Annotated in this window: 49 protein-coding genes and 1 tRNA gene; 21 read left to right on the plus strand and 29 right to left on the minus strand. The window is 71.1% G+C overall.

Annotated features, from left to right (window positions below):
* Positions 1-321: phosphatase PAP2 family protein (locus ACZ7HQ_RS00005; protein ID WP_470982580.1), on the minus strand; the 321-nt coding region annotated here is incomplete at its 3' end.
* A gap of 240 nt (positions 322-561) precedes the next feature.
* Between ACZ7HQ_RS00005 and ACZ7HQ_RS00010 the strand changes: the two genes are divergently transcribed.
* Positions 562-1,158, plus strand: a complete 597-nt coding sequence (locus ACZ7HQ_RS00010) for a histidine phosphatase family protein (RefSeq protein WP_470982582.1) — start codon at positions 562-564, stop codon at positions 1,156-1,158.
* A 41-nt stretch (positions 1,159-1,199) separates the two neighbouring features.
* Here the strand turns inward: ACZ7HQ_RS00010 and ACZ7HQ_RS00015 are convergent, their stop codons facing one another.
* Complete coding sequence (locus ACZ7HQ_RS00015) at positions 1,200-2,669, minus strand: hypothetical protein (RefSeq protein ID WP_470982583.1); 1,470 nt, start codon at positions 2,667-2,669, stop codon at positions 1,200-1,202.
* Between the two features lie 267 nt (positions 2,670-2,936).
* On the opposite strand from ACZ7HQ_RS00015, the gene ACZ7HQ_RS00020 reads away from it, so the two are divergent.
* Positions 2,937-3,350: a hypothetical protein gene (locus tag ACZ7HQ_RS00020; RefSeq protein ID WP_470982586.1), complete on the plus strand. Its 414-nt coding sequence runs from the start codon at positions 2,937-2,939 to the stop codon at positions 3,348-3,350.
* Between the two features lie 34 nt (positions 3,351-3,384).
* Complete coding sequence (locus ACZ7HQ_RS00025) at positions 3,385-4,272, plus strand: spermidine synthase (protein WP_470982587.1); 888 nt, start codon at positions 3,385-3,387, stop codon at positions 4,270-4,272.
* Between the two features lie 4 nt (positions 4,273-4,276).
* On the opposite strand, the gene ACZ7HQ_RS00030 is transcribed toward ACZ7HQ_RS00025, so the two are convergent.
* Positions 4,277-4,786, minus strand: a complete 510-nt coding sequence (locus tag ACZ7HQ_RS00030; RefSeq protein WP_470982589.1) for a hypothetical protein — start codon at positions 4,784-4,786, stop codon at positions 4,277-4,279.
* A gap of 99 nt (positions 4,787-4,885) precedes the next feature.
* On the opposite strand from ACZ7HQ_RS00030, the gene ACZ7HQ_RS00035 reads away from it, so the two are divergent.
* From ACZ7HQ_RS00035 to ACZ7HQ_RS00050, 4 genes are all read left to right on the plus strand, one after another.
* Positions 4,886-5,602, plus strand: a complete 717-nt coding sequence (locus tag ACZ7HQ_RS00035) for a response regulator transcription factor (protein ID WP_470982590.1) — start codon at positions 4,886-4,888, stop codon at positions 5,600-5,602.
* Entirely contained in the window at positions 5,599-6,981 is a 1,383-nt protein-coding gene (locus ACZ7HQ_RS00040; RefSeq protein ID WP_470982592.1) for a sensor histidine kinase, read from the plus strand. Before ACZ7HQ_RS00035 ends, ACZ7HQ_RS00040 begins: the two co-directional genes overlap by 4 nt.
* Positions 6,982-7,113: 132 nt before the next feature.
* On the plus strand, positions 7,114-8,598 hold the full coding sequence (locus tag ACZ7HQ_RS00045; protein WP_470982593.1) for a glycoside hydrolase family 18 protein: 1,485 nt from the start codon (positions 7,114-7,116) through the stop codon (positions 8,596-8,598).
* A gap of 86 nt (positions 8,599-8,684) precedes the next feature.
* On the plus strand, positions 8,685-8,996 hold the full coding sequence (locus tag ACZ7HQ_RS00050) for a trypco2 family protein (RefSeq protein WP_470982595.1): 312 nt from the start codon (positions 8,685-8,687) through the stop codon (positions 8,994-8,996).
* Positions 8,997-9,074: 78 nt separating this feature from the next.
* On the opposite strand, the gene ACZ7HQ_RS00055 is transcribed toward ACZ7HQ_RS00050, so the two are convergent.
* From ACZ7HQ_RS00055 to ACZ7HQ_RS00070, 4 genes are all read right to left on the minus strand, one after another.
* Positions 9,075-10,508, minus strand: a complete 1,434-nt coding sequence (locus tag ACZ7HQ_RS00055; RefSeq protein WP_470982596.1) for a GH1 family beta-glucosidase — start codon at positions 10,506-10,508, stop codon at positions 9,075-9,077.
* A gap of 95 nt (positions 10,509-10,603) precedes the next feature.
* Positions 10,604-11,488, minus strand: a complete 885-nt coding sequence (locus ACZ7HQ_RS00060) for a carbohydrate ABC transporter permease (RefSeq protein ID WP_470982598.1) — start codon at positions 11,486-11,488, stop codon at positions 10,604-10,606.
* Entirely contained in the window at positions 11,485-12,510 is a 1,026-nt protein-coding gene (locus tag ACZ7HQ_RS00065) for a carbohydrate ABC transporter permease (protein ID WP_470982599.1), read from the minus strand. The genes ACZ7HQ_RS00060 and ACZ7HQ_RS00065 overlap by 4 nt, the downstream gene beginning before the upstream one ends.
* Complete coding sequence (locus ACZ7HQ_RS00070) at positions 12,507-13,838, minus strand: ABC transporter substrate-binding protein (RefSeq protein WP_470982600.1); 1,332 nt, start codon at positions 13,836-13,838, stop codon at positions 12,507-12,509. Before ACZ7HQ_RS00070 ends, ACZ7HQ_RS00065 begins: the two co-directional genes overlap by 4 nt.
* A gap of 386 nt (positions 13,839-14,224) precedes the next feature.
* Here ACZ7HQ_RS00070 and ACZ7HQ_RS00075 point away from each other — a divergent pair, with 386 nt between their 5' ends.
* Entirely contained in the window at positions 14,225-15,280 is a 1,056-nt protein-coding gene (locus tag ACZ7HQ_RS00075) for a LacI family DNA-binding transcriptional regulator (protein WP_470982603.1), read from the plus strand.
* A gap of 69 nt (positions 15,281-15,349) precedes the next feature.
* Here ACZ7HQ_RS00075 and ACZ7HQ_RS00080 read toward each other — a convergent pair whose 3' ends face one another.
* Together ACZ7HQ_RS00080 and ACZ7HQ_RS00085 are read right to left on the minus strand one after the other, a co-directional pair.
* On the minus strand, positions 15,350-16,315 hold the full coding sequence (locus ACZ7HQ_RS00080; RefSeq protein ID WP_470982605.1) for an NAD(P)H-dependent flavin oxidoreductase: 966 nt from the start codon (positions 16,313-16,315) through the stop codon (positions 15,350-15,352).
* 119 nt (positions 16,316-16,434) lie between these two features.
* Complete coding sequence (locus ACZ7HQ_RS00085; RefSeq protein WP_470982608.1) at positions 16,435-17,037, minus strand: TetR/AcrR family transcriptional regulator; 603 nt, start codon at positions 17,035-17,037, stop codon at positions 16,435-16,437.
* Between the two features lie 83 nt (positions 17,038-17,120).
* On the opposite strand from ACZ7HQ_RS00085, the gene ACZ7HQ_RS00090 reads away from it, so the two are divergent.
* Positions 17,121-18,596 (plus strand): MDR family MFS transporter, encoded by a 1,476-nt coding sequence (locus ACZ7HQ_RS00090; RefSeq protein WP_470982610.1) that lies wholly within the window; start codon positions 17,121-17,123, stop codon positions 18,594-18,596.
* A gap of 1 nt (position 18,597) precedes the next feature.
* Here the strand turns inward: ACZ7HQ_RS00090 and ACZ7HQ_RS00095 are convergent.
* The 4 genes from ACZ7HQ_RS00095 to ACZ7HQ_RS00110 all read right to left on the minus strand — a co-directional run bounded on the left by ACZ7HQ_RS00095 (position 18,598) and on the right by ACZ7HQ_RS00110 (position 21,349).
* Positions 18,598-18,670 (minus strand) — tRNA-His (locus ACZ7HQ_RS00095).
* 106 nt (positions 18,671-18,776) lie between these two features.
* Positions 18,777-19,379: an oligoribonuclease gene (orn, locus tag ACZ7HQ_RS00100; RefSeq protein WP_470982611.1), complete on the minus strand. Its 603-nt coding sequence runs from the start codon at positions 19,377-19,379 to the stop codon at positions 18,777-18,779.
* Between the two features lie 80 nt (positions 19,380-19,459).
* On the minus strand, positions 19,460-20,680 hold the full coding sequence (locus ACZ7HQ_RS00105; protein ID WP_470982614.1) for a helix-turn-helix domain-containing protein: 1,221 nt from the start codon (positions 20,678-20,680) through the stop codon (positions 19,460-19,462).
* A gap of 378 nt (positions 20,681-21,058) precedes the next feature.
* Positions 21,059-21,349, minus strand: coding sequence for a hypothetical protein (locus tag ACZ7HQ_RS00110; protein WP_470982617.1), 291 nt, complete (start codon positions 21,347-21,349; stop codon positions 21,059-21,061).
* 314 nt (positions 21,350-21,663) lie between these two features.
* Here ACZ7HQ_RS00110 and ACZ7HQ_RS00115 point away from each other — a divergent pair, with 314 nt between their 5' ends.
* On the plus strand, positions 21,664-22,191 hold the full coding sequence (locus tag ACZ7HQ_RS00115; RefSeq protein ID WP_470982619.1) for a universal stress protein: 528 nt from the start codon (positions 21,664-21,666) through the stop codon (positions 22,189-22,191).
* Positions 22,192-22,305: 114 nt separating this feature from the next.
* Complete coding sequence (locus ACZ7HQ_RS00120; protein WP_470982621.1) at positions 22,306-22,848, plus strand: GPR1/FUN34/YaaH family transporter; 543 nt, start codon at positions 22,306-22,308, stop codon at positions 22,846-22,848.
* Positions 22,849-22,918: 70 nt separating this feature from the next.
* Here the strand turns inward: ACZ7HQ_RS00120 and glmS are convergent, their stop codons facing one another.
* Together glmS and ACZ7HQ_RS00130 are read right to left on the minus strand one after the other, a co-directional pair.
* The gene (gene glmS, locus ACZ7HQ_RS00125; protein WP_470982624.1) at positions 22,919-24,736 is read right to left on the minus strand and encodes a glutamine--fructose-6-phosphate transaminase (isomerizing); all 1,818 of its coding nucleotides are present in this window, start codon (positions 24,734-24,736) and stop codon (positions 22,919-22,921) included.
* A 12-nt stretch (positions 24,737-24,748) separates the two neighbouring features.
* Positions 24,749-25,006, minus strand: coding sequence for a hypothetical protein (locus ACZ7HQ_RS00130; protein ID WP_470982626.1), 258 nt, complete (start codon positions 25,004-25,006; stop codon positions 24,749-24,751).
* A gap of 166 nt (positions 25,007-25,172) precedes the next feature.
* Here ACZ7HQ_RS00130 and ACZ7HQ_RS00135 point away from each other — a divergent pair, with 166 nt between their 5' ends.
* On the plus strand, positions 25,173-26,771 hold the full coding sequence (locus tag ACZ7HQ_RS00135) for a purple acid phosphatase family protein (protein WP_470982628.1): 1,599 nt from the start codon (positions 25,173-25,175) through the stop codon (positions 26,769-26,771).
* Between the two features lie 18 nt (positions 26,772-26,789).
* On the opposite strand, the gene ACZ7HQ_RS00140 is transcribed toward ACZ7HQ_RS00135, so the two are convergent.
* Positions 26,790-27,662 (minus strand): DUF4429 domain-containing protein, encoded by an 873-nt coding sequence (locus tag ACZ7HQ_RS00140; RefSeq protein WP_470982631.1) that lies wholly within the window; start codon positions 27,660-27,662, stop codon positions 26,790-26,792.
* A 118-nt stretch (positions 27,663-27,780) separates the two neighbouring features.
* On the opposite strand from ACZ7HQ_RS00140, the gene ACZ7HQ_RS00145 reads away from it, so the two are divergent.
* A complete protein-coding gene (locus tag ACZ7HQ_RS00145; protein ID WP_470982634.1) occupies positions 27,781-29,412 on the plus strand; it encodes a beta-N-acetylhexosaminidase in 1,632 nt (543 codons plus the stop codon).
* A gap of 68 nt (positions 29,413-29,480) precedes the next feature.
* On the opposite strand, the gene ACZ7HQ_RS00150 is transcribed toward ACZ7HQ_RS00145, so the two are convergent.
* From ACZ7HQ_RS00150 to ACZ7HQ_RS00175, 6 genes are all read right to left on the minus strand, one after another.
* The gene (locus ACZ7HQ_RS00150) at positions 29,481-31,250 is read right to left on the minus strand and encodes an IucA/IucC family protein (RefSeq protein WP_470982640.1); all 1,770 of its coding nucleotides are present in this window, start codon (positions 31,248-31,250) and stop codon (positions 29,481-29,483) included.
* A complete protein-coding gene (locus tag ACZ7HQ_RS00155; protein WP_470985117.1) occupies positions 31,247-31,777 on the minus strand; it encodes a GNAT family N-acetyltransferase in 531 nt (176 codons plus the stop codon). The genes ACZ7HQ_RS00150 and ACZ7HQ_RS00155 overlap by 4 nt, the downstream gene beginning before the upstream one ends.
* Before the next feature lie 11 nt (positions 31,778-31,788).
* A complete protein-coding gene (locus tag ACZ7HQ_RS00160) occupies positions 31,789-33,072 on the minus strand; it encodes a lysine N(6)-hydroxylase/L-ornithine N(5)-oxygenase family protein (RefSeq protein WP_470982642.1) in 1,284 nt (427 codons plus the stop codon).
* Entirely contained in the window at positions 33,056-34,498 is a 1,443-nt protein-coding gene (gene desA, locus ACZ7HQ_RS00165) for a lysine decarboxylase DesA (protein WP_470982644.1), read from the minus strand. The genes ACZ7HQ_RS00160 and desA overlap by 17 nt, the downstream gene beginning before the upstream one ends.
* Before the next feature lie 113 nt (positions 34,499-34,611).
* On the minus strand, positions 34,612-35,454 hold the full coding sequence (locus tag ACZ7HQ_RS00170; protein ID WP_470982647.1) for a siderophore-interacting protein: 843 nt from the start codon (positions 35,452-35,454) through the stop codon (positions 34,612-34,614).
* A gap of 34 nt (positions 35,455-35,488) precedes the next feature.
* Entirely contained in the window at positions 35,489-36,535 is a 1,047-nt protein-coding gene (locus ACZ7HQ_RS00175; protein ID WP_470982650.1) for an ABC transporter substrate-binding protein, read from the minus strand.
* A 267-nt stretch (positions 36,536-36,802) separates the two neighbouring features.
* Between ACZ7HQ_RS00175 and ACZ7HQ_RS00180 the strand changes: the two genes are divergently transcribed.
* On the plus strand, positions 36,803-37,945 hold the full coding sequence (locus tag ACZ7HQ_RS00180; RefSeq protein WP_470982652.1) for a polyprenyl synthetase family protein: 1,143 nt from the start codon (positions 36,803-36,805) through the stop codon (positions 37,943-37,945).
* On the plus strand, positions 37,942-38,607 hold the full coding sequence (locus ACZ7HQ_RS00185) for a biliverdin-producing heme oxygenase (protein WP_470982655.1): 666 nt from the start codon (positions 37,942-37,944) through the stop codon (positions 38,605-38,607). Before ACZ7HQ_RS00180 ends, ACZ7HQ_RS00185 begins: the two co-directional genes overlap by 4 nt.
* On the opposite strand, the gene ACZ7HQ_RS00190 is transcribed toward ACZ7HQ_RS00185, so the two are convergent.
* Genes ACZ7HQ_RS00190 through ACZ7HQ_RS00205 form a run of 4 tightly spaced genes read right to left on the minus strand, consistent with a single transcriptional unit; the run spans position 38,576 to position 44,236 of the window.
* On the minus strand, positions 38,576-39,736 hold the full coding sequence (locus ACZ7HQ_RS00190; RefSeq protein ID WP_470982657.1) for an acyl-CoA dehydrogenase family protein: 1,161 nt from the start codon (positions 39,734-39,736) through the stop codon (positions 38,576-38,578). The genes ACZ7HQ_RS00185 and ACZ7HQ_RS00190 overlap by 32 nt on opposite strands.
* A gap of 5 nt (positions 39,737-39,741) precedes the next feature.
* Positions 39,742-40,665: a hydroxymethylglutaryl-CoA lyase gene (locus tag ACZ7HQ_RS00195; RefSeq protein ID WP_470982660.1), complete on the minus strand. Its 924-nt coding sequence runs from the start codon at positions 40,663-40,665 to the stop codon at positions 39,742-39,744.
* Positions 40,666-40,682: 17 nt separating this feature from the next.
* A complete protein-coding gene (locus ACZ7HQ_RS00200) occupies positions 40,683-42,608 on the minus strand; it encodes an acetyl/propionyl/methylcrotonyl-CoA carboxylase subunit alpha (protein ID WP_470982662.1) in 1,926 nt (641 codons plus the stop codon).
* Between the two features lie 11 nt (positions 42,609-42,619).
* Entirely contained in the window at positions 42,620-44,236 is a 1,617-nt protein-coding gene (locus ACZ7HQ_RS00205; RefSeq protein WP_470982664.1) for a carboxyl transferase domain-containing protein, read from the minus strand.
* Positions 44,237-44,343: 107 nt separating this feature from the next.
* On the opposite strand from ACZ7HQ_RS00205, the gene ACZ7HQ_RS00210 reads away from it, so the two are divergent.
* From ACZ7HQ_RS00210 to ACZ7HQ_RS00230, 5 genes are all read left to right on the plus strand, one after another.
* The gene (locus tag ACZ7HQ_RS00210; protein WP_470982667.1) at positions 44,344-44,943 is read left to right on the plus strand and encodes an SACE_7040 family transcriptional regulator; all 600 of its coding nucleotides are present in this window, start codon (positions 44,344-44,346) and stop codon (positions 44,941-44,943) included.
* 22 nt (positions 44,944-44,965) lie between these two features.
* Positions 44,966-45,541: a Uma2 family endonuclease gene (locus ACZ7HQ_RS00215; RefSeq protein WP_470982669.1), complete on the plus strand. Its 576-nt coding sequence runs from the start codon at positions 44,966-44,968 to the stop codon at positions 45,539-45,541.
* Between the two features lie 100 nt (positions 45,542-45,641).
* Complete coding sequence (locus tag ACZ7HQ_RS00220) at positions 45,642-46,799, plus strand: acyl-CoA dehydrogenase family protein (protein WP_470985119.1); 1,158 nt, start codon at positions 45,642-45,644, stop codon at positions 46,797-46,799.
* Positions 46,800-46,834: 35 nt separating this feature from the next.
* Positions 46,835-47,701 carry an acyl-CoA thioesterase II gene (tesB, locus tag ACZ7HQ_RS00225; RefSeq protein WP_470982672.1) on the plus strand — a complete coding sequence of 289 codons (867 nt, stop codon included), beginning with the start codon at positions 46,835-46,837 and terminating at the stop codon, positions 47,699-47,701.
* Between the two features lie 309 nt (positions 47,702-48,010).
* Complete coding sequence (locus tag ACZ7HQ_RS00230) at positions 48,011-48,334, plus strand: hypothetical protein (protein WP_470982674.1); 324 nt, start codon at positions 48,011-48,013, stop codon at positions 48,332-48,334.
* A gap of 64 nt (positions 48,335-48,398) precedes the next feature.
* Here the strand turns inward: ACZ7HQ_RS00230 and ACZ7HQ_RS00235 are convergent, their stop codons facing one another.
* Together ACZ7HQ_RS00235 and ACZ7HQ_RS00240 are read right to left on the minus strand one after the other, a co-directional pair.
* The gene (locus tag ACZ7HQ_RS00235; protein ID WP_470982676.1) at positions 48,399-49,187 is read right to left on the minus strand and encodes a phosphatase; all 789 of its coding nucleotides are present in this window, start codon (positions 49,185-49,187) and stop codon (positions 48,399-48,401) included.
* Between the two features lie 82 nt (positions 49,188-49,269).
* On the minus strand, positions 49,270-49,809 hold the full coding sequence (locus ACZ7HQ_RS00240; protein WP_470982679.1) for a response regulator transcription factor: 540 nt from the start codon (positions 49,807-49,809) through the stop codon (positions 49,270-49,272).
* 8 nt (positions 49,810-49,817) lie between these two features.
* Here ACZ7HQ_RS00240 and ACZ7HQ_RS00245 point away from each other — a divergent pair, with 8 nt between their 5' ends.
* A complete protein-coding gene (locus ACZ7HQ_RS00245; protein WP_470982681.1) occupies positions 49,818-50,405 on the plus strand; it encodes a LuxR C-terminal-related transcriptional regulator in 588 nt (195 codons plus the stop codon).
* Positions 50,406-50,435: 30 nt separating this feature from the next.
* Here ACZ7HQ_RS00245 and ACZ7HQ_RS00250 read toward each other — a convergent pair.
* On the minus strand, positions 50,436-50,825 hold a 390-nt coding region (locus ACZ7HQ_RS00250), incomplete at its 5' end, for a helix-turn-helix domain-containing protein (protein WP_470982683.1).

The raw sequence follows: 50,825 nt of genomic DNA on the forward strand, positions 1-50,825 counted from the left end.
GTAGCGCACGGTGCGCGAGCGGAAGATCCAGATCAGGAGCACCGGGGTGACCAGGTAGTGCAGCGACGCGTACCAGAAGTCGGCCGGTACGCCGATCCAGGGCTCACGGGTGAAGAGGCGGTTGAGCGGGTGCTCCGCGTTGAGGAACAGCGCCTGTTCCAGCCGCAGGATCGCCAGGCCGTGGTCGACCGCGGTCGACACGTCGCCGCGCACCAGCAGGCGGCCCACGGAATACAGCGCGTACACCACCGCGATCAGTGGCAGCTCCGTCCACCAGCGGGGTCGATGACCGGTCGCGGGCGGCGCGGTGGCGTGCGGCATCCGGTAGCTCTCCCCATGTTCATGCGGCCGACGACGAACGTTCAACCGTACGGCGGCGCCGTGCCACCGCATCCCCCGGGGGTCCCCTTCCGGACGTCCCGTACGCAGCGGTCCCGCCGTGGTCCGATTCCGGGGCCGGGACTGCGCAGGGTGGGACGCCCCTCGGGGCCGGGAGGTTGCCTGGAGGGCCGGTACGGGATGATGGAAGAACCCAGCACCAGCGTTCCAGGGAGAGCCTTCATGGCACCGCGCATCCTGCTCGCCCGGCACGGCCAGACCCAGTGGTCGGTCCGGGGCAACCACACGGGCAGGACGGACATCCCGCTCCTGGACAGCGGGCGCGAGGGCGCGAAGCTGCTCGGTGAACGGCTGCACCGGGCGCCGTGGGCGGGGCTGCCCGGCGTCGAGGTCCGCACCAGCCCGCTCGTCCGGGCCGCCGAGACCTGCGAGCTCGCCGGGTTCGGGGAGCGGGCGGAGCGGTGGGACGCGCTGATGGAATGGGACTACGGGGCGTACGAGGGGCTGACCCCGGCCGAGATCAAGGCGGACCGGCCCGACTGGCTGATCTGGCGCGACGGGGTGCCGGGCGGGGAGTCCGTCGCCGATGTCACCGCCCGTGCGGACGAGATCGTCGCCTGGGCGCGGTCGGCCGACCGCGACGTGCTGGTCTTCGCCCACGGCCACATGCTCCGCTCCATAGGCGCCCGCTGGCTGGGCCTGCCGCTGGACTTCGCCGCCCGGATACGCCTGAACCCGACCTCACTGTCGATACTGGGCTGGGCCTACGGGGAACCGGCGATCGAGAGCTGGAACGACGTGGGTCACCTGGCGGGATAGCCGGGGCGCCACACCCGCCCGGGCAACCCCGCCCGCACCGCCTACACCCTCCCCGTTCTAGGCACAGAGGCGTGCCGGTCCAGGAACTCGCAGACGCCGGACGCCCGCCGGTGCGGCAGCAGCACCCGCGCCGTCCCCGCCAGCATGCTCTGGATGCGCGAGGACTGGACCTGGTCCAGCAACGACAGCACCTTCAGGCCCGCGGCAGCCGCCTCGTCGGGACGACCCTCCCGGGCCAGGTCGTCGGCGAGTTCCGCGGTGTAGAGCGCGATGTTCCGCGTGAAATGAGGGTCCTGCAGCTGAGCGGCGCGATACGCGTGCCGTGACGCGCGCCGCCAGTCGCCCAGCGTGGACCAGCACTGCGCCTCGAGCCCCTCCAGCTCGGCCTCGCCGTAGAAGCTCATCCACTCGGGGTCGGCGTCCGAGCGGCCCCGCGCGAAGAGGGCCTGCGCCCGGACAAGTGCCTGTTCACAGCCGGTGCGGTCGGCAAGCCCCGCCCAGCCGCCGGCTTCCCGCAGCGCCAGCAGGGACATCAGGCGCGCCGATCCCAGCGGAGCGGCTGCCCGCTGGGCGGCCTGCGCGGCGCGGACCGCCTCGCGTGGCCGGCCGGCGTCCCGCGCCAGGAACGCGGTGTTGCAGAAGGCGTGCGCCTCCAGCGCCGGGTCCCCGGTCATCCGGGACGTGGCCAGCGCCTCCGCGTAGTGCGAGCGGGCGTCGTCGAAGCGGCCGGAGTCGTGCGCCAGCCAGCCCACGGAGATGGCGAGTTCACCGGCGCCCGAGTGCAGCCGGTCGGCGGTGGTCTGCCGGGTCGCGCCGGCGTCCAGCAGTGCGTAGGCCGCGCGCAGCGGAGCCGCCGCGCGCCGGTAGAGACCGTCCGCGCCGTGCCGGTCGTCGAGCAGCCGGATACGGCGGACCGCCTCCTCCAGGGCGGCCGCCTCGGGGGTTCCGGGGCGGCGTGCGGGCCGGCCCGCGGCCGCGGCGTCCGTGGTGAGCCCCAGCGGGCCCAGCGTGGCGGCGGCCATCGTGGCGCCTCCGCCGGTCATGAATGCGCGACGCAGCACGTCGCTCTCCTCGTGGTTCAGATGGTCTTTCGCGTACGGCTCGTGCGGGCCGTACGGGTCCTGCGTGTCATACGGTTCGACCGCGGCCGACATCTCACCGGGCCCCTGACCCGCACCCGTGATGAGCGTCTCGGGCCCGTCCGCCGTCGGCCGGGCCGCGCGCCCGCGGACGGACGAGCGGGGCGCGAAGCCGAGGTCGGTGAGCGTGCGGCCGGGGAACATGTGCAGGAACACCCGTTCGTACGCGTAGTTGGGGCAGCGGATCTCGCCCGCCTCGACCCTGCCGACGTACCGCGCGTCACAGCTCACTCGCTCACCGATCTCGCGCGCGGCACGGCGTACCAGTGCCGCGAACTCGGCGGGTGAACGACTGCCGCGCAGATGCCGGAAGGCGAGGTTCGGCCGGGGTGGCCGTTCGGGCTGTGACGCGGTCTCGGTTGACGACGCCATGGCCGGGTCCTCTCGTGCGAACCGTCGAACCATGCCGGATCCGGGACGGATTCGGGACGAGTTGTCCGAGTGACGCCCTGGTTCCGGCGGGCATGAACGTACCTGCTGTGAACGACCCGCCACGCAGTGTTTGGCTACAAACCGGATATCTCATCCACGATCTGCCATGAAGTGCCATCCTTTGCGGCGCACTTGTGCCGTAGCCGTTGACGCGCCCCGCGCGTTGGACCCCATGGACCGCAACAGGGCTGTGTGGTGGAGGCCGGCATGGAGACCAGCCAGAGCAACGAACCTTGTACGTCGCCGTCGTCGACCGTGGAGACCGCGGCGGGCGCGGCGGCCTGCGACCTCGTGACGGTACCGGCCCGGCAGGGCTTCGAGGCGGTCGACATCCTGCGGCGAGGCTCCGGTGACGCGATGGGACCCGTGCTGCACGACGGCGGCTGCGCCACCCTCGGCTTCCTGGTTCCGGCCGGCACGGCGGCCTGCTGGGACGTGCCGGGCAGCACCTGCACTCAGACGGACGGGCGCGGGCTCAGACTCGACCCGGAGCCGCCGGTGGAGGGCTCCGACTGGCTGCTGCCGCCCGGCGAGGCCGACCTCGCCACCGACCCGGTGGTGCTGCGCCGGGCCCTCGGCGAGGCGGCCCGGATGATCGAGGCGGCGGACAGCTGCCGGTGAGGCGCCCGCCCGGGCCGGCTGCGAAAATGGTCCGATGGGCAGGTCCAGGAACACACGGCAGGCACGGGACGCACGGCGCAGGCCGGCGGCCGTCGAAGCCGTCGTCGAGCCGGTCGACGGCGGGCTCGCACAGCTCGTCCCCGACCCCGACCGCAGCCGGGCCTGGACGCTGCTGATCGACGGAGCGCCCCAGTCGCACGTCGACCTGGACGACCCCGCATACCTCGTCTTCGAGTACCAGCGCCGCCTGGGCCACGTCATCGACCTTCTCGCCCCGCCCGGCAGGCCCGTGCACGCCGTGCACCTCGGCGGTGGCGCGTTCACCCTGGCCCGGTACACGGCGGCCACCCGCCCCCGCTCCACCCAGCAGGTCGTCGAGCGCGACGCGGCCCTGGTCCAACTGGTCCGCCGGCAGCTTCCCCTGGACCCGAACGCCCGGATCCGGGTCCGGGCGGTGGATGCCCGCGCGGGTCTCGCCAAGGTGCCGGACGGCTGGGCGGACCTGGTCATCGCGGACGTGTTCAGCGGCGCCCGTACGCCCGCCCACCTCACCTCCGCCGAGTTCCTCGACGAGGTCCGCCGGGCCCTGACGCCGTCCGGGGTCTACGCCGCCAACCTCGCCGACGGGCCGCCGCTCGCCCATCTGCGCGGCCAGGTCGCCACCGCCGCCGCCCGGTTCACCGACCTCGCACTGATCGCCGACGCGGCCGTACTGCGCGGCAAGCGCTTCGGCAACGCCGTCCTGGTGGCCTCCGACGCCCCGCTCCCGCTCGCCGAGCTCACCCGCCGCGCCGCCTCCGACCCGCACCCGGCCCGGGTCGAACACGGCAGGTCCTTGACGGACTTCACGGGCGGCGCGACTCCCGTGACGGACGAGGCAGCCGTGGCGTCCCCGGCTCCGCCGCCCTCGGTGTTCCGGTGAGGGGTCAGTAGGTCCCGACCTCGACATGGGGCGGACCGTCGTGCCACGTGCAGAACACCGACACCCGGCCCGTGCCCCTGCTGAACTCCACACGGATCCACGTCTCGGTCTTCCACACCTGCATCGACCAGCCGGATCCCGGTGTCGCCGAGACGAGGGTGGCGCTGGACGTGCCCAGCTCGAACACGGCCCGGCCGCCGTCGGTGTCGTACGACTTGACCTGGCCGGACGCCGAGGCGGACGCCGTGGGGGAGGGGCTGCCCGGGGACCGTGTGGGGGTCCGGGCCGGGGGCGCCGGGCTGGGCGACCGCCGTTTCGGCGAGGCCGGCCGCCGGCTCGGTGCGGGCAGGGTCGCGGAGCCCTGGGCCGTCGCGCCGGCGTCCGTGACCGGCAGGGCGCGCGGCGGGTCGTACGCCGTCTGGACCATCACCGTGTGCACACCCCACCACGACAGCGTGACCGCCGCTCCCGTCGCGAGCAGCCACGCCAGTACGTGTACGAGTCCTCTGCGCATCGCGGGCCATACTGCCCCAGGGGCAGCGCGGTGCGCACATCATCCGAGTTATCCACAGGCGCCCGCCCGGTGTGGTCCGCATGGCGTACGGTGCGGCGCATGGCAAGTGTGCTCGTGGTCGAGGACGACCAGTTCGTACGCTCGGCGCTCATCCGGCATCTGACCGACGCCGCGCACACCGTGCGCAGCGTCGGTACGGCTCTGGAGGCGCTGCGCGAGGTCGCCCACTTCCGCTTCGACGTGGTCATCCTGGACCTCGGACTGCCGGACCTGGACGGCTCCGAGGCGCTGAAGATGCTCCGCGGCATCACCGACGTGCCCGTCATCATCGCCACCGCCCGGGACGACGAGACGGAGATCGTCAGGCTGCTGAACGCCGGCGCGGACGACTATCTGACCAAGCCGTTCTCCGTCGAGCACCTCTCCGCGCGGATCGCGGCCGTACTGCGCCGGACCCGCTCCGGCGGCGGGGAGGCCGCGCCCTCCTCCGTGCTGCGGGTCGGCGGCCTGACCGTCGACCCGCTGCGCCGCCAGGCCGAACTGGACGGAGTCCGGCTCGACCTCACCCGACGCGAGTTCGACCTGCTCGCCTTCCTCGCCGGCCGGCCCGGGGTCGTCGTGCCGCGCAAGGAACTCCTCGCCGAGGTCTGGCAGCAGTCCTACGGCGACGACCAGACCATCGATGTCCATCTGTCCTGGCTGCGCCGGAAATTGGGGGAGACGGCCGCCCAACCCCGCTATCTGCACACGCTCAGGGGTGTCGGCGTGAAGCTCGAACCGCCCGCCGACCGGGGCGACAGGGAGCCGGTGCGATGAGATGGGCCCTGGTCAAGGTCTGCCTGGCGGTCACCACGATGGTCGTGGTCGCCTTCGCGGTCCCCCTCGGCCTGGTCGTCAAGGAGATGGCCCGCGACCGTGCCTTCTCCAACGCCGAGCGGGAAGCCGCGGCGGTGGCGCCCGCGCTGTCCATCACCACCGACCGGGACAAACTGGAGCGCGTCGTGGCCTCCGCCGGTGCCGACTCGGGGATGGCCGTGCATCTGGCCGCCGCCGACGGCCGCCCGGCGATCGACATCGGCAGACAGCGCGCCGCCGACCGTGACATCCAGGCGGTGCGGAAACAGGGCCGGGCCTCCACGGCCTCCGTCTCCGGCGGCTCCACCCTGCTCCAGCCGGTCGCGCTCGGCTCCGGAGCCATCGCGGTCGTCGAGGTCTACGTCCCCGAGTCCGAGGTGACCAACGGCGTCGGCACGGCCTGGGCGGTGCTCGCCGCCGTCGGCCTCGCGCTGATCGTCGGCTCGGTCGCGGTCGCCGACCGGCTCGGGGTGCGCATGGTGCGGCCCGCCCAGCGACTGGTGCGCGGCGCGCACGAACTGGGTGAGGGCAGACTGGGCGCCCGGGTGCCGGAGGACGGCCCGACAGAACTGCGCCTCGCGGCCGTGGCGTTCAACTCCATGGCCGACCAGGTCGTCCAGCTCCTGGCGAACGAACGGGAGCTGGCGGCGGACCTCTCCCACCGCCTGCGCACACCGCTCACCGTGCTGCGGCTCAACGCGGCCTCACTGGGCGCCGGACCGGCCGCCGAGCAGACCCGGGCCGCCGTCGCCCAGCTGGAGCGCGAGGTCGACACCATCATCCGCACGGCCCGGGAGGCCAAGCCGCAGACGGTCGCGGCCGGGCCCGGAGCCGGCTGCGACGCGGCCGAAGTGGTGCGCGAGCGCATGGAGTTCTGGTCCGCGCTCGCCGAGGACGAGGGCCGCAAGTGGCGGGTGGCGGGCGTCGAGCGGCCGGTGCGCATACCCGTGGCCCGCGCCGACCTGGCCGCGGCCCTCGACGCCCTGCTCGGCAATGTCTTCCGGCACACCGCCGAGGGCACCGCCTTCGCGGTCGACGTGCACAACGGCGAGGACGCGGTGATCGTGCTGGTCTCCGACGCGGGCCCCGGCATATCCGACCCGGACGCCGCGATGGCCCGTGGCCGCGGCTCCGGGAACACCGGCTCGACCGGCCTCGGCCTCGACATCGTGCGCCGGCTCGCCGAGTCCACCGGCGGGGACGTCCGTATCGGTTCCTCGGTCCTCGGCGGCACCGAGGTGCGGCTCTGGTTCCAGTCGGCCGGGCGCAAACCGGTGGCGCGGGGGCGGGCGCGAAGGCGCCGATCGGGCAAACCGGTCCCCACTGGTCTCGACCATTAATCGTCCCCGATCCCTTCCTTAAGCGAACCCTAAGGTCTTCAACGGCCGTCCCGATCAAGCCATTTGTCCGATTCCGGATCGCTAGCGTGCTGCCGCACCTCACCCCCGTGAACAGCGAAGGCAGGCACGCGCATGAGCACGCACCGGCGCAGGATCAGTGGCAGGAACAAGGCGATAGGCGGTCTCGTGGCCGCGGCCGTCGTCGGGGGCGGCGCGGTCCTGCTCACCGGCACCGCCAACGCGGCCGGCGTGAACGCCGCGTACACCAGGACGAGTGACTGGTCCACCGGCTACACCGCGCAGTACGTCGTCACCAACAACAGCGCACAGCAGGAGAAGACCTGGACGCTCGAGTTCGACCTCCCGGCGGGCGCCCGGCTCGGCTCCCTGTGGAACGGCGAGTCGAGCGTCAGCGGTTCGCACGTGACCGTGAAGCCGGCGAAATGGGACACCGAGGGCCTCGCCCCCGGCAAGTCGGTGACCGTCGGCTTCGTCGTCGACGGCAGCGGCGCCCCGACGGGCTGTCGTATCGACCAAGCCCAGTGCTCCGCCGACGGCGGCGCCACCCCTGAGCCGAGCGGCCGCCCCACCGCGACCCGGTCCCCGGCTCCGACCGGCGAGCCCAGCAGGAGCGCCACCCCCACCCCGACCAGGAGCGCCACTCCGACCCCGACCGCCACCCGGACGACCGGCAGTGGCAGCGGCACCGGCAACGGCACGACCGCCTCCGCCGGCTTCGCCCCGTACGTCGACACCTCCCTCTACCCGGCCTTCGACCTGCTCGGCGCGGCGGACGCGACCGGCGTGAAGAACTACAACCTGGCCTTCATCACCGACGGCGGCGGCTGCACCCCCAAGTGGGGCGGCGTGACCGACCTGACCGGTGACGGCGTCGCCGCGCAGATCGGCTCGCTGCGCGCCAAGGGCGGTGACGTCCGGGTCTCCTTCGGCGGCGCCTCCGGTTCCGAACTGGCCACGACCTGCTCCTCGGCCGACGCGCTGGCGGCGGCGTACGGCAAGGCGGTCGACGCGTTCAAGCTCACCAAGGTCGACTTCGACGTCGAGGGCGGCGCGCTGCCCAACACGGCGGCGAACACCCTGCGGGCCAAGGCGATAGCCAAGCTCCAGGCCCAGCACCCGGACCTGGACGTCTCCTTCACCCTCCCGGTGCTGCCGCAGGGCCTCACCCAGGACGGCGTGAACCTCCTGTCCGACGCCAAGTCCAACGGCGTGAGGATCGGCGCCGTGAACATCATGGCGATGGACTACGGCCCCTCGTTCAGCGGGGACATGGGTGACCTGGCCGAACAGGCCGCCACGGCCACCCAGGCGCAGGTCAAGAGCGTCCTGGGGCTCTCCGACTCCGCCGCCTGGAAGGCGGTCGCGGTCACCCCGATGATCGGCGTCAACGACGTCTCCTCCGAGGTCTTCAAGGTGGACGACGCCACCCAGCTGGTGAACTTCGCCAAGTCCAAGGGCCTCGGCGGTCTGTCCATGTGGTCAGCCACCCGGGACAAGCAGTGCGCCGGCGGCCCCAAGCCCACCGCCGACGCCACCTGCAGCTCGATCGCCCAGGACGCGTACGCGTTCTCGAAGGCGTTCGCCGCCTTCCACTGACCCGCTCCCTCCCCGAGGGGCGCGGCACGACGGTGGGGTGCCGCGCCCCCGGTAGCATCGGTGCATCCGGTGCACGAGGGGGCGCAGTGATCGAACTGTCCGACATGATCCGCGAGTTGAGGCAACAGCTCACGTCGGCCCTGACCGACGGGGACGGGCAGCTCGTACGGTTCGAGCTGGGGCCGGTCGAGATCGAGGCCACCGTCGCCGTCACGCGTGAGGCGGGCGCGGACGCCAAGGTGCGGCTCTGGGTCGTCGACGCGGGCGCGAACGGCAAGTATTCCCACGCCCAGACACAGCGGATCAAGGTCACTCTGACCCCGAAGGCCGTCCCGGATGACGGCAGCCCGGTCCGTCCGATCCTGATCGCGGGCGGCGAGGCTGAGGGCGAACGCTGACCCGGGGACTGCGGCCGGCGCAGGCCGCGCGGGGTGCGGCCCTCGCCCCCCGGCGCGGCCGCACCTCTCTCCGGCGGCTCAGACCTCTGCCTCCACCCCAGGCAACACCCCCGTCCGCGCCGCCTCCCCGTACCACCGCGCGCTCGACTTCGGTGTCCGTTCCAGCGTGGCGTAGTCCACGTACACCGCGCCGAAGCGCTTGCCGTACCCGTACGCCCACTCGAAGTTGTCCATCAGGGACCACAGGTAGTAGCCGCGGACGTCCGCGCCGTCGCCGATGGCGCGGCGGACCTCCGAGAGATGGCCGTGCAGGTAGGCGATGCGCTCCGGGTCGTGCACACGGCCGTCCGGCTCGGGCTTGTCGTCGTAGGCGGCCCCGTTCTCCGTGACGTACAGGGGCAGGCCGGGGGCCTCCCTGGCGTACCGCGTGATCAGCTCGTACAGGCCCGTCGGATCGATCGTCCAGCCCATCTCCGTGCGCTCGCCCGGCGTCTGGTGGAACCGCACGTCGTCGGCGCCCGGCCAGGGGGAGTGGTCGCTCGCGCCGTGGCCGTCCGCCCGCGCGCCCGGGCGGGCCCCGCCGGGCGCGGCCGACACCAGGGCCGGGGTGTAGTAGTTCAGGCCCAGCGCGTCCAGCGGGACGTTGATCGTGCGGGTGTCGCCGTCGAGGACGTACGACCAGTCCGTGACCGGGGCCGTGTCCGCCAGCAGCGACTCGGGGTACGCGCCGTGCAGCATCGGACCGTGGAAGACGCCGTTGGCGAGGTCGTCGATCCGGCGGGCCGCCCGGAGGTCGGCGGGGTCCTGGGAGAGCGGCCGTACCACGGACGAGTTGAGGCTGATCGCGATCTCGTTCCGGGCCGGCATCACCGAGCGCAGGGCCGAGGCCCCCAGGCCGTGCGCCAGGTTGAGGTGGTGGGCGGCGCGCAGGGAGGCCGCCGGGTCGGTGCGGCCGGGGGCGTGGACGCCTGAGCCGTAGCCCAGGAAGGCGCTGCACCAGGGCTCGTTGAGGGTGATCCACTGCTCCACCCGGTCGCCCAGCGCCTCGCCGACCAGTCCGGCGTACTCGGCGAAGCGGAAGGCGGTGTCCCGCTGCGGCCAGCCGCCCGCGTCCTCCAGCTCCTGCGGCAGGTCCCAGTGGTAGAGGGTGAGCGCCGGTTTGATGCCGTGGGCGAGGAGCTCGTCCACCAGACGGCGGTAGAAGTCCAGTCCGCGCTGGACCGCGGGACCCCGGCCCGTGGGCTGCACCCGGGACCAGGAGACCGAGAAGCGGTAGGCGTTCAGGCCCAGCTCCGCCATCAGCGCCACGTCGTCGCGGTAGCGGTGGTAGTGGTCGACGGCGATGTCACCGGTCTCACCGCCGGCCGTCCTTCCCGGCGTATGGCTGAAGGTGTCCCAGATCGAGGGGGTGCGGCCGTCCTCCCGCACCGCGCCCTCGATCTGGTACGCCGAGGTCGCGGCGCCCCAGAGGAAGGCGCGGGGAAAGGTCACGGGGGTAACGGGTTCAGGCATGGAAGCGCTCCCATCGAGGGTCGTGGCAGACCCGGCGTAGTGGGGGAGGGGGAAGGGGCCGGGGCGGCGGTGGCCCGGCCCCTGGGAGGAGAAAATCAGCCCTTGATCGCGCCCTGCATGATCCCGCCCACGATCTGCTTGCCGAACAGGACGAACGCGATCAGCAGCGGCAGGGTGCCCAGCAGGGCGCCCGCCATGATCACCGCCTGGTCCGGGACATAGCCGGTGCCGAGCGAGTTCAGGGCCACCTGCACGGTCGGGTTCTGCTGGTTCAGGGCGATGATCGGCCACAGGAAGTCGTTCCAGGCGAACACGAACGTCAGCAGGCCGAGCACCGCCATGGCCGGACGGGCGGCGGGGAAGACCACGTGCCAGACGATCCGCAGACTGCTCGCGCCGTCCACCCGGGCCGCCTCGATCAGCTCCGTCGGCAGTGCCTGCACCAGGTACTGCCGCATGAAGAACGTACCGAAGGCGGTGACGAGACTCGGCAGGATCACCGTCTGCAACTGGTTCGACCAGCCGAGGTCCGACATCCACAGGTACAGCGGTACGACCGCCAGCTGCGGCGGGATCATCATCGTGCCGATGGTCAGCAGCAACAGCAGACCGGAGAAGCGGAACCGCAGCTTGGCGAAGGCGAAGCCGGCCAGCGTGGAGAACAGCACCGTGCTCACGGTGATCGTGCCCGCCACGATCACCGAGTTGAACATCGCGGTGCCGAGGCCCGCCTGGTCCCAGGCCGTCTGGAGGTTCCTGAACAGGTTGCCGCCGAACCACAGCGGCGGCGGGGTCTCGTCGAGGCGGTGGGAGGTGCGCGAGGCGGCGATCGCCGTCCACACCAGCGGGGCGAGGGAGACCAGCGCGAAGACCGTGAGTACGACGTACGTCACCGGGCCCGCGTGCAGCTGCTTGCCCGCGCCCGTCCGGCCCCGGCGCCGGACCGCCTTCCGGGGCGGTGCCAGTTCACTCGTCGTCATTGGGACTTCCTCAGCCGTCGGGTGAGCAGCAGGTTGATCGCGGCGATGACCAGCAGGATCAGGAACATCGACCAGGCGATCGCGGACGCCTTGCCGAGGTTGCCGATGATCCAGCCCTGGTCGTACATGTACAGGCCGAGCGTCTGGTACTGGTGCTCGGAACCGCCCTTGGACCCGCTCACCCCGCCGAACAGCAGCGGTTCGCCGAACAGCTGGGTCGCGCCGATGGTCGAGACGACGACCGTGAAGAGGATCGTCGGGCGCAGCTGCGGGACCGTCACGTGCCGGAACTGCTGCCAGCGGTTCGCGCCGTCGATCGCCGCCGACTCGTACAGATCGGTCGGGATCGCCTGCATGGCGGCCAGATAGATCAGCGCGTTGTAACCCGTCCACCGCCAGATCACGATCGAGGAGACCGCGAACTGCGAACCCCAGTCGGACTCACGCCAGTTGACGGGATCCACCCCGAAGAAGTGCAGGATCCAGTTGACCATGCCGCCGTCCCACGAGTACAGCAGCGTGAACACCAGGGTCGCCGCGGCCACCGAGGTGGCGTACGGGGTCAGCATCACCACGCGCCACACGGTCGAGCCGCGCAGCCGGTAGTTCAGCAGGTGGGCGAGGCCGATCGCCGCGAGCAGCTGCGGCACGGTCGAGATCAGACCGATGGTCAGGGTGTTCGTCAGGGCGTTCCAGAAGAACTCCGACGACCACAGGTTCCGGTAGTTGTCCAGGCCCGCCCAGCTCTGGTGGTCCAGCGCGGACAGCTGCACGTGGTGCAGCGAGTACCAGGCCGTGTAGAGCAGCGGGACCAGCGTGAACGCCGCGAACAGCACGAAGAACGGGGACACGAACGCGTACGGCGACGCCTTCATGTCCCAGCGGTACAGCCGGCTGCGCCAGGAGTCGGTGCCCGCCGGCGCACCGCGACCGTGAGCGCCCCGGGCCGCGCCCGGCGGGGTGCCGGGCGCGGCCTCGGCGCTCGACGCGGGGTGCGCGAGAGCCTGCTTCGGGTCGGTCACTGGCCGAGCACGTCCTTGATCTCGTTCGTCGCGGCGTCCCAGCCCTGCGCGGGCGTCTTGCCCTTCTGCTCGACCTGGAGGATGCCGACGTCGCTGATCGCGTTGTCGATCGGCTTGTCCTTGGGGCCGAGGGGCTGCGAGGGGATGGTCTTCGCCGAGTCGGAGAAGATCTGGGTGAGCGGGGCGCCCGAGAAGTACGCCGTGGTGTCGGACTGCGGCTTCAGGCCCGCGTACACCGACGGGGTCGACGGGAAGCTGGCCTGCTTGGCGAAGACCTTCGCCTGCTGCTCGGGAGCGGTCAGCCACTTCGCCAGCGCGACGGCCTCCTTCTGGTGCTTGGTCGCGGTCGGCACGCCGAGGAAGGAGCCGCCCCAGTTGGACGCGGCCGGCGCCGCCGCCACGTCCCACCTGCCCTTGCCGGAGTCACCGGACTTCTGCTCGATGTAGCCGATCATCCAGGCCGGGCAGGCGACGGAGGCGAAGGTGCCGTTGGCGAAGCCCTGGTCCCACGTGGGGTCGAACTGCTTCAGCTTCGCCGACATGTCGCTGGTGGCCACGCTCATGGCGACGTCCCAGGCCTTCTTCACACCCTCGGACCTGTCCCAGACGGGATTGCCGTCCTTGTCGTAGTACCGCTCGCTCGCGCCGCCGACCGCCGCGTTGTAGACGGAGGAGGCCGAGTCCACGAACTTGGTGCCCTTGGGCGCCTTCTTCATGTACTGCTTGCCGACGTCGACGTACTTGCCCCAGTCGCCCTTCCACATCTCGGCGAGCCTGGTCCGGTCGGTCGGCAGCCCGGCCTTCTGGAACAGGTCCTTGCGGTAGCAGATGGCCATCGGCCCGATGTCGGTCCCGAGCCCGATGAGCTTGCCGTCCTTGGTGGTGGCCTGGGCGTTCTTCCAGTCCAGCCACTGCGACTTGTCGACCTCCTTGCCGAGGTCCACGAACTTGTCGGCCTGGGTCTGCACGGCTTCCGTGATGTTGCCGATCTCGATGGCCTCGATGTCGTCCGTGCCGGATCCGGCCTGCAGACGGGTGAGCACCTTCGGCCAGTACACGTCGGTACGAGTGGTGACGTTCTCCTTGATGCTGATGTCCGGATGCAGCTTCATGTACTCGTCGTAGAGGCCGGCCTGCTTGTAGCCGAAGACGCCGAAGGTGCCGATGGTCAGCGTGGTCTTGCCCTTGCCACTGCCGTTTCCGCCGCCGGAGCCGTCCGACGAGCTGTCGTCAGAGTCCTTGGCGCAGCCGGCCAGCAGACCCGTGGTCAGCGCGGCCACGGCCGCGAGGGCCATCAGCCGCTGGGACCGGCGGATGCTCGTGCGCATTGCGTCCTCCTGTTGCCTGACGTGCCGACCCCCCGGCCAACTGCATGGAATCGGGCCCGTTCGTAGTCGCTGCGGCTCGGGCGGGGAACGTGCGGGTTGTGTAGGTGTCAGGTACCGTGGGAGCGCTCCCACCAGTGATGTGTTGAAGAGTCGTCGGTCGGGGGCGGGGTGTCAAGGGAGCGGACAGCGCAACTGCGTTCAGTTATCCGAGCGTTAGCTGCCTGAGCCGGGGGGCGCCCGGTCCAGCCCGTCCGGCGTGTGCGGACGGGGCCTGAGTCCGGCGCGCGGAGGGTCCGTGGGCGCCGCCCGCGGGGACGGCGACCACGGCAAACGGTGCTGTTAGATTCCAGGCCAGCACCAGGAGTCGGTCGAGAGAGGCGGAGCCCATGGCAAGCCACGGAGCGCGGGGCCGAAGCGGGGGCCGGCCCACGCTCGAGGAGGTCGCCGCCCGGGCCGGGGTCGGCCGGGGCACGGTCTCGCGGGTGATCAACGGCTCGCCCCGGGTCAGCGACGCCACCCGCGCCGCGGTCGAGGCGGCCGTGGCCGAACTGGGTTACGTGCCGAACACGGCGGCCCGCGCCCTGGCCGCCAACCGCACCGACGCCATCGCGCTGGTCGTCCCCGAGCCGGAGACCCGCTTCTTCGCCGAGCCGTACTTCTCGGACATGCTGCGCGGCGTCGGCTCGGAACTCTCCGACACCGAGATGCAGTTGCTGCTGATCTTCGCGGGCAGCGACCGGGAACGGCAGCGCCTGGCCCAGTACCTGGCGGCCCACCGGGTCGACGGCGTGCTCCTCGTCTCCGTCCACGCCGACGACCCCCTGCCCGACCTGCTGGCCCAGCTGGAGATCCCGGCCGTGATCAGCGGTCCCCGCTCGGCCGGCGAGACGCTCACCTCCGTGGACTCCGACAACTACGGCGGTGCCCGCTCGGCCGTGGAGCACCTGCTCTCCCGCGGCCGCACCCGCATCGCCCACATCACCGGCCGCCTGGACGTCTACGGTGCCCAGCGCCGCGTCGACGGCTACCGCGACGCCCTGCGCGACGCGGGCCGGAAGCCGGACGAACTCCTCGTCGAACCGGGCGACTTCACGGAGGAGGGCGGCCGCCACGCCATGACCGTGCTGCTGGAGCGGGACCCGGACCTGGACGCGGTCTTCGCCGGCTCGGACGTGATGGCGGCCGGCGCCCGGCAGGCGCTGCGCGGGGCGGGCCGCCGTATCCCGGACGACGTGGCCCTCGTCGGCTACGACGACTCCGCCATCGCCCGCCACATGGACCCGCCCCTCACCAGCGTCCGCCAGCCCATCGAGGAGATGGGCCGCGCGATGATCGACCTGCTCCTCACGGAGATCGCCGACCGCCGCCCGCCGGTGTCCCGGGGGCTGGAGCGCCGGCATGCGGTGCTGCCGACCGAGCTGGTGGTGCGGGCGTCGTCGTGACACCGGTCGCCTCCGCGTGGTGTGGATCGCGTTCCGTGCAAGGCCGGTCATCCGTGCGCCGGGCCGGGGTCAGCGTCCGCGGGTCCGGTCCAGCGCCTGCTCGGCCTGTGCGGCCAGGGTGGTGACCAGGCCGGCGGCGGAGGGCAGGTCGTCGATGAGGTCGACGCCTTCGCCGGCCCACCGCGGGAGCGCGGGGACGGCACCGCCCGCGACGGCTTCCCGGTACGACCGTCCGGCCTCGGGGTCGTCCGCGAGTTCCGCCTCCCGGCCCCGCCAGCGGTCGAGGAAGGGGTGCGGGAGGGTACGGGCGGTGTACCTGGCCGGCCAGCGCGAGCCGCGGGCGATGTCCAGCACCCGGTTGCGCTCGGTGTCCTCGCTTCGCCCCGCGATGATGGCCCGGCTGGTCGCGGGGTCGACCAGGGCCTCGGCCGTGGCCTGGAAGCGGGTGCCGAGCAGCGCCCCCGCGGCACCCAGGACCAGGGCGGCCGCCACACCGCGGCCGTCGGCGATCCCCCCGGCCGCGAGCACCGGCACGGGCGCCGCCAGGTCCACCACGACGGGCACGAACGGCAGCGTCGACCGCCCGTGCCGTGCGCCGTGCCCGCCGGCCTCCGTGCCCTGCGCCACGATCACGTCGGCGCCCAGGTCCACCGCCCTGCGGGCCTCCTCCAGACCGGTCACCTGAAGGATCAGCGCCGTACCGGCGTCGCGGATGCGCTCCACGAACGGACCGGGGTCACCGAAGGACAGCATCACGGCCGCCGGACCGTGCTCCAGCGTCCACTCCACCGCACCGACGTCGGTGGCCCACGCCTGGAAGCCGACACCCCAGGGCCTTCCGGCGCCCTCGGCGGCCACTCGGGGCAGTTCGCGGGCCAGCCAGTCCCGGTCGCCGTTCCCGCTGCCCAGCAGCCCGAGCCCGCCACCGCGCGAGACCGCCGCGGTCAGTGCCCCGCCGGCCGAACCGCCCATCGGGGCCAGGGCGATCGGGTGCTCGACCCCGAACAGCCGCGTGAACGCCGTCGACAACGCCATGAGGCAGTCCCCTTCCGGAGCTGAGAGGTCCGTCAGGGTCTACCCGGAGGCGGCGGAGCGCCACACCGGGGAGACCATGTGCCGTTCAACTCCCGCCCCGGAAAAGGTGAGAGGCACCGTCAGCGCCCCTCCGCACCGCGCACCGCCTCCCACCCCCGCTCCAGCAGGTCGAAGGCCGCGTTGACGGCGCTCAGGCGGTCGGCGGACGGGGTGGTGAGGGTCCGGGCCTCCAGGGTGAGGTGGGCCAGGGCGGCGCAGGCGGGGTCGTCGGCGGGGGCGCCCGTGTCGGCGGCGATCGCGTCGGCCAGGGCGCGTTCGTGCCGCATCCACATGCGCCGGTGGTACTCCACGAGCGCGGGGGTGCTGCTGACCAGCCGCTGGAACACGGCGATCTGCTCGTCGTACTCGGACTTGAATGCCCGGGCCCGCAGCATGTGCTCGCGCAGGGCCTGGATGAGCGGTGTGCCGGGCGCCCGGTCGCGCACGGCGGCGACCAGCGCCTGTTCCACGTCCGTGTCCATGTCGAACAGCAGCGCTTCCTTGCTCGGGAAGTGCTTGAAGAGGGTCGTCGTGGAGACGTCCGCCGCCTCCGCGATGTCCTTGATGCTCACCGCGTCGAAGCCGTGCTCGAGAAACAGCTCCAGTGCCGCGTCCGCCAGCGCCCGGCGGGTCGCGGCCTTCTTGCGTTCGCGGCGGCCCATCGGCTCGGTCGTCTCCGTCATGGCCCGTAGCCTACCCCTTCGGTTGTCGCAGACAAAAAGTTGACTCATTGCACTTAGTGAGTCGGTGTGCTTTTCTGGGCCGCATGACCACAACACCACCTCCCAAGAACGTCCGCTGGGCACTGCTCGGCGTGATGCTCGCCATGCTGCTGGGGATGCTCGACAACAACATCGTCGGTACGGCGATGCCGACGATCGTCCGTGACCTGGGCGGCCTGGAGCACATCTCCTGGGTCGTCACGGCGTACACCCTCGCCACCGCCGTCTCGACTCCCGTCTGGGGCAAGCTCGGTGACCTGTACAGCCGCAAGCACGTCTTCCTCGCCTCGGTCGCGCTCTTCCTGCCGGCCTCGCTGCTCGCCGGTGCCGCCCACTCGATGGCCCAGCTGATCGAGTTCCGCGCCCTGCAGGGCATCGGCGCGGGCGGGCTGGCCGCCGGCGGGTTCGCCCTGATCGGCACCCTCGTGCCGCCCCGGGAGCGGGGCCGCTACCAGGGCATGACAGCCTCCGTGATGGCCCTCGGCGTGGTCGGCGGACCGCTGGTCGGCGGCCTGGTCACCGGACACCTCGGCTGGCGCTGGGCGTTCTACGCCAATCTGCCGCTCGGCATCGTCGCCCTGGTCTGGGTCCACCTGCTGCTCCGCCTGCCGGACGGGGCCCCGAAGCGCCGGCCGCGCATCGACTGGGCGGGCATCGCCGTCCTCGCGGCCACGATCGGCGCGGCGGTCCTCGCGGCCACCTGGGCCGGTACGACGTACGCGTGGACGTCCTGGCGCATACTCGCCCTGGGTGCGGTGGCCGCACTCGGCGCGGTGGCGTTCGTCGCCGTGGAGCGGCGCGTGACCGAACCCCTGCTGCCGCCCCGCGTGTTCACCGGGCACCGCAACTTCCCGCTCGGCATCGGCCTGTTGGCGGCGGTCGGTGTGGTGATGTTCGGGTCGGCGCTCTATCTGCCCCTGTTCCAGCAGACCGTCCAGGGCGCCACGGCGACCAGCTCCGGGCTGCTCCTGCTGCCGATGATGGTCCCGGTGGTGATCGCCTCCAACCTCGCCGGGAAGATCATGTCCCGCACCGGCCGCTACAAGGTGTTCCCGGTGCTCGGCACCCTGCTGCTGACGGCCGGCACGGTGATGCTCGCCACGATGGACACCGGCACCTCCCGCCTCACCGCCGGCTGCTGGATGGCCCTCGTCGGCCTCGGTCTGGGCTTCACGATGCAGATGGCCACCACCATCGCGCAGAACAGCGTGGAACTGCGGGACATGGGGGCGGCCATGGCGGCGACCAATCTGTTCCGCACCCTCGGCGGCTCGGTGGGCGTGGCCGTCTTCGGCTCGCTGTTCACCCGGGCGGTGCCGGCCACGGCGCGGGGTGAGGCGTACCGGCACGCGGTGGCGAACGGCACGCGGCACGTCTTCCTCACGAGCGCCGGGGTGTGCGCAGTGGCGTTCGCGCTGGCGCTGCTCGTGGTGGAGGTGCCGCTGCGGGGCGGATCCGGGTCCGGGAAAACGAATCAGCCGGTGACTCGTCTTGCGACGGAGTCACCGGCTGATCGGTGAGGGTGAGTGACGGGACTCGAACCCGCGGCATCCTGGACCACAACCAGGTGCTCTACCAGCTGAGCTACACCCACCATGACCGGCGGTGGAACTTGTCGTTTCCCCGACCGGCCGAGAAGAAGTCTACAGGGTCCGAAGGGGTGCTCGCGCACACGTTTTCGCGAGCCCCTCTCCTCGGCGTTACCGCGCGGGCAGGACGTGCTTGGCGGCGATCGACTTCGCGGTGTCGGAGTCCGGCCCCGGCTGCGGGACGAAGATGGCCTCGCGGTAGTAGCGCAGCTCGGCGATCGACTCGCGGATGTCGGCGAGGGCCCGGTGGTTGCCGTTCTTCTCCGGGCTGTTGAAGTACGCCCTCGGGTACCAGCGGCGGGCCAGCTCCTTGACGGAGGAGACGTCGACGATGCGGTAGTGGAGCCAGTCCTCCAGGGTCGGCATGTCCCGCAGCAGGAAGCCGCGATCGGTGCCGACGGAGTTGCCGCACAGCGGGGCCTTGCCGGGCTCCTTCACGTACTCCTTCACATACGCGAGGACCTGCTCCTCGGCGTCCTGGAGGGTCGTACCGTTCTCCAGTTCGGCGAGCAGCCCGGACGCGGTGTGCATCTGACGCACCACCTCCGGCATCGTCTCCAGCGCCTGCCCCGGCGGGCGGATGACGATGTCCACCCCCTCGCCGAGTACGTTCAGCTCGGAGTCGGTGACGAGGGCGGCCACCTCGATGAGCGCGTCGTCGGACAGCGAGAGGCCGGTCATCTCGCAGTCGATCCACACCATGCGATCGTTCATGCGACCACCCTAAAGCTGACGTCAGCTTTTTTGGACGCCCTGTACTGGTAAGGGGGGCGAGCGTGTGCTCGCCCCCACTCTCAGTTACCGCTCCGTGGTCCCGGCAGCAGCCCCACCGCGCCGGCCGCCTGGCGGCGGCTCTGCATCGGTACGCCGCTGTCCCGGTCCGGGTGCAGCAGCGCGGGGCTGTGCCCCACCGGGGCGGGACCGGCGAGGCCCATGGGTGGGCCGGGCTGGCCGGACGCGGACATCGCAGGCTCCGCGTCGGCCGGCTTGTCACCCTGCGGCCTGCGGGCCCGGTAGGCGGCCCGGTAGGCGGCGGGGGACGAACCGAGCTGGCGGCGGAAGTGCCCGCGCAGCGCGACGGGGGAGCGGAAGCCGCACCGGCCCGCCACCTCGTCCACGGAGTAGTCCGACGTCTCCAGCAGCCGCTGCGCCTGCAGCACCCGCTGGGTGATCAGCCACTGCAGCGGAGCGCTGCCGGTCAGCGAACGGAACCGGCGGTCGAACGTACGGCGGCTCATGTAGGCGCGTGCCGCCAGGGTCTCCACGTCGAACTGCTCGTGGAGGTGTTCCAGCGCCCAGGCGACGACCTCGGCGAGCGGGTCGGCGCCGATCTCCTCTGGTAAAGACCGATCGAGGTAGCGCTCCTGGCCGCCCGACCGGCGCGGTGGGACCACCAGGCGCCGGGCGAGCGCGCCGGCCGCCTCGTTGCCGTGGTCCGTCCGCACGATGTGGAGACAGAGATCGATTCCGGCCGCCGTCCCCGCGGACGTCAGCACATCGCCGTCGTCGACGAACAGCTCACGTGGATCGACGTGCACCGACGGATAGCGCTTGGCCAGCGTCGGCGCGTACATCCAGTGGGTGGTCGCCGGGCGGCTGTCCAGCAGTCCGGCCGCCGCGAGCACGAACGCGCCCGTGCACAGCCCGACGATGCGGGCACCCTCCTCGTGGGCCCGGCGCAGCGCGTCGAGCGCCTCCTCCGGTGGTGGCGCGGTGATCGAACGCCAGGCCGGTACGACGACCGTCCCGGCGCGCGATATCGCCTCCAGCCCATGCGGTGCGGTGAGTTCCAGGCCCCCTGTGGTCCGCAGCGGGCCTTCCTCTCCGGCGCACACCAGCAGCCGGTAGCGCGGGACGCCGGCGTCCTGACGGTCGATTCCGAACACCGACAGCGGAATGGAACTCTCGAAGATGGGGCCGCCGCTGAACAGCAGCACCGCGACGATCTCCTTGCGGCGGCGCCCGGAAAGCTTCCGGGCCGCGGTTTCCGGCGCGGCAGTGGAGTCGTGGCTCATACTGCTAAGCCCCCCTCGGTGGTCGCGGCTCCTCGGTTGTGTCGCTCCTGCACGTTTCCCCTCGGTCCTGCACGAGTCCCCCGCCGTAAGACAGTCAAGATCGAATCTACTGGGTCCCGCGGTCTCACGGTGACCAGTTCCAACACGCCCGAATTGTCGACATGACAACTTGGCGTGAAGCATTCGATCACGAAGCGTTGCACTCGCGGGCCGTGCAGGGAAGTGCGCCTTGTCGCAGTGGCCAAACCGCGTAGGGTGCGCAGCCGCTCCTGGACCCTTTCCGTGCAGGTCGAACGGGGGTTGGAGGGTGGTCGGGGCCCCTGCGGGGCGACATTCAGAAGTTGGCTGAAAAGATGCGCTCGGGGGTACGGAAACAGGTCAGTCGACCGGTGTCCGCCTGCGGGTGTGACGTCCACCTCTTTGCTTCGGGCAACGCCTGCGGCCGCGAGAGGTCCGCTCGGCGCACCGCTCGGACCGGCGCAACAGGATCCGGCACACGGCCGTGACGGCGGCCAGACCGAGCGCGGCACCCGCCGCGCCGGCCAGCGAGGTGCCGTACCAGACCAGGACCACCGGGACGAGGACGCAGCTGAAGGCGGCCCAGCGGATCACATCGCTCACGGTGTCCGGCGCGGGGTGCGGATCGGAGGTGGATCGGGGACGGGGCATCAGTGGTACTCCCTGTGGCGGTGGCTCACGGGGTTCAACGTCTGTTCGAGCGGTCGGTCACCGGCCGTACGTCTGTGAATCCTGTGCAAACCGCCTGTACGGGGCAGCAACCATTGCGTTACGGGCGCGGCTCGTGCATGCTCCGGTGAACCCCTACGGATGTCGGGGACCGCTTACGGAGCGTGCGCGGGATCTGGGCTCAGGAGGCGTGCCGCCGTACCCTTGGGGGTATGGGGTTGGGAAGATGTTTCCCGGACACAGCTCCGCCGCACACTGTCATCCCTCCCATAAAGGATCACAACGCCGAGACAGCCATGGCCGGTCACGAATTCTTCGAACCCGCGGACCGCAAGCGGCCGGTCGCCGACCCCACGGCGGCCGATCCCCTGGCGGCGGAAGAGCCACGTCCTTCCTGCGACCCCGCCTTCCGGCACGGAGTCGTCGTCGGCTTCGACGGCTCCACCTCCAGTGAGCGCGCCCTCGCCTACGCGATCGGCATGGCCCACCGCTCCCGGGCCGGCCTGATCATCGTCCATGTCGCCAACCGGCTGCCGACCACCGTGTGGGCCGGCTGCGAGCCGCCCGTCTTCGTCGACGTACCGGACCACCGCACCGAGGTCCTCGGCCTCGAGCTGGCGTGCGCGGACTACCTGGCCGAGGTGCCGTGGATCCTCGTCGAGCGCGGCGGCGACATCTGCCACGAGCTCGAAGAGGTCGGCAAGGAGTACGAGGCGGACGCGATCGTCGTCGGCTCCACACACGGCATCGTCGGCCGGATCTTCGGCTCCGTCGCGGGGCGGCTCGCCAAGCGGGCCCAGCGGCCCGTGATCGTCATTCCCTGAGCTCCCAACTCCCTTTGTGCGGCGCGAAACTACTCGCGCGTAGAGGTGGTTTGTGCCCTTGTGAAGGGCATATACCGGTCACCGCGCAACTGCACAGCATGAAGGGAGCCCGCCGTGGACAACGGAAGTACTACGGTGGTCGGCCGACTCGCCCTGGGAGTCACCCTGTTGGCGTTCGGCCTCGGCACGACAGGCGTGATCCACGGTGTGGCCGCGTCCGACGCCGTGTCAGTGGCCCACTACGTGGGCGGAGTTGCCCTGTTCCTGGTCGGCCTGCTGGCCTTCCGCAGCGGTGACGGCGTCTCCGGTACGGGCTTCGCGGCCCTCGGCGCCCTGTGGTTCACCTGGGCGGTCGGCGGTCACTCCTCCGCCAACGCGGCAGGGCTCTTCCTGCTTCTTTTCGCCCTCGTGGCGCTCACGTTGACCCTCGCGGGCGGCGACAGCCTCGGTCAGGTCATGCACGGCCTGCTGTTCCTGGCGATGCTGGTGCTGGCCGTGGCGCAGTTCGCGGACAGCTCGGCTCTCACCAAGGCCGGGGGCTGGGCGGCGGCCGTCTCCGGTGCGGTGGCCTGGTACGCGGCCACCGCGGCGCTCGCGCACTGGCCGACGGCCCTTCCCGGGCGTGCCGCGGGCCGGGGGGTGACGGCCACCGGCTGAATCCGAGCGGCACCGAAAGGGCCCCCGCGTGCTGGTGGCACACGCGGGGGCCCTTTCCGGTGTCGCGGTCCTACTCCACCGTCACCGACTTGGCGAGGTTGCGCGGCTTGTCGATGTCCCGGCCCAGGGCCTTCGCCGTGTGGTACGCCAGCAGCTGGAGCGGGATGCCCATCAGAATGGGGTCGAGTTCGTCCTCGTTCTTCGGGACGACGATCGTCTGGTCGGCCTTGTCCTGGTGCTGGTGGGCCACCGCCAGGATCTTGCCGCTGCGGGCCTTGATCTCCTCCAGGGCCGCGCGGTTCTTCTCCAGCAGGTCGTCGTCGGGGACGATCGCCACCGTCGGCAGGGCCGGCTCGATCAGGGCCAGCGGGCCGTGCTTCAGCTCGGAGGCGGGGTAGGCCTCGGCGTGGATGTAGGAGACCTCCTTGAGCTTCAGCGAGGCCTCACGGGCCACCGGGTAGCCCCGGACGCGGCCGATGAAGAGCATCGAGCGGGCGTCGGCGTACAGCTCGGCCAGCTCCTTGATCTGCTCCTCCTGCTTGAGGATCTCGGTGATCTGCTCGGGCAGCCTGCGCAGGCCCTGGATGATCCGCTTGCCGTCGCGGACCGAGAGGTCGCGGGTGCGGCCGAGGTGCAGGGCGAGCAGGGCGAAGGCGACCGTCATGTTCGTGAAGCACTTCGTCGAGACCACGCAGACCTCGGGGCCCGCGTGGACGTAGATCCCGGCGTCCGCCTCGCGCGCGATCGCCGAGCCGACGACGTTGACGACGCCGAAGACCTTGGCGCCCTTGCGCTTCAGCTCCTGGACGGCGGCGAGGACGTCGTAGGTCTCACCGGACTGGGAGACGGCGACGTACAGGGTGTCGGGGTCGACGACCGCGTTGCGGTAGCGGAACTCGGAGGCCGGCTCGGCGTCGGCGGGGATGCGGGCCAGCTCCTCGATCATCTGGGCGCCGATCAGACCCGCGTGGTACGAGGTGCCGCAGCCGAGGATCTTCACACGGCGGATCTGCCGGGCCTCACGGGCGTCGAGGTTGAGACCGCCGAGGTGCACGGTGGAGAAGCGGTCGTCGATGCGGCCGCGCAGCACGCGGTCCACGGCGTCGGCCTGCTCGAAGATCTCCTTGTGCATGTAGGTGTCGTGGCCGCCCATGTCGTACGACTCGGCCTCCCACTCCACGGTCGTGGGCTCGGCGGTGGTGCGCGTGCCCTCGGTGGTGTAGGTGCGGAAGTCGTCGGCCTTGAGGGTGGCCATCTCGCCGTCGTCCAGGGTCACTATCTGGCGGGTGTGCATGACCAGGGCGGCGATGTCGGAGGCGACGAACATCTCCTTCTCGCCGATGCCGAGGACCACCGGGGAGCCGTTGCGGGCCACCACGATCCGGTCGGGGAAGTCGGCGTGCAGCACGGCGATGCCGTAGGTGCCCTCGATCACCCGGACCGCCTGGCGGACCTTGTCCTCCAGCTTCTCGGCGGGGGAGCGGGCGATGAGGTGGGTGAGGACCTCGGTGTCGGTCTCGGAGAGGAACTCGACCCCGTCCGCCTCCAGCTTGCGGCGCAGGTCCGCGGCGTTGTCGATGATGCCGTTGTGGACGACGGCGACCTTGTTGTCGGCCGACATGTGCGGGTGGGCGTTGACGTCGGAGGGGGCGCCGTGGGTGGCCCAGCGGGTGTGGGCGATGCCGGTGGTGCCCTTGAAGCGCGCCGGGACCTTGGCCTCCAGGTCGCGCACCCGGCCCTTGGCCTTGACCATCTTCAGGCCGGGCGCCTTCGGGGAGGTGACGACGATGCCCGCGGAGTCGTACCCGCGGTACTCCAGCCGCTGCAGCCCTTCGAGCAGCAGCGGGGCAACGTCACGCTTCCCGATGTATCCGACAATTCCGCACATGTATAGGTATTCCTAGCCGTAGACGATGCGGCGCAGCTGCCTGAGCGTCAGTTCGGGCGGCGCCACCGCTCGGTACTTGAGGTCCGCCGAGATCCGTTCGAAGATCTCCGCGTTGACCAGTCCCTGGGCCTGCAGTTCACGGTGACGGCGACGGACGTAGTCCTCCGTCGACTCGTCGAAAAAGGCGAGCACGTCCTGGATCACCCGCAGTGCCTCACCCCTGGCAAGGGGCGTGGACCGCGTCAGATGGTCAACCAGTTCGTCGTGCACCCGGTAGATCCTGGGGTACGGGACACGGTTTCGCAAGAAACGTGCCCGATTCCGGGCAGGCGCCCGCCGTGAGTGCTGTTGGATCTCTGTTCGCAAGCTGTCCACTCTGTGTCTTGCGTCTCGTTGCCCGGACCCACGAGTTTCGGACGCCATGGACATTCCTCGTATGGGAGTACCCGAGAAGCTGGCCGAGCGCATGAGCATGGCCGAGCAGCACGAGTACCTGCGCGCCAGATTCTCGCGGCGCACCATGATCAGAGGCGGCGCCGTCACGCTGGGCGCCGTCGCGGGTGGCGCGTTCGTGCCGGGCGCCACCGCACAGGCGGCCGTGCCGACCCTGGGGGCACCTCCCACGCCCTTCAGGCAGTGGGGGAGCACCGCCCCCGCCACCGAGACGGTCGACGGCGCCCTCGTCGCCCCCTTCGGCCGCCACCTCGCCTTCGGCAACGACCCGCGCACGGAGATGACCGTCTCCTGGCAGGTCCCGGTCGCCGTGAAGAAGCCGTTCATCCGCATCGGCGCCCACCCCTGGGACCTCTCCCGCAAGATCGAGGCCGAGGTCCGCAGCCTCTACACCCCGGCCGGCGTCGGCGCGAGCGGCGACCACACGCAGTACTACCTGCACGCCCAGCTCACCCACCTGCGCCCCGGCCGGACCTACTACTACGGCGTCGGCCACGAGGGCTTCGACCCGGCCGAGCCGCATCTGCTGGGCACCCTGGGCACCTTCACCACCGCCCCCGCCCGCAAGGCGCCGTTCACCTTCACGGCCTTCGGCGACCAGGGTGTCAGCTACCACGCCCTGGCCAACGACAGCCTGATCCTCGGCCAGAACCCCTCCTTCCACCTGCACGCCGGCGACATCGCCTACGGAGACCCGGCCGGCCAGGGCAAGACCACCGACACCGGCTTCGACTCGCGCACCTGGGACCAGTTCCTGTACCAGACCGAGTCGGTCGCCAAGCAGATCCCGTGGATGGTCTCGTACGGCAACCACGACATGGAGGCCTGGTACTCGCCCAACGGCTACGGCGGCGAGGAGGCCCGCTGGACCCTCCCGGATAACGGCCCGGACGCGAAGAACCTGCCGGGCGTGTACTCCTTCGTCCACGGCAACACCGCGGTCATCTCGCTGGACCCGAACGACGTCTCCTTCGAGATCCCGGCGAACCTGGGCATATCCGGAGGAACTCAGACCAAGTGGTTCGAGGCCCAGCTGAAGAAGTACCGGGCCTGTGACGACGTCGACTTCATCGTCGTGTTCTTCCACCACTGCGCGTACTGCACGTCCACGGCGCACGCCTCGGAGGGGGGCGTGCGCCAGGAGTGGGTGCCGCTGTTCGAGAAGTACCAGGTGGACCTGGTCATCAACGGCCACAACCACCAGTACGAGCGCACCGACGTGATCAAGGCCGGCCAGGTCACCAAGAAGCTCCCGATCGGCGGCACCGCCTACCCCGAGACCGAGGGCGTGGTCTACGTCACCGCCGGCGCGGCGGGCCGCAGCCTGTACGCCTTCACCGCGCCCGACTCCTACGAAGGGAACGAGCACGAGGTCGACTCGGTCGCCTCCTTCATCAACACCAAGGACGGCAAGGTCAACGAGACCGTCACCTGGTCCCGGGTGCGCTACCTCAACTACTCCTTCCTGCGCGTGGACGTCACCCCCGCGCCGAAGGGCCGCCAGACCACCCTGACGGTGTCGGGCATCGCCGAGACCGGCGACCGCATCGACCACTTCACGGTGTCCCGCACGGCGAAGTGACGATCCGGCGGGCGGTCCTCACATCCGCTTGAGGACCGCCTGCTTGGCCAGCGCGAACTCCTCCTCCGTCAGAACGCCGTCGCGGTGGAGTTCGCCCAGCTCGCGCAGGCGGCGCAGCAGGGAGTCGTGGTCGTCCTCGGCGGGCGCCCTGTCGAGCGCCGGCGGATCCTTCGGCGTGTCCGGCCCCGCCGCGGCGGGATGCGGCAGCCGCCCCTGCACGGCGGCGGCCACGAGGGCCATCAGCGGGTCCTTCTTGAACCCCCACAGCTCGACGGCGTTCGGGTCGTACTTGGCCGTCGCCGTCACCGGGGCGCCCCGCACGTGGAAGCGCAGGTACCCGTTCTCCAGGCCGGCCGCGGGCTGCCACTCCACGCCGAGGACGTCCACGAGCGGGATGGTCCGGGTGCCGACGTTCGCCTTGGCGTTCTCGGTCTTCCAGTTCCACTCCAGCCGCACCCGCTCCCCGTCGAAGCTCGCCGTGCCGTCCCCGGCCGAGGCGGACACCGGCAGCGAGGGCCCCGGCAGCAGGTACTCACCGACCGGCTCCGGCGGAACCCCGTCCAGCAGCAGGGCGTTGCGCACCTCGTCCGCGAAGTACTCGGCGACGCCGTACCGGTCGGACTCCACCGTCAGCTGATAGGGGTCGTTCGGCTCGGCCAGCCGGCCACCGGTGGCCTGCGTCAGCGGATCGGCCCCGTCCCGCAGCCGTAGCCGCAGCCGGCCCGACCTCCGGCCCTGCTCGAAGGAGACACCGGCCAACGCGCCCAGCGGTACGACGAGTTCGCCCAGCACCCGGCGGAGCAGGCTGACGTTCTTGTCCCGGCCCGGGGTGAGCCGCAGGGCATCGCCGTCGAAGGCCCAGGTGCCGTCCTTCTGGATGATTTCCGCCATGGAGGGATTGTTTCACCGGATCTGCGGGAGAGTGGTCTCGACCACGTCCGACGACCACGCCCGACGGTCGCCTCCGACGGGGCGTCAGACAGTCGACCCCCACCCGAAGGGAGCGCATGTGAGACGGAACCACAGCACGACTCCCCGAACACCCCGCGTCCTCGGATCCCTGCTGCTGCTCGCGGCGGCCGGCGTCCTCACCCTCGGCACGGCACCAGCGGCACCAGCGGCACCCGCGGCACCCGCGGCACGGGCGGCCGCCGCCCCCACACCACTGGACCGGGTGGTCCCGGCGCCTGCCTCCGTCCAGCCCGGCGGAACCCCGTACCGCATCACCTGGGCGACCGGCATCCGCGTCGACGACTCCGCCGAGGTCCGCCGGATCGGCGCGTATCTCGCCGGTATCCTGCGGCCCTCCACCGGCTACCCACTGCCGGTCACCGCCCACGGCACCGGAGGCATCACGCTCCACCTCGCCCAGGGGGACTTCGGCGCCGAGGGGTACCGGCTGCACAGCGACGCGGGCGGCGTCACCCTCACCGCGAGCGCCCCCGCCGGGCTCTTCCACGGCGTCCAGACCCTGCGTCAGCTCCTCCCGGCAGCCGTCGAGAAGAGGACCGTGCAGACCGGCCCCTGGCACATCGCCGGCGGTACCGTGGACGACCGCCCCCGCTACTCCTACCGGGGCGCCATGCTGGACGTCTCCCGGCACTTCTTCACCGTCGGCCAGGTCAAGCGCTACATCGACCAGCTGGCGATGTACAAGATCAACGAGCTGCATCTGCACCTCAGCGACGACCAGGGCTGGCGCATCGCCGTCGACTCCTGGCCGCGCCTCGCGACCTACGGCGGCTCCACCGAGGTCGGCGGCGGCAAGGGCGGCTACTACACCAAGGCCGACTACCAGGAGATCGTCTCCTACGCCGCCTCCCGCTACCTGGAGGTCGTCCCCGAGATCGACATGCCCGGCCACACCAACGCGGCCCTGGCCTCCTACGCCGAGCTGAACTGTGACGGCACGGCACCGCCGCTCTACACCGGCACGGAGGTCGGCTTCAGCTCGCTGTGCGTGCCGAAGGAGGTCACGTACACCTTCGCGGACGACGTGATCAGGGAGCTGGCCGCCCTCACCCCCGGCCGCTACCTCCACATCGGCGGCGACGAGGCGCACTCCACCAGCCACACCGACTACGTGACGTTCATGGACCGCGTGCAGCCGATCGTCGCCAAGTACGGCAAGACGGTCATCGGCTGGCACCAGCTCACCGGCGCCCACCCGGCCAAGGGTGCCCTCGCCCAGTACTGGGGCCTGGACGGCACCAGCGCCACGGAGAAGGACCAGGTCGCCAGGGCCGCGCAGAACGGCACCGGGCTGATCCTGTCCCCGGCGGACCGGGTCTACCTCGACATGAAGTACACCAGCAGCACCGTGCCGGGCACGAAGTGGGCCGGTTACGTCGAGGTCCAGCGGTCGTACGACTGGAACCCCGGCAGCTACCTTCCCGGCGCCCCGGGCTCCGCCGTCCAGGGTGTGGAGGCACCCCTGTGGTCGGAGACCCTGAAGACGTCCGCCGACATCGAGTACATGGCGTTCCCGCGCCTGCCCGGCGCGGCCGAACTGGGCTGGTCCCCGGCGGCCACGCACGACTGGAACACCTACAAGCTCCGACTCGCCGCCCAGGCCCCACGCTGGGACGCCCTCGGCATCACCTACTACAAGTCCCCCCAGGTCCCCTGGCCGACGACCTGACCGCTCACTGACGGGCACCCCGGGGGACGGTACTCCGGGGTGCCTGCCCGTCTGTGGGGCTGTGCTGGTCAGAACCTGGCGATGGGGTTCTCCAGGTTCCCGACCAGCTGGAGTGCGCCGGACGGATCCGTCAGGTCCACCATCTGCCGGTTGTCGCGCAGCTGGAGCCGGTTGAGGCAGGACAGGGCGAACTCGGGGGCGAACATGTCGTACTGGTGGAATCTGTCGGCCAGTTCGGTGTTCGCGTCCTGGTACTCGCGGGTGGTCTCCGCGACCGTACGCCAGAAGGTGTCCTCCGCAAGGATTCCCTCGGCAGCGAGGTGTGCGGCGAGGAAGCGGAAGAAGCAGTCGAAGACGTCCGTGAAGATCGACAGGAGCCTCTTGTCCTCCGGGACGTCGGCACGGATGCGCTCGACCTCCGGGGGCAGGACCGCGTCCGGGTCCATCACCACGATCTCCTCGGCGATGTCCTTGTAGACCGCCCGCTGCACGGCCCCGTCCTTCAGCACCAGGATGACGTTTTCGCCGTGTGGCATGAAGGCGAGGTCGTAGGCGTAGAAGCTGTGCAGGAGGGGGGTGTAGTACGCCCGCAGGTAGCGGCGCAGCCACTGCGTGGGGGTGAGGCCCGAGCGTTCGACGAGTGCGCCCGCGAAGGAGGCGCCCTCGTCGTCCACGTGCAGCAGCGACGCCATGGTGGCGAGGGACTCGCCGTCCCGGAGCGAGGGCACCGGGCTCTCCCGCCACAGCGCGGCCAGCATCTTGCGGTACGGCGAGTAGCGGTCGGTGGCCTTCTCGTACTCCAGGTGCCGGTAGCCGACGGCCGCCCGCTCCCGGATGATCGTGAGGCCGGTCGACTTCAGCACCGGGTCGTTCTCGATCAGCTGGGCCAGCCAGTCGTTGATCGCCGGAGTCGCCTCCATGTAGGCGGCGGACAGCCCGCGCATGAAGCCCATGTTGAGGACGGAGAGGGCTGTTTTCACATAGTGCTTGTGCGGGTCGCTGGTGTTGAAGAAGGTCCGGATGGACTGCTGGGCCAGGTACTCGTCGTCACCCTCGCCGAGGCAGACCAGGTGCCGGCGGGCCACCTCGGCGGCGAAGGTGACCGAGAGCTTGTTCCACCACTGCCAGGGGTGGACGGGGATGAGGAGGTAGCCGGCGGGGTCGAGGCCCTGGTCGGTGAGCACCGTGCGGAAACGGTTCAGCGTGGCCTCGCCCAGCTCCTCCCGCAGGAACGACTCGTACTCGATCCCCGCTCCCGCCGTGAACGCCGCCCGCGAGCGGTGCGCGGCCAGCCACACCAGCCGGACGGGGCTCGCGGTCTCCGGGGCGTACGCGAGGTACTCGTGGATGCCGAAGCCGAGCCGTCCGTTGTTCGCGACGAAGCAGGGATGTCCCTCGGTCATCCCGGTCTCGATCGCCTGGAAGCCGCTCGCCGCCAGCTCGGCGGAGGTCACCTTCGGCTTGGTGAGCTTGTAGCAGGTGCCGGAGAGGGTGGAGGAGATCTCCTCCAGATAGACCGGCAGGATCTCGTCGCTCAGGCCCAGGGAGTCCTTCAGCTCGATGAAGAAGTCCAGGGCGGCGAGCGGGAGTTCTGTGCCCCCCCGGTGCCGGGTGAGGGAGTCGGCGTCGATCTGCCAGTGGTCGAGCGAGCGGCGTACGGCTGTGAACCGGTAGGAGGTCTGCCCGTCGTCACTGCGGACGACGTACCGGTCCCCGTCCTCCTCGGGCGTGATCAGGCGCTCGTGCGCGAACTCGGCGAGCGCCTTGCGTATCAGCAGACGGTTGGCCCTCGCCCAGCGCTCGGGGGTCAGGTGGGCCACGGCGTCGGTGAGGCTCATGCGGCCACCCCCGTCGCGGCGGTGAACTGCTCGCGCGTGCAGAAGCTCAGCAGGGCCTTCTTCTCCGGCTTCTGGATCTCCCGCTCGGGCACGAACCCGACGGCCTCGTTCAGTGCGTGCACGGCCGTGTTGTGGACGTCCGGCTCGACCACGACGCGCGCCACCGACCGGTCCTCGAAGAGGTGGGCCATGACCGCGGTGATGACGGACCTGGTGAAACCGCGGACGGGGGTGTCGGTCGGCGCGACCAGGAAATGCATGCCGGCGTCGCCCGGCTCCGGCTCGTAGAGCCCGACCAGCTCCCGGTGCGCCGGGTCGTACCTCTCCATCAGGAAGGCGGGCTCCCCGTCGCACAGCCCGAGGAACGCGTGGTGGTGTGCGTCCGCCGCGATCTCCATGTACGCCCGCTCGACGTCCTCCAGTTTCGCGTCCTGCATCATCCAGAAGGAGGCCTTGGGGTGGGTGACCCAGGAGTGCAGGAGCCCGGCGTCCCGCAGGGGGTCGAGGGGGCGGAGGGTGAAACTCATGTCCGTGCTGGTCATACGGCGAACTCCTGGAACGCGATGGTCTTCTCGACCGGGTAGTACTCGGTGCCGAGCAGCTCGCGGATGATGTACGAGTTGCGGTACGCGCCCATGCCCAGGTCGGGACTGGTGATGCTGTGGGTGTGGACGCCGGCGTTCTGGAGGAAGACGCCGCGGCCGGTGACGTCGACGGCGTAGTTGCGGGCGACGTCGAAGCGGCCGTGGCCGTCGAAGCGGAGGCGGTCCCGGATCGGTGCGAGGAAGGCCGGGGGCTCGTAGTGGTAGCCGGTCGCCAGCAGTAGGCCCTCCGTGCGGATCTCGAAGTCCTTGCCCTGCTCGTCCTGGTGGAAGCCCAGGGTGTAGGTGCCGTCCTCGTAAGTGGCCCGGCGGAGGGTGGAGTTGGTGAGGAGGCGGGTGGGGACCGGCCGGTCGCCGCTCGTCACGTTCTTCTGGTAGAGCAGGTCGAAGATCGAGTCGATCAGATCCGAGTTGATGCCCTTGAACAGGCCCTTCTGCTGCTTCTCCAGCCGGTAGCGGGTCTCCTCGGGCAGCGCGCGGAAGTAGTCGATGTAGTCCGGTGAGGTCATCTCCAGGGTCAGCTTGGTGTACTCCAGCGGGAAGAACCGCGGGGAGCGGGTGACCCAGTTGAGCTGGTAGCCGTGGACGTCGATCTCGGCGAGCAGCTCGTGGTAGATCTCGGCCGCGCTCTGTCCGCTGCCGACGATCGTGATCGACTTCTTCGCCTGCAGCTCCGCCTTGCGGTGCATGTACCGGGAGTTGTGCACGGGCTCCCCGGCCAGGTCCCGGCAGGCCGGCGGGACGTAGGGGGTCGTGCCCGTGCCCAGCACCAGGCGGTGGGCACGGAACGTCTCGCCGCGCTCGGTGTGCACGACGTACAGCTCGTCCTCGTACGTCACCTCGGTGACCGTCGTGCCGAACCGGACGCTGCTCAGCTTGTTCGCCGCCCAGCGGCAGTAGTCGTCGTACTCGACCCGCAGCGGGTAGAAGTTCTCGCGGATGTAGAACGGGTACAGCCTGCCTTTCTCCTTCAGGTAGTTGAGGAAGGAGTACGGCGAGGTCGGGTCGGCGAGGGTGACCAGGTCCGACATGAACGGGGTCTGCAGGTGGGCGCCGTCCAGGAACATCCCGGCGTGCCACTCGAAGTCCGGCTTGGAGTCGAGGAAGACGCCCTCCAGACCGGCGATCGGTTCGGTGAGGCAGGCGAGGCCGAGGTTGAAGGGGCCGAGGCCGATCCCCACGAAGTCATAGGTGCGGCTGGCTTCAGCAAGCGCGGTCAAGGGACTCTCCCAGGTACTGCTCGGCGTGGCCGGCGATCAGGTCGAGAACGGCGGCGATGTCGGCCCGCGTGGTCTCGGGGTTGAGCAGGGTGAACTTCAGGTAGTGGCGGCCGCCGACCCTGGTGCCCGCGACCACGGCGTCGCCGGAGGCGAACAGGGCCTTGCGGGCGTGGAGGTTGGCGCGGTCGATCTCGGCCGGGTCGGTGACGGCCGCCGGGATGTAGCGGAAGACGAGGGTGGACAGGGTGGGTTCGACGACGACGTCGTAGCGGGGGTCGGCGGCGAGCAGCCTCCAGCCCTCGGCCGCGAGGTCGCACACCTCGTCGAAGAGTTCGCCGATGCCGTCGGCGCCCATCACCCGCAGGGTCATCCACAGCTTCAGGGCGTCGAAGCGGCGGGTGGTCTGCAGGGACTTGTCGACCTGGTTGGGAATGCGTTCCTGCGCCATGCTGCGCGGATTGAGGTAGTCGGCGTGGTAGGTGGCGTGCCGCAGGGTGGCCGCGTCCCTCACGAGCAGGGCGGACGAACTCACCGGCTGGAAGAAGGACTTGTGGTAGTCGACGGTGACCGAGTCGGCGCGTTCGATGCCGTCGAGGCGGTCCCGGTACTTCAGGGAGGCGAGCAGTCCGCAGCCGTAGGCCGCGTCGACGTGCATCCACACGCCGTACTGGGCGCACAGCTCGGCGATCTCCGGCAGCGGGTCGATGGAGCCGAAGTCGGTGGTGCCGGCGGTGGCGACGACCGCCATGGGCACCAGCCCGTCGCGCCGGCAGCGCTCCAGCTCGTGGGCCAGGGCGACGGTCTGCATCCGCTTGTCGTGGTCGACGGGGACGGACACGACGGCCTCCTGTCCGAGCCCCAGCAGTTTCGCGGACTTCCGCACGCTGAAGTGGCTGACCTCGGAGGCGAGGATCCGCAGTTTCCCGAGGCCGTTCGTCTTGGCCTCCTCCCTCGCGAGCAGCAGCGCCTGGAGGTTGGACTGCGTTCCCCCGGAGGTGAACACGCCGTCGGCGGCGGGGCCGAGGCCGGTCCGCCGGGCCGTCCAGTCGATGAGCCTGCGCTCGATGAGGGTGCCGCCGGCCGACTGGTCCCAGGTGTCGAGGGAGGAGTTCACCGCGGAGAGCACGGCCTCGCCGAGCACCGCCGGGATGACGACGGGGCAGTTGAGGTGGGCGAGGTAGCGGGGGTGGTGGAAGTAGACCGCGTCGCGGAGGTAGACGTCCTCCAGCTCGTCGAGCGCGGCGGCGGTGTCGCCGAGGGGGCGGTCCAGGTCGATGGCGTCCACGCGGGGGACGAGGGCGTCCACGGTGACGCCGGTGAACGGACGGTCGGTGGTGGCGAGTTTGGCCGCCACCCGCTCGACTCCTTCGGTCACGGAGCTGCGGTAGTGCTCCGCGGTGAGGCCATTGAGCAGGTGCGAGCGCATGTGGGGGTCCTCCGGGGGACAGTCCGTGCGGGGATGTCTACTTAGGTTAGCCTAACCTAAGCTGCATGGATCAAGGCATGTGTCGGCCGTGACCGCTGTCGCTGCGCGGCGGGTCACTCCGCGACGCGAAGCTGTTCCTCCGTCATCCCCTGCCGCCAGTACCCGACGAAGGTCACCCGCCGCCGGTCGACGCCGCGCTCGCCGACGAAGTGCCGCCGCAGCGCCTTCACCCGCCCCGACTCACCGGCGATCCACACGTACGGCCGCTCGGCCGTGGGGAGTTGGGCGGCCCGTACGGCATCGACGGCCATGGGGGACCCGTCGTGCCGCACGAGCCACGTGATCTCCGCGTCCGCCTCCGTGCGGACGTCCTGGATGTCCTCGGCGTGCGGCACCTCCAGCCAGGCCCGGGCGCGGGTCCCGGCGGGGAGGGACTCGAGGATCGCGGACGCGGCCGGTACGGCGGTCTCGTCGCCCCACAGGACGACCAGGTCGGTGTCGCCCGGCGGGCGGAAACGGACCGCGCGGTTGTCGGCGACGGCCGGCCCGAGCAGCAGCACCCGGTCACCGGCGGTGGCCCGGGAGGCCCAGCGGGAGGCGGGGCCGGCGGGGGTGGGGGCGCCGGGTCCGATGCCGTGCAGGGCGAAGTCGATGTCGATCTCGTCGGGGTTCCGGCGCAGGTCGCGAAGGGTGTACGAGCGCATCACGGCCCGTACGCCGTCCGGGAGTTCCCGCCACGCCTGCCACCACCCGTCCCCCAGGTCCAGCGGGACGACGGGCTCGGTCTGGTCCGGATGCGGCAGGAACAGGGAGAGGGACTGGTCGCGTCCGAGGGAGTGGAAGGCGTGCAGATCGGCTCCGCCGAAGGTGACGCGCACCAGCGACGGCCCCAGCCGCCGGGTCCGTACCACGTGCAGGGAGAAGAATCGGAACGGGGCGGCCACGGCCGTCGTCATAAGGGCTCCTGAGGTGGCGTCAGGCGGTGGTGTGCTAGCTGACCTTCTTGGCCTTCTCCAGGGCCTCGGCCAGACTCGTGAGCAGCGGCACACACTTGTCGTACGACAGAATCGGCTCGGGCGAACGGGCGATGACCTGCCCCGCCTTCACCGCGGGCAGCTTCTTCCACGTCGGCTTGCTGATGTCGGCGGGCTGGATCGCCGAGGACCGGTCGTCCATCATGATGATGTCGGCCTGGTACTTGTCGACGTTCTCCCAGCTCAGCGACTCGTACCAGCCGCCGCCCTGCTTCTTCGCGCTCTCCGGCGGCTCCACGAAGTTCACGCCGAGGGCCTTGAAGTACTCCAGGTCGACGGAGAGGTCGGTGCCGGAGACGTAGAACAGCTGGTCGCTCGCGGAACCGGCCATCACCTTGATGTGCGGCTTGGCCCCGGCGGCGGCCCGCAGCCGGGCGGCGGCGGCCTCGAACCGCTTCTTCGCGTCGGTCACCCTGGCGGCCCGCATGTCCGCGCCCAGCGACTTCGCGAGGTCCCACACGCGCTGCAACGGCTCGGTGAGCTGACGGTCGTAGACGGAGACACCGACGCTGGGGGCGAGTTGGGTGATCTTCTTCTTCGACTCCTCGGGCACGTACCAGAGGGTGCCGGCGGCGTCGAACATGGTGGAGATCAGGACATCCGGTGCGAGCGAGGCGTACTTCTCGATGTTGAACTGGCCCCAGGTGTTGCCGAGGACCGTCACCTTGCTGACGTCCATGTCGCCGGCCTGGACGTCGGCCTTGCCGTCCTTGGTCGTCGTCGGGCCGAAGACGCCCTTGACCTGGATGCCGTAGTCGAAGAGCGCGGCGCCGACGCCGGTGAAGGCGACGATGTTCGCGGGGGTCCGATCGAGCTTCACGGTCGTGCCGCGGTCGTCCTTGAAGGACCAGGGACCGGACTTGGCGGCCCGCGTCCCGCTGCCCGGGCCACTGTCTTTGCCCTTGCCGTCCCCGCAGGCGGCGAGCGCGGCACCGAGTCCGGCGGCGCCGCCGGCGGCGAGCAGTCCGCGGCGAGTGAGGTGGGTGGCACGGGGATGGGGCATGGGCATGACTGCTTTCGAACGGGGCGGAGCGCCCGCCGGACAGGTTCGAAGGTAGGTTAGCCTAACCTCAGTCGATGTCCAGGGGTGCCCCGCTCCGGCCGGGAAGTGGCCGAACGCCGACGGGAACGGATCCGGTCAAACTTGCTTCGCGCGGCCCCGGACTCCCCTCGTCCGCATGGTCATTCCGATCACGTCTCGCTACGTTGACCCGCGTCTCGGTTCCCGTGGGGTGCTGATCGACGAGGCGGCCGGAGGTGGGTGTTGGGTGTGAGGACGACGCCGGAGGGCGTGGACGTGGAGGCGGCGGTCCGCTCGGACGCCGCGCTCGTGGAGGCGGACCTGGACCGCTTCCTCGCGGCACTGACCCAAGTGCCGTCCGGCGCGGCGGACTCCGTGTACGGCGCGGCGCTGCGGCGCGCACTGCGCGAGCCGGCCGCCGACGCCGTCGGCTCCAAGGTGGGCCAGCAGGCGCTGCGTCCCGCTCCCGGGGCACCCGGCGGCGGCCGGCCGCTGCGCCCCTCGATGGTCTACTGGGCCTACCGCAACTACCGTGGTTTCGACGCCCCCGGGCACGAGGCCGCCCACGACGACGGACTCGACGCGGTCCGCCGGGCCGCCGTCGCGGTGCGCGTCCTGCTGAAGGCCGCCGTCGCGCTGGACGACGTGCAGGACGGCAGCACCGTCCGCTACGGCGAACCCGCGCTGCACACCACCCACGGCGTGCCGCTCGCCGTCAACACCGGCTCCTGGCTGATCGCGGCCGCCCTGGCCCACGCCGCCGACCCCGCCGTCGTGGACAGCCTGCTCGGCGCGGTGGCCGACGGTTTCCAGGGGCAGGCCGTCGACATCGCCACCCGCTCGCCCCGCACCCGCGCCGAGCTGGCCGCGGCGCCGCGCGAAGAGCGGGTCGCGTTCTGGGAGTCGATGGCCGCGCTGAAGACCGGCACCCTGTTCCGGATGCCGCTCGACGCGGCGCTGGCGGCCCTGCGCGTCGTCGCGGACGAGCGCGGCACCCTGAAGGAGGCCATGCGCCAACTCGGCCTCGCCAGCCAGCTGTTCAACGACCTGACCGACTTCCTGCCCGAGTTCGCCGGCCCCCGCACCCACGAGGACTTCGACGGGCTGAGCAACCGCGTCTTCCTGGAACTGCTCGACTCCGCGCCCCCGCCCGGCCGTACCGCGCCGGACGGCGGCCGGCTGCGGTCGTACGTCCTCGGCCACCCGGACCTCCACCGGACACTCCTCGCCCTGTCCGCCGAGGCGGTCGCCCGCAAACGGGCCGCCAAGGACGCCGTGCGCCAGGTGTGCCGCTCGGCGGACAGCGCCGCCTACTTCGACCTCACCGTCGAACGCAAGGGCCACCTCATCGACCGCCTCCATGACGCCCTCCGGCACCGGAGCGCGGCATGACGGCCACCGCCTCGGCCCGTCTGCGCTCCGGCACCCGGGACCGGCACGACGCCCTGGAGCGCACCGGCTTCGCCACCGCGCTGCTCGCCGGCACCCTTCCCCTCACCCTTTACACGGCTCAACTGGCCGCCCTGCACATGGTGTCGGCCGATCTGGAGCGCGCACTCTCCGACACCATGCACCCGGGCGTCACCGGGCTGTGGGCGGCGGAGGACCTGCGCAAGGCCCCACTGATCGAGCGGGACCTGCGCCACTTCACGCTCCGCGGCGCCACCCCCGCGCGGTGGCCGGCCGCGCACGCGGCGGCGTTCGCGGCGGACATCCGTACGACGGCGGCCGCGGACCCGCCCGCACTGCTCGGCTTCCTGTACGTCATGGAGGGCTCCACGCTGGGCGCCCTGCATCTGCGCCGGTACGTCAGCCGTGCCTACGGCCTGCGCGGCACCGAGGGCACCGCCTACTACGCGAGCGGTGACCCGGCCCGCTGGAGCCGTTTCACCACCCGGCTGGACGCGGTCCTGGCCGGTCCGGCCGCCCAGGACCGTGCCCTGACCGCCGCCCGGCGGGCCTACCGGCACACGGCCCGCATCACCGGTGCCCTCTCGGCCGGCCTGGTCCGCCGGACGGCCCCTAGCTCACCAGCCCCAGCTCCCGTGCGATGAGCATCCGCTGCACCTCGCTCGTGCCCTCGCCGATCTCCAGGATCTTGGAGTCGCGCCACATGCGGGCCACCGGGTACTCGTTCATGAAGCCGTAGCCGCCGTGGATCTGGGTGGCGTCGCGGGCGTTGTCGACGGCGACGGTGGAGGAGTACAGCTTGGCCAGGGCCGCCTCCTTCTTGAAGGGCTCGCCGGCGACCAGCCGGGAAGCCGCGTCACGCCAGGCCAGACGGGCCGTGTGGGCCTTCATCTCCATGTCGGCGATCTTGAACTGGATGGCCTGGTTGGCGCCGATCGGCCTGCCGAAGGCCTGGCGTTCCTTGGCGTACTTCACCGACTCGTCCACACAGCCCTGGGCCAGCCCGGTGGCGAGGGCCGCGATCGCGATGCGGCCCTCGTCCAGGATGCGCAGGAACTGGGCGTAACCCCGGCCCTCCTCGCCCAGGAGGTTGGCGGCCGGGACCCGGACGTCGGCGAACGACAGCTCGCGGGTGTCCGAGGCGTTCCAGCCGACCTTCGAGTACGGGGCCGCGACGGTGAAGCCGGGCGTGCCGGACGGGATGATGATCGCCGAGATCTGCGGCCTGCCGTCCGGCTTGCGTCCGGTCACGGCGGTCACCGTCACCAGGCCCGTGATGTCCGTGCCCGAGTTGGTGATGAAGCACTTCGTGCCGTTGATCACCCATTCGTTCGTGTCGGGGTCGAGACGGGCCGTGGTCCGGGTCGCGCCCGCGTCGCTGCCGCCGTCCGGCTCGGTCAGGCCGAACGCGCCCAGGATCTCGCCCGAGCACAGACGGGGGAGCCACTCCCGCTTCTGCTCCTCGGTGCCGAAGAGGTGGAGCGGCATCGCGCCCAGCGACACCCCGGCCTCCAGGGTGATCGCCACCGACGAGTCCACCCGGGCCAGTTCCTCCAGGGCGATACCGAGGGCCAGGTAGTCCCCGCCCATGCCGCCGTACTCCTCGGGGAACGGCAGCCCGAACAGGCCCATGCGGCCCATCTCGCGGACGATCTCGTACGGGAACTCGTGCCGCTCGTAGAAGTCGCCGATCTTCGGCGCCACCACGTCGTGCGCGAACTCCTCCACCGTACGGCGGAGTTCCTCCAGCTCGGGGCTGAGACGGTGGTCCATGCTGATCACTGGTCCTTGTGGGAGAGAGCGCGGACGGTACGGGACGGGCTGGGCCGGTCCAGGTGGGCGGCCATCCACACGCTGGTGGCGGTCAGACGGCCGAGATCGACCCCGGTCTCGATGCCGAGGCCGTGCAGCATCCACACGAGGTCCTCGGTGGCGAGGTTGCCGGTGGCGGACTTGGCGTAGGGGCAGCCGCCGAGGCCTCCGGCGGACGCGTCGATCGTCGTCACACCGTGTTCCAGGGCCGCGTAGGTGTTGGCGAGCGCCTGGCCGTAGGTGTCGTGGAAGTGCACGCCGATCACGTTGGTCGGCACGCCCTGCTCGTTGAGCAGGTTGAGCAGTTCGAGCACATGGCCCGGGGTGGCCACGCCGATCGTGTCGCCGAGGCTCAGTTCGTCGCAGCCCATGTCGCGCAGGGCCCTGCACACACGGACCACCTGGTGCAGGGGGACCGCGCCCTCCCAGGGGTCGCCGAAGCACATCGACACATAGCCGCGTACGTGCACCCCGGCGTCCTTCGCCTGCCGCACCACCGGGTCGAACACCGCCAGCGACTCGTCCAGTGTGCGGTTGAGGTTGGCCTTCGCGAAGGACTCGGTGGCGCTGGCGAAGACGGCGACCCGGTCGGCGCCGAGCGCCAGCGCCCGGTCCAGGCCGCGCTGGTTGGGGACCAGCACGGGCAACGCCACCCCCGGCAGGTCGCTGACCATCCGGAACAGCTGCTCGGCGTCGGCCAGCTGGGGCACCCACCTGGGGTGCACGAAGCTCGTCGCCTCGATGGTCGTCAGGCCCGCGTCGGCGAGGCGGCGGATGAACTCCGCCTTGATCTCGGCCGGTACGGTCCGCTTCTCGTTCTGCAGACCGTCGCGCGCGCCGACCTCGTGGATCCGCACCCGTGCGGGCAGCTCGGTGGCCGGTACCACCATGGGCAGACCGTGGGCGGTCACTCCGCCACCTCCCCTTCCTCGGCGTGCGGTGCGATCACGGCGAGCACCTGGTCCATGGCGACCGTCGTGCCCGGGGTGACCTCCAGCTCGGCGACCGTGCCGGCGTGCGGGGCGGAGATGACGTGCTCCATCTTCATCGCCTCGACCACCAGCAGGCTCTGACCGGCGGCCACCTCGTCGCCGACGGCCACCTTGACCACGGTCACCGTGCCGGGCATGGGCGCCGTCAGCGAGTCCGCGCCCGCGTGCCCGGACCGGGTGAGGGACGCGGCGACCGGGTCGTGGTCGCGCACCTGCCAGGCGTCGCCGTCGCCGCCGATCCAGTCACCGGCGCGCTGGAAGGTGTGCCGGACGCCGTCGAGCGCGACGGAGACCGTGGCGCCGGTGACCGTGTGGCTGCCCCGGGGGGTGTACGTCACCGGTTCCTGCACCCTGAGGTGGAAGGCGGGCGGCTTCGGGGTGCCGCCCATGCGCCAGCCGCTCGGCACCGAGAACGGGTCCGTCCAGCCCTCCGAGCGGGGCTGCAACGCCTCCAGGCGTACGGCGGCCGCCGCCTCGTACACCTCCTCCGGTACGTCGGCGGGGACCAGTTCGTCCACCACCCGCTCGACCAGTCCGGTGTCCAACTCGCCGGCCACGACGGCCGGATGGGCCAGCAGCCGGCGCAGGAACCCGGCATTGGTCTGCACGCCCAGCGTCACCGTCTCCGCGAGCGCCGCCCGGAGCCTGCGCAGCGCCGTCTCCCGGTCCGGGCCGTACGCGATCACCTTGGACAGCATCGGGTCGTACAGGCTGCCCACCTCGGTGCCCTCGCTGAGCCCGGAGTCGGTGCGGATGCCGTCGCCCTGCGGCTCCTTCAGGAGCAGCACGGTGCCGCCGGAGGGCAGGAAGCCGCGCGCGGGGTCCTCGGCGCAGATGCGTGCCTCGACCGCGTGGCCGGTCAGCTTCACGTCCTCCTGAGTGAAGCCCAGCTTCTCCCCGGCCGCCACCCTGAGCTGCCACTCCACCAGGTCCAGGCCGGTGACGAGCTCGGTGACCGGATGCTCCACCTGCAGGCGGGTGTTCATCTCCATGAAGTAGTACGACGACGGGTCCCGGCCCGGCACGATGAACTCCACCGTGCCCGCGCCCCGGTACCCGCACGAGCGTGCCGCCTGCACGGCCGCCTCGCCCATCGCCGCGCGGGTCCGCTCGTCCAGCAGGACGGAGGGCGCCTCCTCGATGATCTTCTGGTGCCGCCGCTGGAGGGAGCACTCGCGCTCGCCGAGATGGACGACGTTGCCGTGGCCGTCGGCGAGCACCTGGATCTCGATGTGCCGGGGCCGGTCGATCCACCGCTCCACCAGCAGCGTGTCGTCGCCGAAGGAGGCACGGGCCTCGCGGCGGGCGGCGGCGATCTCCTCCTCCAGGACCGACATGTCACGGATCAGCCGCATGCCCTTGCCGCCACCCCCGGCGGACGGCTTGAGCAGTACGGGTGCGCCCAACTCCCGGGCTGCCTCGGCGAGTTCGGGATCACGTCCGCCGGGGACCACCGGCACCCCGGCCGCCCGCACCGTCTCCTTGGCGCGGATCTTGTCGCCCATGAGCGCGATCGCGTCCGCCGACGGGCCGATGAACACCAGCCCCGCCTCCTCGCACGCCCGCGCGAAGGCGGCGTTCTCGGCGAGGAAGCCGTAGCCGGGGTGGACGGCCTGCGCACCCGTGCGGGCGGCGGCCTCCAGCAGCCGCTCCACCGACAGATAGCTCTCGGCGGCCCGCGCCGGCCCGATCCGTACCGCCGTGTCGGCCTCCCGGACGTGCCGCGCGTCGGCGTCGGCGTCGGAGAAGACCGCCACCGAGCGCACGCCCAGCGAGCGGAGCGTACGGATGACGCGCACGGCGATCTCGCCCCGGTTGGCGACCAGCACTGTGTCGAACACGGTTCCCCTCCTCACATCCGGAAGACGCCGAACTGGGGGTCTCCCAGGGGCGCGTTGGCGCAGGCCGTCAGGGCGAGTCCGAGCACCTGACGGGTCTCGAGCGGGTCGATCACACCGTCGTCCCAGAGGCGGGCCGTGGCGTAGTAGGCGTTGCCCTGGCGTTCGTACTGCGCGCGGATCGGTGCCTTGAAGGACTCCTCGTCCTCGGCGGGCCACTCCTCGCCGCGGGCCTCCAGCTGGTCCCGCTTGACGGTCGCCAGCACCGACGCGGCCTGCTCGCCGCCCATGACGGAGATCTTGGCGCCCGGCCACATCCACAGGAAGCGCGGCGAGTAGGCCCGGCCGCACATCGAGTAGTTGCCCGCGCCGTACGACCCGCCGACGACGACCGTCAGCTTCGGCACGCGCGTGCACGCGACGGCCGTCACCATCTTGGCGCCGTGCTTGGCGATGCCGCCCGCCTCGTAGTCCTTGCCGACCATGAAGCCGGAGATGTTCTGCAGGAACACCAGCGGGATGCCGCGCTGGTCGCACAGCTCGATGAAGTGGGCGCCCTTCTGGGCGGACTCGGAGAACAGGATGCCGTTGTTGGCGACGATGCCGACCGGGTGGCCGTGGATGCGCGCGAAGCCGGTGACCAGGGTCTGCCCGAACTCGGCCTTGAACTCGGCGAACCGGGAGCCGTCGACCACGCGCGCGATGATCTCGCGTACGTCGTAGGGGGTGCGGGGGTCGACCGGGACGGCGCCGTACAGCCCGTACGGGTCGACCTTGGGCTCCACGGCCGCCGTGACCTCCCAGGGCGGGGACTGCCGGGCCGGGAGCGTGGCGACGATGTTCCGGACGATCCTGAGGGCGTGCGCGTCGTCCTCGGCGAGGTGGTCGGTGACACCGGAGACCCGGGAGTGCACCTCGCCGCCGCCCAGCTCCTCCGCCGTGACGACCTCACCGGTGGCCGCCTTCACGAGCGGCGGGCCGCCGAGGAAGATCGTCCCCTGGTTCCGGACGATCACCGCCTCGTCGCTCATCGCCGGGACGTACGCGCCGCCCGCCGTGCACGAGCCGAGGACGGCCGCGATCTGCGGGATCCCCGCGCCGGACATCCGGGCCTGGTTGTAGAAGATCCGGCCGAAGTGGTCCCGGTCGGGGAAGACCTCGTCCTGCATCGGCAGGAAGGCGCCGCCGGAGTCCACGAGGTAGACGCACGGCAGCCGGTTGTCGAGGGCCACCTCCTGGGCGCGCAGGTGCTTCTTCACGGTCATCGGGTAGTACGTGCCGCCCTTGACCGTGGCGTCATTGGCGACGATCACGCACGCGCGGCCGCTGACCCGTCCGATCCCGGCGATCACCCCGGCCGCCGGGGCCTGGCCGTCGTACATCCCGTCGGCCGCGAGGGGCGCCAGCTCCAGGAACGGCGACCCGGGGTCGAGCAGCGTGTCCACCCTGTCCCGCGGCAGCAGCTTGCCACGCGCGGTGTGCCGGGCCCGCGCCTTCTCGCCGCCGCCGAGGGCCGCCGCGGCCAGCTTGCCGCGCAGCTCCTCGACGAGCGCGAGATGCGCCTGTTCGTTGGCCCGCCAGGCCTCCGACGCGGGATCTGCCGCGCTCCGGAGCTCCGGTGCCTCCTGCATCCTGCGGTCCCCTCACCCGGTGATCGAACCCGTGATCCGCTGTTAATGAGCGTTAACCATTTCCTCCAGGTTAACGACCGCTAACCTCGCTGTCTAGAATTGCCTGCATGGTCACCAGAACCGACGCCCCCACCCGCCGCGAGCAGATCCTCAAGGAAGCCGCCCGGCTCTTCGCCGAGCGCGGTTTCCACGGCGTCGGCGTCGACGAGATAGGCGCCGCGGTCGGCATCAGCGGCCCCGGCCTCTACCGCCATTTCCCGGGCAAGGACGCGATGCTCGCCGAGCTGCTGGTGGGCATCAGCGGCCAGCTGCTGACCGGGGCCAAGCGGCGCCTGGCGGAGGCGGACGGCAGGACCGCCGCCTCCGTGGTCCTCGACTCCCTCATCGAGGGCCACATCGACTTCGCCCTGGACGACCGTCCCCTGATCACCCTGCACGACCGCGAGCTGGACCGCCTGCGCGACAGCGACCGCAAGCTGGTCCGCCAGCTGCAGCGGCAGTACGTCGAGCTGTGGGTGGAGGTGGTCCGCGAGGTCTACCCCGCGCTGTCCGAGCCGTCGGCCCGCTCGGCCGTCCACTCGGTCTTCGGCCTGCTGAACTCCACGCCCCACCTGGGCCGTGCGGGCACCCTGCCGGGACGCGGGGCAACGGCGGCGCTGCTGCACCGGATGGCGCGGGGGGCGTTCGCGGCGGCGGGGGAGGGGTGACGCGGGTCACTATCATCGGGACATGGACTACGCGAAGATGCGGGCGATCGCCGAGGAGCTGGGTGCTTACGCCGAGCGGCTCGAGGGGACCTGGAGCGTGGAGATCGGGCCGTCCGGTCCGGTACTGGCCATGACGTGCCCGTCGAAGCGGCACGAGGGCACGCTGCACCGCATCCGTGAGCAGCTCAACCGGCAGGTGCCCGCAACTCATCCGGGCTACGTCTGTGCGACCGGCCCTGAGATCGAGCACCCGGCGCTCGGCCGTATGCGTCTGCCCGACGCGGTCGTCATCCCGCTGGAGGTGCTGGACGAAGAAGGTATCGCCGTGGACGCCACCCAGGTGCTGGCAGCCGTCGAGATCGTCTCGCCGTCCCACCCGAACAACGACTACGTCGAAAAGCTCGACGACTATCCGGCCATGGGCATCGGCCACTACATGATCGTCGACCCGCGCACCGGCACGATCGAGGTCCACTCGGAGCCGTGCAACGGCCGCTACACCCGTAAGGAGCCGTACATCTCCGGCGATGCGGTGCCGTTCGGCCCCTGGACGATCGACACCTCGGAGTTCCGCCGGTACGGCAAGGCCGGTAACTGACCCTCGCGTGGTCAAGCTCACCCTGGACGCCCGACCGTACTCATCGGTATCTTCGGTTCTGAGCAAGCGCTTAGACATGCCGAGGTACGTGGAGGTGGCCGTGCGCCGTACGGTGTTCAACGAGGATCACGAGGCGTTCCGGGAGACCCTGCGCGCCTTCATCGAGGCCGAGGTCGTCCCGGTCTACGACGAGTGGTTCGCTGCCGGCCAGGCGCCGCGCGACTTCTACTACAAGCTCGGTGAGCTGGGCATCTTCGGTATCAACGTCCCGGAGGAGTTCGGTGGCGCCGGCCTGGACAGCCACAAGTTCGAGGCCGTCCTCTACGAGGAGACCGCCCGCGCCGGCGTCCAGTTCGGCGGCTCCGGCGTGCACGTGCTGCTCGCCCTGCCGTACATCAAGATGCTCGCCACCGACGAGCAGAAGAAGCGCTACCTGCCGAAGTTCGTCAGCGGCGAGGAGATGTGGGCCATCGCGATGACGGAGCCCGGCACCGGCTCCGACCTCGCGGGCATGAAGTCCACCGCCAGGCTGAGCGAGGACGGCACCCACTACGTCCTCAACGGCGCCAAGACCTTCATCACCGGCGGCGTCCACGCCGACAAGGTGATCGTGTGCGCCCGCACCGCCGCGCCGACCGCCGAGGACCGCCGCCACGGCATCTCCCTGTTCGCGGTGGACACCAAGTCCGAGGGCTACTCCGTCGGCCGCAAGCTGGACAAGCTGGGCCTGCGCACCTCTGACACCGCCGAGCTGGCGTTCGTCGACGTCAAGGTCCCGGTCGAGGACCTGCTCGGCGAGGAGAACAAGGGCTTCTACTACCTCGGCCACAACCTGGCCTCCGAGCGCTGGGGCATCGCCTTCGGCGCCTACGCGCAGGCCAAGGCCGCCGTCCGGTTCGCCAAGCAGTACGTGCAGGAGCGCACCGTCTTCGGCAAGCCGGTCGCCCACTTCCAGAACACCAAGTTCGAGCTGGCCGCCTGCCAGGCCGAGGTGGACGCGGCCGAGGCCGTCGCCGACCGCGCGACCGAGGCCCTGGACGCCGGTGAGCTGACCCCCGCCGAGGCCGCCAGCGCCAAGCTGTTCTGCACCGAGGTCGCCCACCGCGTGATCGACCGCTGCCTGCAACTGCACGGCGGCTACGGCTACATGAACGAGTACCCGATCGCCCGCCTGTACGCGGACAACCGCGTCAACCGCATCTACGGCGGCACCAGCGAGATCATGAAGTCGATCATCGCCAAGGACATGGGTCTGTAAGGTCCCCGCAATCACTGGCCGGTACAACTAATTCCATGAGCCAGGCACTCCAGGAGCTCCTCGATCTGCTCGACCTCGAGCAGATCGAGGAGGACATATTCCGCGGCCGGTCCCGCTCCGCCGTCGTCCCCCGGGTCTTCGGCGGGCAGGTCGCGGCGCAGGCGCTGGTCGCCGCGGGCCGGACGGTCCCCGCGGACCGGCCCGCCCACTCCCTGCACGCGTACTTCCTGCGCCCCGGCGACCCCGGCGCGCCCATCGTCTACACGGTGGACCGCATCCGCGACGGCCGCTCCTTCACCACCCGCCGTGTGGTCGCCGTCCAGCACGGCAAGCCGATCTTCCATCTCTCGGCGTCCTTCCAGACGTACGAGGAGGGCCTCGAACACCAGGCGCCCATGCCCGCCTCGCCCGACCCTGCGACCCTGCCCACCTCGCAGGAGCGGCTGCGCGGCTACGACCACCTCGCCCCCGAGGTCGTCGAGAAGTTCCTGGAGGCCCGCGAGGCGATCGACCTCAGGTACGTGGACGAGCCGCCGTACGGGCAGTTCGGCGAGCCGCGCGAGCCGCACAGCCAGGTGTGGTTCCGCACCAACGGCAAGCTGGACGACGACCCCCTGCTGCACGTCGTCCTCGCCACCTATGTCTCCGACATGACCCTCCTCGACTCCGTGCTGCTCGCGCACGGCCGCGGCGGCTGGGCCGTGGGGGACGTCGTGGGCGCCTCCCTGGACCACGCGATGTGGTTCCACCGGCCCTTCCGCGCCGACGAGTGGCTGCTGTACGACCAGGAGTCGCCGTCCGCGCACGGCGGCCGCGGTCTCGGTCAGGCCCGCATATACACCCAGGACGGCCGGCTCGCCATCACGGTCATCCAGGAGGGCGTGGTCCGGGTCCCGCGCTGAGCCCGGGACGGATTTGGTTTCCTGAGGTGCCAAGTTACGGGTGCGGGACTAGGCTCACTGAGTGAAAGCCGCAGTGCACGGCACACGCGGCCGACGAGGTCCCCGGGACTCCTCTGACCTCAGCCGCGGCACCCGAGGTGCGTGAATGCGCGTACCGGCGGGCCGCAGGCGTCGACCGGATGAACGTGCCGCCACGGTTCAGCGGTGACATCCGAAGGCCGCGCCGCATTCCTCTTCCCGCGCGGCGGTGGCCGTCCGTCTCGTGACGTTCCCTCAGGGAGCCGCGAGCGACGATGGAAGGTAATTCCCATGCGAGCAACACGCACGCGGCGTCTTGTCGCGTTGTCCGCCTCCGGTCTGCTGCTGGCCGGCGGTGCCGCGATCGGCGCGGCGGGCACCGCCTCCGCGGCGGACCACCAGGACCACAGCTCCTACAGCCGGAACTGCGACGACTCCGACCACGGCAGTCACCACGACGACTGGGGCAACGACGACGACTACGGCGACCATGGTGACCACGGCGATCACGGCGATCACGGTGACCATGGCGGCGGCGACCACGGCGGCGGTGACCACGGCGGCGGTGACCACGGCGGCGGTGACCACGGAGGCGGCGGCCACGGAGGTTACTGACCGGACCGCATCCTGAACACGGTGTGCGGGCCCCGCACCGGGGGCCGTACACCGCGCCCCGTTGTCACACCAGTCCGGCCTCGGCGAGCAGATACGCCGTCAGGGGGTCGTAGTAACGCGGGCTGACCACATGGTCGTCCAGCGGTACGACGACCTGGAGGGTGCCCTCGGACTCGGCGAGGAAGAGCGCCGGATCGTTGCAGTCGGCGTACCCGACCGAGTCCAGGCCGTGCTGCCCGGCGTACCCGGCCCAGCCGTGGTCGGCGACCACCAGGTCCGGCAGCGGGCGGCCCGCGCGCTCAAGTCCCGTGAGAACGGCCCGCATCGGCTCCCCGGAGTGGGTGTGCCACAGCGTCGCCCCGTGCTCCAGCACGGCCACGTCCGCGAACTGCATGACGTACCCCTCCTCCGTCTGCAGCCCGTCCGGGATGACCACGATCTCGCAGCCGGCGGCGCGCAACGCGGCGGCCGTGGCCCGGTGCACGTCCAGCAGGCCGCCCGGGTGTCCGGTCGCGAACAGCACCCGCTGCCTGCCCGCGGCCGCCTTGCGCAGCCGCGCCGCCATCCGGTCCAGGGCGCCCACGGTCAGCTCGGGGTCGATGGTGTCCTGCCCGTACCGGTACTCGGGGTCGTCGCTGACACCCACCCGCTCGGCCATCACCGCGAGCACGTCCTGCTCGTCCGTCCAGCGGTCGCCCAGCTCCAGGCCGAACCAGAAGCCCCGGACACCGTTGGCCAGCTGGCGGTAGTGGGAGAGGTTGTTCTCGCGGGGCGTGGCGACGTCCCCCGCGATACGGGTCCTCACCAGGTGGTCGACGAGCTGGGCGCGGCTGGGTGTCCCGGATATCGGCATGCCTCCCATTGTGGGGCAGCGCGCCGCGGGCGTCCTCGGCATATCGCCCGCTGGGACGGGGGTCACGCGCCGGGCCGGCCCGTCAGGCACCCTGCGGGAGCAGGGTGCCCGGCCGCCCGCCGAGACCCGCGTCGCGGGCCCGCAGCACGGCAGTGGCCCGGTCGTGCACCTCCAGTTTCGTGAAGATGCGCGACACGTAGTTGCGTACGGTCTTCTCCGCCAGGAAGAGTCTGCGGGCGATCTGCCGGTTGGTCATGCCGACCGCGAGCAGTTCCAGTATCTCCGTCTCCCGGCTGGTCAGCCGGGACAGCTCCGTGGGTTCCGGAAGTCGTTGCACGTCGGCGAAGTAGCTGCTGAACCGGGCCGCTATCGACGGCCTGAAGGCGGCACCCCCGCGCGCCACGATGTGCAGTGACTCCAGCAGTTCCTCCGGCGACGTGATCCGTGCGAGATGGCCGTTCACCCCGAGGCGCAGCGCGGAGACGACGATGACGTCGTCGTAGTCCTTCTGCGACACCACGACGACGCGGGGCCGCGCGGTCTCCTGGCCGTACCGGGAAACAATCTCCGTGACGTTCCTGCAGACGGCCCTCGTGGACGGCGGCTCCCCGAGGATCACCACGTCCGGCCGTGACGTCCCGTCTTCCAGACATCGCAGGCCGTCGGACTCGTCGGACGCCGTGCCGACCAGCCGGAACCGTCGTCCTGATGGACCTGCGCATGCCGGTCGTGGACGGCATCGCGGCGATCCGGGAGATCAGCTCGGACGCGGCGCTGTCCGGCGTCCGTGTGCTCGCCCTGACCATGTTCGACATGGACGAGTACGTCTACCCGGCGCTCCAGGCCGGCGCCAGCGGCTTCATGCTGAAGGACGCCTCACCGTCCGACCTGGTCAACGGCATCCGTGTCATCGCCACCGGCGAGGGGGTGCTGGCCCCCACGGTCACCCGGCGTCTCATCGCGAACTTCTCCCGCCGCAGCGAGACGGCCCGGCCGGCGCCACGGCTCGTCGGGCTCACCAAGCGGGAACAGGAGGTCCTGGTGCTGATCGCCAACGGGCTGTCCAACGCGGAGATCTCCGAACGCCTCGTCATCAGCATGCCGACGGTGAAGACCCATGTCGGCAGCCTCCTGGCCAAACTCCACGCCCGGGACCGCGCGCAGCTGGTCATCATCGCCTACGAGAGCGGCCTGGCCGAGCGCGGCATGCCGAGGTGAGTGCGCGCCGGTACGGGGCTCGCCCGCCGGTCAGCCGTGCCGTAGCGCGAACCACAGCTCCATGCGTACGTCCGGGTCGTCCAGGTCGGCGTCCAACAGGACGGCGCAGCGGGCGATCCGCTGCCGCACGGTGTTGCGGTGCACGTCAAGCGCCACCGCCGTACGATCCCAACTGCCGTGCAAAGAAAGCCAGTTGCGCAGGGTCTCGGCGAGTTCGGGCCGTCCGGCGAGCGGGGCGAGCACGGCCAGGGCGTGTGCCTCGGCGTCCGCCCGCGGCACCAGGTCATCGAGGCCCGGCCGGGCGCCGTGCCGGACCAGCGGGGTGCGGGTCGGGGGGGGGGGCGCGAGGGGGGGGGGCGGGTGGGGGGAGCCGGGGGTGCCGCCCCCTAGCCCTCCGACGCCGCCCCCCCCCCGCGTCCA

The sequence above is a fragment of the Streptomyces sp. NPDC037290 genome (genome assembly GCF_055603245.1).

What these genes read in the sequence shown, in the direction of transcription:
- ACZ7HQ_RS00010 (WP_470982582.1), top strand. Translation starts at nt 562, where the DNA reads ATGGCACCGCGCATCCTGCTCGCCCGGCACGGCCAGACCCAGTGGTCG.
- ACZ7HQ_RS00015 (WP_470982583.1), bottom strand. Translation starts at nt 2,669, where the DNA reads ATGGCGTCGTCAACCGAGACCGCGTCACAGCCCGAACGGCCACCCCGG.
- ACZ7HQ_RS00020 (WP_470982586.1), top strand. Translation starts at nt 2,937, where the DNA reads ATGGAGACCAGCCAGAGCAACGAACCTTGTACGTCGCCGTCGTCGACC.
- ACZ7HQ_RS00025 (WP_470982587.1), top strand. Translation starts at nt 3,385, where the DNA reads ATGGGCAGGTCCAGGAACACACGGCAGGCACGGGACGCACGGCGCAGG.
- ACZ7HQ_RS00030 (WP_470982589.1), bottom strand. Translation starts at nt 4,786, where the DNA reads ATGCGCAGAGGACTCGTACACGTACTGGCGTGGCTGCTCGCGACGGGA.
- ACZ7HQ_RS00035 (WP_470982590.1), top strand. Translation starts at nt 4,886, where the DNA reads ATGGCAAGTGTGCTCGTGGTCGAGGACGACCAGTTCGTACGCTCGGCG.
- ACZ7HQ_RS00040 (WP_470982592.1), top strand. Translation starts at nt 5,599, where the DNA reads ATGAGATGGGCCCTGGTCAAGGTCTGCCTGGCGGTCACCACGATGGTC.
- ACZ7HQ_RS00045 (WP_470982593.1), top strand. Translation starts at nt 7,114, where the DNA reads ATGAGCACGCACCGGCGCAGGATCAGTGGCAGGAACAAGGCGATAGGC.
- ACZ7HQ_RS00055 (WP_470982596.1), bottom strand. Translation starts at nt 10,508, where the DNA reads ATGCCTGAACCCGTTACCCCCGTGACCTTTCCCCGCGCCTTCCTCTGG.
- ACZ7HQ_RS00060 (WP_470982598.1), bottom strand. Translation starts at nt 11,488, where the DNA reads ATGACGACGAGTGAACTGGCACCGCCCCGGAAGGCGGTCCGGCGCCGG.
- ACZ7HQ_RS00070 (WP_470982600.1), bottom strand. Translation starts at nt 13,838, where the DNA reads ATGCGCACGAGCATCCGCCGGTCCCAGCGGCTGATGGCCCTCGCGGCC.
- ACZ7HQ_RS00075 (WP_470982603.1), top strand. Translation starts at nt 14,225, where the DNA reads ATGGCAAGCCACGGAGCGCGGGGCCGAAGCGGGGGCCGGCCCACGCTC.
- ACZ7HQ_RS00080 (WP_470982605.1), bottom strand. Translation starts at nt 16,315, where the DNA reads ATGGCGTTGTCGACGGCGTTCACGCGGCTGTTCGGGGTCGAGCACCCG.
- ACZ7HQ_RS00085 (WP_470982608.1), bottom strand. Translation starts at nt 17,037, where the DNA reads ATGACGGAGACGACCGAGCCGATGGGCCGCCGCGAACGCAAGAAGGCC.
- ACZ7HQ_RS00090 (WP_470982610.1), top strand. Translation starts at nt 17,121, where the DNA reads ATGACCACAACACCACCTCCCAAGAACGTCCGCTGGGCACTGCTCGGC.
- orn (WP_470982611.1), bottom strand. Translation starts at nt 19,379, where the DNA reads ATGAACGATCGCATGGTGTGGATCGACTGCGAGATGACCGGCCTCTCG.
- ACZ7HQ_RS00105 (WP_470982614.1), bottom strand. Translation starts at nt 20,680, where the DNA reads ATGAGCCACGACTCCACTGCCGCGCCGGAAACCGCGGCCCGGAAGCTT.
- ACZ7HQ_RS00110 (WP_470982617.1), bottom strand. Translation starts at nt 21,349, where the DNA reads ATGCCCCGTCCCCGATCCACCTCCGATCCGCACCCCGCGCCGGACACC.
- ACZ7HQ_RS00115 (WP_470982619.1), top strand. Translation starts at nt 21,664, where the DNA reads ATGGCCGGTCACGAATTCTTCGAACCCGCGGACCGCAAGCGGCCGGTC.
- glmS (WP_470982624.1), bottom strand. Translation starts at nt 24,736, where the DNA reads ATGTGCGGAATTGTCGGATACATCGGGAAGCGTGACGTTGCCCCGCTG.
- ACZ7HQ_RS00135 (WP_470982628.1), top strand. Translation starts at nt 25,173, where the DNA reads ATGGGAGTACCCGAGAAGCTGGCCGAGCGCATGAGCATGGCCGAGCAG.
- ACZ7HQ_RS00140 (WP_470982631.1), bottom strand. Translation starts at nt 27,662, where the DNA reads ATGGCGGAAATCATCCAGAAGGACGGCACCTGGGCCTTCGACGGCGAT.
- ACZ7HQ_RS00150 (WP_470982640.1), bottom strand. Translation starts at nt 31,250, where the DNA reads ATGAGCCTCACCGACGCCGTGGCCCACCTGACCCCCGAGCGCTGGGCG.
- ACZ7HQ_RS00155 (WP_470985117.1), bottom strand. Translation starts at nt 31,777, where the DNA reads ATGAGTTTCACCCTCCGCCCCCTCGACCCCCTGCGGGACGCCGGGCTC.
- desA (WP_470982644.1), bottom strand. Translation starts at nt 34,498, where the DNA reads ATGCGCTCGCACCTGCTCAATGGCCTCACCGCGGAGCACTACCGCAGC.
- ACZ7HQ_RS00170 (WP_470982647.1), bottom strand. Translation starts at nt 35,454, where the DNA reads ATGACGACGGCCGTGGCCGCCCCGTTCCGATTCTTCTCCCTGCACGTG.
- ACZ7HQ_RS00175 (WP_470982650.1), bottom strand. Translation starts at nt 36,535, where the DNA reads ATGCCCCATCCCCGTGCCACCCACCTCACTCGCCGCGGACTGCTCGCC.
- ACZ7HQ_RS00185 (WP_470982655.1), top strand. Translation starts at nt 37,942, where the DNA reads ATGACGGCCACCGCCTCGGCCCGTCTGCGCTCCGGCACCCGGGACCGG.
- ACZ7HQ_RS00190 (WP_470982657.1), bottom strand. Translation starts at nt 39,736, where the DNA reads ATGGACCACCGTCTCAGCCCCGAGCTGGAGGAACTCCGCCGTACGGTG.
- ACZ7HQ_RS00195 (WP_470982660.1), bottom strand. Translation starts at nt 40,665, where the DNA reads ATGGTGGTACCGGCCACCGAGCTGCCCGCACGGGTGCGGATCCACGAG.
- ACZ7HQ_RS00205 (WP_470982664.1), bottom strand. Translation starts at nt 44,236, where the DNA reads ATGCAGGAGGCACCGGAGCTCCGGAGCGCGGCAGATCCCGCGTCGGAG.
- ACZ7HQ_RS00210 (WP_470982667.1), top strand. Translation starts at nt 44,344, where the DNA reads ATGGTCACCAGAACCGACGCCCCCACCCGCCGCGAGCAGATCCTCAAG.
- ACZ7HQ_RS00215 (WP_470982669.1), top strand. Translation starts at nt 44,966, where the DNA reads ATGGACTACGCGAAGATGCGGGCGATCGCCGAGGAGCTGGGTGCTTAC.
- tesB (WP_470982672.1), top strand. Translation starts at nt 46,835, where the DNA reads ATGAGCCAGGCACTCCAGGAGCTCCTCGATCTGCTCGACCTCGAGCAG.
- ACZ7HQ_RS00230 (WP_470982674.1), top strand. Translation starts at nt 48,011, where the DNA reads ATGCGAGCAACACGCACGCGGCGTCTTGTCGCGTTGTCCGCCTCCGGT.
- ACZ7HQ_RS00235 (WP_470982676.1), bottom strand. Translation starts at nt 49,187, where the DNA reads ATGCCGATATCCGGGACACCCAGCCGCGCCCAGCTCGTCGACCACCTG.